Source organism: Micromonospora sp. NPDC051925 (assembly GCF_044548625.1).
In the GTDB taxonomy this organism is placed as follows: Bacteria; Actinomycetota; Actinomycetes; order Mycobacteriales; family Micromonosporaceae; genus Micromonospora.
In genome coordinates this window covers 112,031-169,157 of record NZ_JBIUCH010000016.1, presented here as the reverse complement: position 1 = coordinate 169,157, position 57,127 = coordinate 112,031, and the positions used below count along the sequence as shown (strand labels likewise).

The window sequence follows — 57,127 nt, the reverse complement described above, 5'->3', positions numbered from 1 at the left end:
AGCGGCCCGGGTCAGAGCAGACGCTGCCGGAGCGGCCGGCGGCGCGGCAACCAGCGGTGCCCAGGTGGGCGCTGGCCGCGACCGCAGGGCTCACGGTGCTCCTGGCCGGTTCGATCGTGCCCCTGTTGGCCGACTCCGAATCCCGCCCGAACGGGCAGCCGGACCACCCGGCGGGTGCATCGACCCCGGCACCCACCGTTCCCGCCGCCGACGGGGCGGACCCGCAGGAGGAGCGCTGCCAGGTCGACGCGGTCAGTGCGGAAACCGTCCCGGTCCCGGACCCCGACCCGAAGCAGCCGACCTACGGGAGCCTGACCTTGCGCTACTCGCCGCGCTGCCGGGCGGCCTGGCCGCTGTTCGTCTCCACCGAGCGGGTGCCGACCGGGGCGACCATCCGGCTGTCCGCCAACCGGCCCGCCGACGGGGCGGTGAGCAGGTTCGACTACCCGTTCATGGTCAAGCGCCAGGTCTACAGCGTGTTCGGCAACGTGCTGCGGACCACCGAGGGCTGCGTCTCGGTCACGGTCGACATCACCGCGGCGGACAACCGCAGCCTGCTTGCGAGCGCGCGAACCCCCTGCGTGCAGCTCGGTGCCGAGACCTGACCCCTGCGGACGTACGGCGAGCCACGAGAGCCCAGAACACCGACGGCGGGGCCACGAATCGATTCGTGGCCCCGCCGTCGGTTCGCGCTACTGTCCGGCCGGCTTCAGGCAGAGCACCCGGTCGACCCCGCCCCCCGGCAACACCACGTGCGGCTGGGCCGGGTCGGTGCACTTCTCCTTGGCGTCCACCTTGGAGACGACCGTGAAGGCACCCTGTTCATTGCAGTTCGCAGCGCTCGCACCATTGCCGGACTGCTTGACGCAGGAGCCGACAGCCGGGTTGAAGGGGGCCGGTGCGTTGTCCGCGCCGATCTTGCCGAGGAGCATCAGCGAACCCAGCGGGACGGCCAGGATCAGCACCGCCACGATCAGCACCAGGGCGAGCACCCGGCCGTTGCGTACCTTCGGCGTCGGCTGCTCGGCCTTCTGCGCCGGCTCCGGCTCCGGCTCCGGCTTGAACGCGTCGAAACGCCCCTGCTCCTGCTCGGGTTCAGCTGGCCAACCGGCCGGGCCGGACTGCTGCCCGGCCGGTGCGTGCTGTTGCCCGGCGGGTGGGAACTGCTGCCCGGCGGGCGGGAACGGCGACGCGTAACCGCCGTGCGCCGGGTCGTGCGCCGGGTGGCCGTACCCCGGCACGGGTGCGGCACCGGACGGCGCGCCGCTGGTCGGGCCGGTGCCGTACGGCTCGGCCGGCCGGTCCGCCGACCCGTGCGGCCGGGTGCCGTTCATCGGCCGGTTGCTGCCGGCCGGGTCGGCGAAGGCCGGGATGCCACCGCCGAACACGGGCGGCGCGGCGGGCGGCGCGGACGAGGGAGCCTCACCACCGAAGCCGTGCGCCCGGTCCTGGTCGTCGAAGCGGTTTCGCTCCGGCTCGTCGAACCTGGTCCGATCCGGACCGTCGAAACGCGTCCGGTCCTGGTCGTCGAAGCGGGTGTCGTGCTCGGGCTGGCGGGTGTCGGGCTCCTGCGCCTCGTCCGGCTCCGGGCGGGCCGGTCGCCCGTACACCCGGGGCTGCGGGACGGCCGGGCCACCCGGTCGTGCCCCCTGGTCGGCGGGGGGCGTCACCCGGCTGGCCATCGGCACCGAGGCGCTGGCGGAGGCCCGGCCGACGGCACCGGACTCCCCGGCGTCGGCCGCCGGCACCGAGGCGCGACCGGCGTTCTCGGACTCGGGCGAGCGTCGCTGAGCGGGCACCACCGGGCCGGCCGGCGACTGCGGCTGCTCGGCCGCGCCCCATGCGGCCGGCGTACCGGCTGCCTCGCGGCCGTGCGGCTGCTGCTCGACGGGACCGCCGAACTGGGCCGGCGGGACGTAGTCGGCCGGCGGTGCGGCGGCCAGGCTGGCCCCGGGGACGCGCTGCTCCTGCGGCGGGAGCGGCACCGCGTTGGCCGGCGAGATACCGGGGGCCGGCCCCGGCTGGTAGATCGGCTGGTCCTCGCCGCGTCGGGGCTCCCAGGAGCCGGGGGCGGGCTGGCCGGGGCTGTCGGCGTGGCCCCACGCCTGCCCGGGTGCCCACGGCTCGGCGTCGGGCAGGGCCGGACGCCCGGCACCCGCCCAGGGCGGCGGGTTGTGGTCGTCGGCGGCACCGGCCCAGGCCGGTGGGCCGTCCGGCGCGGCGACCGACGCGGAGGCCCGCGCGGGCTGCTCCGGAGCCGTCCAGGTCGCCCCGGGCTCCGGACGGTCCTCCGGGGACGGTACGGAGGCCGCGCCCCGGGAGGCCGCTTGTGGCGTCGGCCACTCCTGGCCCGGTGCCGGGTCGGCCTGGTGCGGCGGCTCGTTACGGGCAGGTGCCCCGGCGGGCCAGGCATCGAGGGCGGGCTGATCGCGGGGGCCGCCCTCCCAACGCGCCGTGGCGGGCTCGTCCGGTGCCCCCCACTGTGGCTGCCGGTCGTCCGGTGATCCGTTCGGCCAACCGTCGGCGCGGTCGGCGTCGTCCGGGGCGGACCGGTTGGCGTTCCAGCCGCCGGAGCGGGCCGGGTCGTCCTCGGTGGACCAGCCCTCGGCGGCCGGGGCGTTGGCCGGCGGCACCTGAGCGCCCCCGTGGCCGCCGGATTCCCGCTGCGGCCATGCCTGGTTCGTCGGCTCCGGCGGGGCGGGTACGGGCACCGAGGCGCGGCCGGCGGGGCGGTGCGCCTCCTCGGCGTGGGGTGGGGCACCGGCGGCCCAGCCGCCGGAGGTGCCCGGCGCGTCCTGGGGGTTGGCCGGCCAGCCTCCCCTCGCCGGGTCGACACCGGCCCGGTCGCCGGCCGCCCAACCGCCGGAGCGGGTCGGGTCGTCCTGCTGCGGCGCGGGCGCGGTGCCCCAGCCGTTGGCGCCGGGGGTCGCTTCCGGCTGCGGGGTGTCCTGGCCGGACCAGCCGGTGGGGGCGGTCGGGGCCGGATCGGCCGGAGTGGACCACCCGCCGCCGGCCGGGTTGTCGGGCTGCGGCACGCGGGCGGCACCCCGGACACCGGGCTCGGGTTGCGCCCAGGCCGGTGCGGGCTGCTCGGCCTGCGCCCAGCCGGGGTTCTCGGTCTGCGCCCAGCCGGGCTGCGGGGAGGAGCCGGAGTTTCCGGCGGCCGGCGCGGGCGCGGTGGCCCACGCGGGCTGCTCGGGCTGCCCCGCCCAGGCGGGCTGTGATGCGGTGGCCGGCGGGGTCCACGCCTCGGTCGGCTCGGACTGCTGCGGCACCGGCGCGCCACCCCATGCCGCCGGCTGGTCCGGCGGGGTCGGCCAGGACTGGCCGGGCGGGTTGGCCCGTCCGGTGGGGGGTGGTGGCGCCCAGCCGAGGTCGGGTGTGGCGGGGGTGCCGTACCCGGGGTCCTGCTGCGGCTGTCGGTCGCCGTATGGCGCCGGTCCACCGGAGCCCGGCGGCACCTCGTCCGGCTCCTCGCCGGGGCGGTGCTGGCCCTCGGACGTCATGGGTGCGCCTCCTCCATCACATGTCGGCCGCCGATGCCGTCCGTCCGGTCGGCTGTGTCACCGGTGCCCCGGCGATTCGGCCGTGCGGGTTCCCCGCACGGTATCCGGTACGCGCGCGCGGCACCCAGGGAGCACCGGCCGTCACTCCGCGTCGCCGGACGGTGTCGATCGGCTTCCATCCGGCGCGATCGGTGTCCAGGGTCGGCGGGTGGCGACCGGAACCACCGTACCGGGCGTCGTGGCGAGGTGGAATCCCGGTCTCAGTGGGCCCGGAACGCCGATGACCCGCCCGGGGCCGGGCGGGTCATCGATCTGGAGGAGGTGGGGAAAGTCGTTGCCGCATCAGCTCATGTGACGCTGGGCGATCGCGAGGATCTCCTCGCGTACGGCCGGCGAGTTGGCGGAACGCAGCGCGTGGTCGATGGCGCGGGCCCGGCGGTTGGCGTCACGACGGGTGCGGATTCGCTCGATCATGCTCATGGTGGTGTCTCCTCCGACTATTCGGTTGTCAGCCCCTGATGACTCCATTGAACACCCAACAGCCGTCGTCTGCCATCGATTAGTAGGTGAGCTGAGACACCCGCCTAAGGATCGTAGGTTGTCGAGGGATGTAGACCACACTTTCTTCCCCCAACGGCAACGGCCGGTGTGCCGGGCGTTCACCCTCGGCACACCGGCCGTCGCCGGACGTCACGGTTCTCAGGTCCAGGCGAGCAGTGCCGCCTCCGGGTCGGCCAAAAAGTCCCCGATGTCGCGGAGGAACTTCGAACCCAGCTCACCGTCGACGATCCGATGGTCGAAGGAGAGCCCCAGCGTGGTCACCTGGCGTGGCTTGACCTTGCCCTTGTGCACCCACGGCAGTTCCCGGACCGCACCGAAGGCCAGGATCGCCGACTCGCCCGGCGGAAGGATCGGGGTGCCGGTGTCGACCCCGAAGACCCCGACGTTGGTGATCGTCAACGTGCCGCCGGACATGTCCGCCGGGGACGTCTTCCCCGCCTTGGCCGTCTGCACCAGACCCGTCATCGCATCCGCCAGCTCACGTAGTGTGAGCCGGCCGGCGTCCTTGATGTTCGGCACGATGAGGCCGCGCTCGGTGGCCGCCGCGATGCCCAGGTTGACGTACTCCTTGACGACGATCTCGTCGCCGGCCCAGGTCGAGTTCACCATCGGGTGCCGCTTGACCGCCAGCAGCACCGCCTTGGCGACCAGCAGCAACGGCGAGACCCGGACGTCGCGCCACTCCCGTCGGTCACGCAGCCGGTCCAGCGCCTTCATCGCCCGGGTCACGTCCACGGTCAGGAACTCCGTGACGTGCGGGGCGGTGAACGCCGAGCGGGACATGTTCTCGGCGGTGAGCCTGCGTACCCCCTTCACCGGGATCCGCTGCTCGCGGTCCGCGCCGAAGCTCGCCGCCGACGCGGCCGACGCGGTCAGTGTCGCCGCGGTCAGCGCCGCGACCGCCGCCGTGCCCCCGTCCGCCGCCCGCTGTACGTCCTCCCGCGTGATCGACCCCAGCGGCCCCGACCCCGCCACCGTCCCCAGATCGACCCCGAGATCCCTGGCGAACTTCCGCACCGGCGGCTTCGCCAGCACAGGCCCGCCGCCACTCCGTCGATCATGGACTGGTGGTGCCGGTATTGCTGCGACAGGGGTGGGTTTGTCACCCACCACAACTCCATGATCGACGGAGGTGCGGGTGGGGGTGGGGGTGCGGGGGCGGCGTTTGGTGGGGGTGGTGCGGGGGCCGTAGCCGACCAGGACTGCCGTTCGGCCGCCGGGGGCGGGGCCGCCGATCAGGCCGGGTTCTATCGCGCCTTCGGCGGGGGCGACGGTTACCGCTGCCAGGGCGGCTGCCGAGGGGGTGGGCGGGGTGGCGGTGGTCGACTCGGTGATCGGACCCGCGCCGGGGTCGGTGTCGATCGCGATGATCGGGGTGCCGACCTCGACCGTGCTCCCCTCCGGGTGGAAGATCGAGCGCACCTCGCCGGCCCACTTCGCCGGGATCTCGACGGCCGCCTTGGCCGTCTCCACCTCGACGATCGGCTGGTTCAGTTCGATGACGTCGCCCACCTTGACCAGCCAGGCGAGGATCTCGCCCTCGGTCAGGCCCTCACCCAGGTCGGGCAGGTTGAACTCCTTGATCCGGGACATCGCGCTCACCAGCCGAAGGTGCGGTCGACGGCGTCGAGCACCCGGTCGAGGTCGGGCAGGTACTCCTCCTCCACCCGGCTGGCCGGGTAGGGGGTGTCGTAGCCGGTGACCCGCAGCACCGGGGACTCCAGGGAGTAGAAGCACTCCTCGGTGATCCGGGCCGCGATCTCCGAACCCAGCCCCAGGTTGCCGGGGGCCTCGTGGACGACCACGCAACGGCCGGTGCGCCGCACCGACTCGTACGCGGCGGTCAGGTCCAGCGGGGACAGCGTGCGCAGGTCGATGACCTCCACCTCGCGGCCGTCCTCGGCGGCGGCGCTCGCCGCCTCCAGACAGGTCCGCACCATCGGCCCGTACGCCAGCACGGTGGCGTCGGTGCCCGGCCGCACCACCCGGGCGGAGTGCAACGGGTACGCCCCGGCGAGCGGCGCGTCCAGCTCGACCGGTCCCTTCTCCCAGTAGCGCCGCTTCGGCTCCAGGAAGACGATCGGGTCGTCCGAGGCGATGGCCTGCTGGATCATCACGTACGCGTCCTGCGGGCTGGCGCAGGTCACCACCTTCAGGCCGGCGGTGTGCGCGAAGTACGCCTCCGGTGACTCGGAGTGGTGCTCGACCGCGCCGATGCCACCGCCGAAGGGAATCCGGATCACCATCGGGATGGTGACCTTGCCCTGTGAGCGGTAGTGCATCTTCGCCACCTGCGACACGATCTGGTCGTACGCCGGGTAGACGAAGCCGTCGAACTGGATCTCGCAGATCGGCCGGAAACCCCGGATGGCCAGGCCGACCGCGGTGCCGATGATGCCGGACTCGGCCAACGGGGTGTCGATCACCCGCTGGTCGCCGAAGTCCTTCTGGAGCCCGTCGGTGATCCGGAAGACGCCGCCGAGCTTGCCGACGTCCTCGCCCATCAGGACGACCTTCGGGTCGTTCTCCAGGGCCCTGCGCAGGCCGATGTTCAGGGCCTTGCCGAGGGTGAGCGTCTCCGTGGCCATCAGTGCACGCTCCCCTCGAACGACTCCAGGTAGGTGCTGAACTGCGCCCGCTGCGCGTCCAGTTCGGGCGACCCGTGCGGGTAGACGTGGTCGAACATCGACACCGGTGCCGGGTCGGGCAGTTCGAGCACCCGTTCGCGCAGGTGCACCGACTCGGCGCGGGCCTGCTCGTCGACCTCGGCGAAGTACGCCTCGTCGGCGATCTGCTGCTTGGTCAGGAACGCCTTCATCCGGGCGATCGGGTCCTTGGCCTGCCAGGCCTCGACCTCGCTGGCGATCCGGTACCGGGTCGGGTCGTCGGAGGTGGTGTGCGCCCCCATCCGGTAGGTGTACGCCTCGATCAGGCTGGGGCCCTGGCCGAGCCGGGCGTTGTCCAGCGCGTGCCGGGTCACCGCGTACGACGCGAGCACGTCGTTGCCGTCCACCCGGACACCCGGGAAGCCGAAGCCCCCGGCCCGGCGGTACAACGGCACCCGGGTCTGCCGCTCCAGCGGCTCGGAGATGGCGTACTGGTTGTTCTGGCAGAAGAAGACCAGGGGGGCGTTGAAGACGCTGGCCCAGACGAACGCCTCGTTGACGTCGCCCTGGCTGGTGGCGCCGTCGCCGAAGTAGGCGATCACCGCCTCGCCATCCTCGGTGCCGGTCCGGCCGTCCATGTGGACGCCCATGGCGTACCCGGTCGCGTGCAGGGTCTGTGCCCCGATGACGATCGTGTACATGTTGAACTTGAACTCGTTCGGATCCCAGCCGCCCTGGTCGACGCCGCGGAACAGGCCGAGCGGCATGATCGGGTCGATGCCCCGGCAGTAGAGCACGCCGTGCTCGCGGTAGGTCGGGAAGGCCATGTCCTGGCTGCGCAGCGCTCGCCCGGAGCCGACCTGGGCCGCCTCCTGGCCGAGCAGCGAGGCCCAGAGGCCCAGCTCGCCCTGCCGTTGCAAGGCGGTCGCCTCGGCGTCGAGCTTGCGGACCAGCACCAGGTCGCGGTAGAGGCCGCGGTACTCCTCGTCGGTGAAGTCGACGCGGTACTCGGTGCCGTCCGGGCCGGTCGCGCTCTCGATGCGCTCGCCGGTGGGGGTGAGCAGCTGTACGAGTTCCGGCTCGCCGGTCGCGGCAGCTCGCCGGGACCGGGGTGCGGCTCGCCGGCCGCGGCTGGAGACCGCAGGGTCGCCCTTTGCCATCCGTCTCTCCCTGTCGTGTCTGTGCCCGAGCCGGGGGGTCACCCGTCCGCGCACAACGTGCGCCGGCCCGGCTGTTGCCGGACTGGTTCCTGGCGGCCGTGCCTAGCCCCGGTAGGGGTTGCCGCGCGGCCTGAGCCGGATCCATGGGTCGAACCCGGTTCGGGAGCGCCGGCGACCAGCTACGCCTGCCACGGGGTACGCGGAGGTGCGGCTGCGTTGCCGTCGTGTCTGAATGATTGCAGAGGAGGTGAGGGGCCCCACAGTATGGCCCTCCCACCGGTGGTGTTCGGTCCGGTTCACGACGCGTGGACGGCGCTGTGCCCGGCTGTTCCCGGTTGGGTTCGCGCCCGACGGACTTTTTGTGTGTCGACACGCGGTAGTGCCTGGTGAACTGGGCGTCACTGGGTCAAGCTGACCGGTATCGGTGGGCATTTATTGCATAATATCCCGTTCTCATCAATGCTGCCCGCCGATGATCACGTCCAGATCGACGAGGGAGTGTTGCGGTGTCCGAGCCAGGTGACGGTCCTCCGGTCCCCCTTCTCGGTCGGCACCGGGCCGGCGGAGGCAGCTACCGGCGGATGATCGGTGTCCACCGCGCCCCCGGCCTCGGTGGACCGCACCGTGGCTACCTGTTCACCGTCGCCCTGCTCGCCGGGGCCGCCTCGATGCCCGTGCTCGCCGCGATCAGCACCGGCTCGGCCACCGTGGGCAGCACCGCGCTGCCGGACGGCGGTACCCCGTTCCTGCCCACCCCGTCGGTCGGCCCGGTGGTCGTCCCGGTGCCCGCCACCGGCCAACCGGCCCTCCCGCCGACCGGCGCGCCGCCGCCACCGGCTCCGGCCGCCGCCCCGGCCCCGGCTCCGGTGGACGCCGGCTCCGCCCACCGTCCCGTTCCGCCGCCGGCACCCGTCGCCACGCCCCGGCCGATCCGCCGGACGTCCGCGCCGACCACCCCGTCCCGCCCCGTACCCACCGCCTCGCCGAGCGCGGAGCCGAGCCCGAGCGCCGAACCGACGGCCACCTACTCCGAGCAGCCACCGGACCCGTCGCCGACCTCGGCGCCCTCCGACACCCCGACGGCCGAGCCCACGCCCGAGCCGACGCCGACGCCCGAGCCCACGCCGACACCGGAGCCCACCCCGACGATCGACCCGCGACCCACCGTCACGGTCACCCTGGTGCCCACCTCGCGCCCCCGGCCCACCGCGACGGCGATCCCCACCAGCGCGCCCCGCCCCGCGCGCCCGCGGGACGGGGCCCGTCCCGTGCCGCGCGTCGGAGCGGTCCCCGACCACCCGTCGACCCGGGTCGTCCGCCCGTCGGCCACCCCGGCTCCGGTGCCGCAGGCGCCCGCCGTACCTGCGCCGACCGGTCACGACACCACCGACCCGGACGGTACGGTGACGGTCGACGCCGCGGGCTGAGACGCGTCGCCGTCGCGGCTCCCGGTGCCGACGGTCGACCCGCCGACCACCACCACGGCGCGACGGGCGCAACGAAATCGGGGGCGGGACGCTGAGTACGCGCGACGGGGCCGGCGACCGATCGCCCAACACCCCCGGACCGACCGAGGACGCCCCGGCCCCACCGGCCGGCGGTGACCCGGTCGGCGACGCCCCGGCTGTCGGTGATCCGACTGTCGGTGACCCGGTGGTCCCGGTCGACGGTGATCCGGTCGTCGTGCCGGCGGGGGTGGCGACCCGGGTGGCCCGGTTGGTGACCGAGTTGACCGCGCCGGCCGTGCTGGTCACCGGGCTGACCGTGCTGATCGGCTGGCACGGTGCGGGTGGGGTGCGCGGGTTGGCCTGGGGCCTGCTCGCCACGGTCTTCGCCGCCGGCATCCCGTTCGCGTACATCCTGGGTGGGGTGCGGCGGGGTCGGCTCACCGACCATCACATCGGCCGCCGCGAGCAGCGCCGGGTGCCGCTGCTCCTCGGGCTCGCCTCGGCCGCCGCCGGTCTCGCCCTGCTCGCGGCGCTCGGTGCGCCGCGCCCGGTGCTGGCCCTGGTTGCCGCCGGGGTGGTCGGCCTGGTGGTGGCGGTGTCGGTCAGTCACTGGTGGAAGATGTCCATCCATTCGGCGGTGGCCGCCGGCACGCTGGTGGTGCTGGTGCTCACCTTCGGCCCCTGGCTGCTGCCCGCCGCGCCATTGCTCGGCCTGGTCGGCTGGTCCCGGGTACGGCTGCGCGACCACACCGTCGCGCAGGTCGTGGTGGGTGGGCTGGTGGGAGGCCTGGTGGCCGGGGTGGTCTTCTCGGCCCTCTCCTGAGGTCAACCCGGCCGACCCCGGGCAGGTCGGTCGCCGGACGGAACCGGCGGTCGGTCCGGTCAGGGCTCGGGCCGGTCGGCGGTCGGCTCGGGGCGGAGCATGGGTGGGTGGAGCCGGGTGGCCGGGCCACGGCGGAAGAGTTGGGCGGGGCGACCCCGGTCGCCCTCGGTGGCCCGGCCGGCGGGGCTGACGAACCCGGGCGTGCCGGTGACCTTGCGGTGGAAGTTGCGCGGGTCCAGCCGGGTGCCCCAGACCGTCTCGTAGACGGCCCGCAGTTGGGCGACGGTGAACTCGGGCGGGCAGAAGGCGCTGGCCAGCGGGGTGTACTCCAGCTTCGCGCGGGCCCGTTCCAGCCCGTCGGCCACGATCCGGTCGTGGTCGAAGGCGAGTTGGCCGGGGGTGAGCCGGGCGACCGGCACCCAGTCGGCCGAGGCTGCGTCCGAGCCGGCGACCGGGGTGGGCAGGTCGGGTAGCAGCGCCAGCCAGGCCACGGTGACCACCCGTCCGCGCGGGTCGCGGTCGGGTCGGCCGTACGTGCCGAGCTGTTCCAGGTGGCCGGCCGGTTCGGGCAGGCCGGTCTCCTCGGTCAACTCCCGGACGGCCGCGTCGGGCAGATCCTCGTCGATGCCGACAAAGCCGCCCGGCAGCGCCCACCGCCCCTCGTCCGGTGGTATCCCCCGGCGGACCAGCAGCAGGTGCAGCTCGTCGGCGCGCACGGTGAGCACCACCAGGTCGACCGTCACGGCGAAGGGCGGGTAGTCGGTCATCGCTTTATCACCACCTTGACGATAACGTACCAGAGTGGTTATCGTCGGTAAGACGAAAAAGGGGAGGGTGCGAGACATGGCCGATGTGACGAGGCGGTTCTTCCTGCGCCACCTGCGCGGGACACCGACCAACTGGGTACGGCTGCACGTCGCCGGGCGGGTCCGCCGGGAGGGGATCGGCCAGTCGTTCTGGTACCGACCGCTGACCGCCGTCCTCAGCGAGGTGCCGGTGGACGACCGGGAGCTGCCGCTGCTCTTCCACGCCCGTACCGGCGACTTCGCCGACATCACCGTCCAGGCCACCGTGACCTACCGGGTCGCCGATCCGGCGCTCGCCGCCGCCCGGCTCGACTTCTCGATCGACCCGCGCACCGGCCGGGCCCGGTCCCGCCCGCTCGACCAGGTGGCCACGCTGCTCGCCGAGCTGGCCCAGCAACCCGCCCTCGACCTGCTCGCCCGGGTGCCGCTGGCCGAGGCGCTGACCACCGTCGCACCGGTCCGCGAGGCGGTCTCCGCCGCGCTCGGCGCCGAGCCCCGGCTCGCCGACATCGGCGTGGCCGTGGTCAGCGCCCGGGTGGTCGCCGTCCGGCCCGAACCCGAGCTGGAACGCGCCCTCCAGACGCCGACCCGGGAGGCGGTGCAGGTGCAGGCCGACCGGGCCACCTACGCGCGCCGGGCGCAGGCCGTCGAGCAGGAACGCGGCATCGCCGAGAACGAACTCCAGAACAAGATCGAGTTGGCCCGACGGGAGCAGCAGCTCGTCGAGCAGCACGGTGCGAACAACCGCCGCCGGGCCGAACTCGACGCCGCCGCCGAGCTGGCCACCGCCCAGGGCAAGGCGGAACGGGAGCAGGTCGCCAACGCCGCCGCCGCCGAACGCGCCCGGGTGCTCGCCACCGCCGAGGCAGAGAAGGAACGGCTGCTCGCCGCCGGTGCCGCCGACAAGGAGCGGGTGCTCGCCCTGGCCAAGGCCGAGACGGTACGCGCCGTCGGCGCCGCCGAGGCCGAGGCCGAGGCGGCGAAGCTGGCCACGTACGCCGAACTGCCGCCGGCGGTGCTGCAAGCCCTCACCGTCCGGGAACTCGCCGGCCAGCTCCCGCCGATCGGTCAGCTCACGGTCACCCCGGACCTGCTGGCCGACCTGCTCGGCCGGCTCACCGGGCCGACCGGAACGGCCGACCGGTGAGCGGCACACTGGCCCCCCGGGTGGTGGTGGTCCGCCGGCCCAGCGAGCTGGACGAGCTGCTCGCCCGGCACGGCACCCGGGCGGCGGCCCAGTGGTACCTGCGCGCCCGGGGCCGGGACCTGGCCGAGGTGGTGGACCGGCACGAGGCCCTCCAGGCGGCGCTGACCGCCGTCGGCGCTGCCGTCCCCGCCGACTGGCGGCGCGGCACGGTGGACCGGGACGACCTGCCCCGGTTCCTGTTCGGGCCGGAGGACGTGATCGTCGCCGTCGGCCCGGACGGCCTCGTCGCCAACGTGGCGAAGTACCTCACCGGGCAGCCCGTCGTCGGCGTCGACCCGGAGCCGGGCCGTAACGCCGGGGTGCTGGTCCGGTGCACCGGCGACCAGGTGGCCGACCTGCTGCCGGCGGTCGTCGCCGGTGCCGCGCCGCTGCGCCGGCGGGCCATGGTCCGGGCCACCCTCGACGACGGTCAGGAGCTGGTCGGCCTCAACGAGGTGTACGTCGGGCACACCTCCCACCAGTCGGCCCGCTACCTGCTCGACGTCGCCGAGGGCGGCCGGCCCCGCCGGGAACGGCAGTCCTCCTCCGGGGTGGTCATCGGCACCGGCACCGGCGCCACCGGCTGGTGCGCCTCGATCGCCCGGAACCGGCCGGAGGCGGCCCCGCCCCCGGCCCCGGAGGAGCCGGCCCTGTGCTGGTTCGTCCGGGAGGCATGGCCCTCCCCGGTCACCGGGGTCGACCTGGTCGCCGGACGCCTCGACGGCACCGACGCCCTCGAACTGACCGCCGAGTCCGACGGCCTGGTGGTCTTCGCCGACGGGCTGGAGACCGATCGCCTGGCGCTGCGCTGGGGCCAGCGGGTACGCCTCGACGTCGCCCCCGGCCGACTGGCCCTGGTCGAACCGTGACCGGGCGGGCCGCCGGCCGGGGGCGGGTCGGACCGCGCGCCGACCAGCAGCGTCAGGGGGTGTCGTCGCCGAGGCGTTGCCGGTTGGCCTCGATCCAGGCGTCCAGGGCGACCGGGTCGTCCGGGTCCACGCCGTCGGCCATCAACTGGGCCACCGCCGCCGTCGCCGGGCTGCGCCGTTCGCCGGTCGAGTAGAGCCGGGCGAACTCCGGCACCAGCTCCTCGATCGCCTCGTCGGTCTGCGTGCCGGCCCGCTCCGGCAGCCCGCGCCGCCGGGCCGCGAACGCCGTCCAGGCGCGCAGCACCCGGGGCAGCAGTGCCGCGTCGTCCATGTCCAGCACGGCCCGCCGGTGCACCCAGTCGAGCAGGAACAACCCGGCCACCGCCGGGCTCCACCGCAGCGGGTCGGCGTCCGGGAAGCTCGCCGAGTGGTCGAAGAGCAGACCCAGGCAGAAGTGCAACGAGGCCAGCTCGGCGTCGCCGTCGAGGGTGTTCAGCCCGTGCCGGGCCGCTTCGGGGGACGCCAGGAAGGCCCGGACCAGCGTGGTCCGCTCGTCGCCGCTGAGCGGCTCGGTGTCCCAGCCGACGGTGTCGGCGCGGGCCTCGGGCAGCACCGCCAACCGCGCCCCGACCAGCGCCCGGTCGGTGGCGAGCGAACCCTCGGCGGGCAGCTCACCGAGATCGTCGGTGATCGTCAGGTGCCGACCCACCTCGCCGTGCATCCGGGCCGGGTCCTCTTCCCGGAACCAGGTCAGGTCGTCGTCGGCGCACATCTGCCGCACCTGCTCCAGGATCCGCTTGGCCGGCCCGCCGACGAAGACGTCCTTGGTGATGCCGATGTTGTGGTCGATCAACGCCACCAGGGCGTGCTCCGGGCCGCCCAGCTCGTCGTCGTAGGCGAAGGTGGCCAGGTAGGAGGTCTGGTCGCCGTACACGTCGCCGTACGACCAGGTGCCGGTGAGGTGGACCCGGCCGAGTTGGCCGGACCAGGCCGGAGCCTGCTTGCCGGGGCGGACCTTCGCCGCGCCCTCGGCATCCGGGACCAGGGCGGCGAAGACCTGGCGGATGGTGGTGGCGGCGGCCGTCCGGCGGCGGGAGGTGGCGGCGAGGAAACCGGAGACGAAGTCCCGGACCGCCGTTTCCCGGTCGGTCTCGGCGATCGCGTAGACGCTGCCCAGCAGCGCCGTGCCGAGCATCTCGGCGTCGAGCGCGCAGTCCAGCCTGGTCACGTCGCGGGCCGCGGAGAGCACCGCGTCGTAGGGGGTCTGTGGCGTGGCCATGGCACGACCCTACGCCGCTGTGCCGCCCCGGACACCCGTGCCGAGGGCGGCGATCACCGGCCGATGACCGGTCTGGCAGCGGTCACCGGCGGGTGTCCCGCCGATCGGCGTCATCGACCGGCATCCTGCCAGGCCCGACGGGCGAGCACGTACCGGTCGAGGATGGCCCGCACCGGGGTGAGGACGTACTCCGCGCCGACCCGGGCGACCGCGTCGGTGAGCCGCCGCTCGGCCCGCTGCCGGGCCTGCCGGGCTGCCCAGCGGATCACCGGCCGGGTCACTGCGGCCACCAGCAGGCCGGCGAGCAGACCACCGAGCAGCAGCACGGTGGGCAGCGGCGTCTCGCCCACCCGGGGATACTCCAGCGCCGGCAGCCCGAGGGCGCGCAGCGCGTACCCGAGGACCAGCCAGCCCAGTCCGGCCACCGCGGCGAGGGTGACCAGCCACTGGAGGGCACCCACCAGCCGCCACCACGCCGGCCGGCGGTCCATGCCCAGGTCGGTGCCGGCGACCGCCCGGTCCAGCGCGTCCGGCAGGTCGGCCAGCCGGGACCGGGCGGCGGCGGTCACCGCGGCCGGCCAGGGTGCCGGAAGCTCCCCGCCGGACCGGTCGCCGACCGCACGGATGGCCAATCCGAGGGCGGACTGTTGGGCGGCCGTCGGGTCGGGTACCGAGGTCGCCGCGAGCGGGCTCTCCTCAGGCCGCTGCGGGTCGGCCGGCGGGCCGGGCAGGTGCAGCCGGCGCAGCGGGTCGGGACGCAGCTTCCGCCAGCCGCGTACCAACGGCCAGCCGGTGCTCCCGCCGGCCCGGTGCCGGTACGCCTCCTCGACCGCGCCCGCCACCGCCGGCACCCCGGCCGAGCCGGCCAGCGCCCGGCCCAGGGTGCGGACCGTCTCCTCGTCCGGGGCGTTGCCCGGGGCCTCGGCGGCGACCAGTTCACCCAGCGTCGCCACCACCGTGTCGGCGTCGCCGGAGAGCCGACGCAGCGCGGCCTGCCGATCGGCGATCGCCCGTTCCAGCGCCTCCCGCAGCCCGGTCATTCCGGCCGGCTCGACCGCCGTGGTGGCCAGCAGCGGCACCCCGTCGAGCCCGTCGACGTCGAGCAGCCGACGCAGGTCGGCGAGCACCCGGGGCAACTCGGCCGGCGGCAGTCGGTCGGCCTGGTTGAGCACCGCCAACGTCACGTCCCGGTGCCGGTGGAACTCGCGCAGGTAGCTGGTGTGGATCACCCGGTCGGCGTACTTCTGCGGGTCGAGCACCCAGACCACCAGGTCGACCAGGCCGAGCAGCCGGTCCACCTCCAGCCGATGGGACCGCTGCACCGAGTCGAAGTCGGGTAGGTCGAGCAGGATCAACCCGTGCAGGGCGGACTCGTCGTCACCGTCCAGCGCGCTCTCCCGGACGAACCGGTGCCGGGGCAGCACACCGACCCAGTCGAGCAGCCGGTTGCCCCCGTCCAGCGGCCCCCAGACGCAGGCGTGCGCGACACCGGTGGTGGGGCGGCGCACCCCGACCGGGGAGAGTTCCAGCTGGGCCAGGGCGTTGAACAGGCTGGACTTGCCGCTGCCGGTGGCGCCGGCCAGCGCCACCACGGTGTGGTCCCGGGACAGCGACAGCCGGGTGCCGGCCCGCTCGACCAGGGTGTGCGCGCCGACCAGTTGGGTGTCGGGCACCTCGCCGTCGACCGCGTCGAGGAAGCGGCGGATCGCGTCGAGGCGGGCCACCAGGGCGTCCGCGTCGACCCGCTGGTCGCCCCGGAGCGCCTCGCGCATCCGGCCGACGATGTTGGTCACCGGTTGCCGTCCTCGGATGTCGGGGTCGGGGTCGGTAGGGCCGGGCCGGGCTGGCCGGCGAGGCCGCTGCGGTGCCGGGCCACCTCGACCCGGCCGGCGGCCCGGCGTAGCCCGGCACCGGCCTCCGCGCCGGGCCGGGCCGTTTCGGTCCGGGCCAGGTAGCGGGCCGCCTCCTCGTCGAGCAGCGTGCGGACCCGGTCCAGCAGGTCGGCGCGGGCCTTGGCAGCGAGGGTACGCACCGCCTGGTCGCCGAAGATCGCCTGGAGCACGGCCTGCGCGGCGACGGTGGTGCCCGCCCCGGTGGCCACCTCCAGGCCGGTCGGGATGAAGGCGGTGGAGGCGAAGACGGCGATCATCACGGCCAGGCCGGTGGCGTTGACCGCGTACGCGGCCGTCCGGGCCACGAACCGTCGATCGCCGCCCTCGTCCTTGACCAACTCCAGTACCGCGCGTTGCCAGTCCCGGACCAGCCGCTCGGCCCGCTCGGGCAGGTCGGTCGAGGCGTGCGCCAGCGGCGGGTCGAGCAGCGCGGCCCCGGCCGGGTGCGCCCTCCAGGCGGTGTACGAGTTCTCCGCCGCCTCGGAGGCGACCCCGCGCAGCAGGGTGACCAGCTGCGACTCGATGGCATTGCGCAGTTCGGCGGCGGGGGTGGCGGGTCGACCGGTGACCGCGGCGACGAACCGGTCGCGCAACCGGCCGATCCGGGCCTCCAGCGTCCGGAAGAACTCCCCGGTGCCGACGAACTCCTGCCAGCGGGCGAGCACCTCGCCGCGGAGCAGTCGGCCGTCCTTCAACCCCTCCGCCACGGTGCGGTGGGCACCCTGGTAGGCGGCCCGGACCCGGTCGTCCAGCGCGTCGGCGGCGGCCACCTGCTCGTCGGCGGCGTCCGCGAGCACCTCCACGGTCGGGTGCAGCGAGGCGAGCGCGCCGTCCAGGGTCTGCCGGACCACGGCGGCCCGAGCCTCGGCGTCGGCGGCGAGCCGGGCGAACCAGGTGCTCAGCGGCGCGGTGACCCGGTCGGGCAGCAGGCCCTGACCATCGACCCAGGTCTCCGGCAGGACGAACAGCGGTGCGGCGCCGAGTTGCTGGGCGGCGAGCATCTCGGACAGGTGGGCGGCGATCTCGTCGGCGGCCTCGGGCGGCACCCGGTCGAGCACCATGGCGATCGCGGCGCCCCGGGAGCGGGCGGTGCGCAGCAGCTCCCACGGGACGGCGTCGGCGTACCGGGCGGCGGTGGTGACGAAGAGCCAGAGATCGGCGGCGGCGAGCAGTTGGCCGGCGAGGGCCCGGTTGGCCTCGACCACCGAGTCGATGTCGGGGGCGTCGAGGAAGGCCAGTCCGGGCGGGAGCGCGGGCGCGGTGACCAGGTGCAGGGTCCTGGGATCTTCACTGGGCTCGTTGGTGCGGGTCAGGCCGGGGAGCAGCTCACCCTGGCGGAACCAGGCGGAGTCGGCCGGGTTGCAGACCAGCACCGGGGAACGGGTGGTGGGCCGGAGCACGCCGGCAGCGCTCACCCGGGCCTGGACCAGGCTGTTGACCAGGGTCGACTTGCCTGCGCCGGTGGAGCCGCCGACGACCACGAGCAGCGGGGCGTCGAGTCGGGCCAGCCGGGGCAGCAGGTAGTCGTCGAGCTGGTCGGCCAGGGCCTGGCCGGTGTGTCGGGCGGGTTCGGCCGAGGGCAGCGCCAGCGGGAACCGGGCCGCGCCGATCGCGGCCCGCAGGCCGGTGAGGGCGGCGGACAGACCGTCTCCGGTGGGGCCGGGCGGTGTCTCGTCGGTCTCCGACGGCCCGGTGCGGGCGGCGACGGTGGGCGCGCCGGACCGGGTGGCGGGATCGCCGTGCGTCGTCACCGCTAAAGCGTGCCCGACCGATGCAACAGAGACAACCGGAGGGTAGTAACGGTCAGGTTGCGTCGGGTCGGCTCAACTCGACTTGCGCTTTGGCGATCGCGTGGCACTATTGAGTCAAGTTCACTCAACTTGTGGTGCGGTCGCTGCGGGCGGCCCCCCGGGCAGGTCCTCTGACCTGCCCACCCGTAACGAAGCGAGGAAGCGAAGATGGCACGTGCGGTCGGTATCGACCTCGGCACGACGAACTCCTGCGTCAGCGTTCTCGAGGGCGGTGAGCCCACCGTCATCGCCAACGCTGAGGGCTCGCGGACGACCCCGTCGATCGTCGCGTTCGCCCGTAACGGCGAGGTGCTCGTCGGTGAGGTCGCCAAGCGCCAGGCGGTGACCAACCCGGACCGGACCATCCGCTCGGTCAAGCGGGAGATCGGCACCAACTGGACCGTCGACATCGACGGCAAGAAGTACACCCCGCAGGAGATCTCGGCGCGCACGCTGATGAAGCTCAAGCGGGACGCCGAGGCCTACCTGGGTGAACAGATCACCGACGCGGTGATCACCGTCCCCGCCTACTTCAACGACGGCCAGCGTCAGGCCACCAAGGAGGCCGGTGAGATCGCCGGCTTCAACGTGCTGCGGATCGTCAACGAGCCGACCGCGGCGGCCCTGGCGTACGGGCTGGACAAGGGCTCCAAGGAGCAGACCGTCCTGGTCTTCGACCTGGGCGGCGGCACCTTCGACGTGTCCCTGCTGGAGCTGGCCGAGGGCGTCGTCGAGGTCAAGTCGACCTCCGGTGACAACCAGCTCGGCGGCGACGACTGGGACCAGCGGGTCATCGACCACCTGGTGAAGACCTTCCGGGGCGAGCACGGCATCGACCTGGCGCAGGACAAGATGGCCCTGCAGCGGCTCCGCGAGGCGGCCGAGAAGGCCAAGATCGAGCTGTCGGCGGCCACCACCACCAACATCAACCTGCCGTACATCACCGCCGGGGCGGCCGGTCCGCTGCACCTGGACGTGACGCTCAGCCGTGCCGAGTTCCAGCGGATGACGCAGGACCTGTTGGACCGCTGCAAGGGCCCGTTCGAGCAGGCCGTGAAGGACGCCGGCATCAAGGTCGCCGACGTCGACCACGTGATCCTGGTCGGCGGCTCCACCCGGATGCCGGCCGTGACCGACCTGGTCAAGCAGCTCACCGGCCGTGACCCGAACAAGGGCGTCAACCCGGACGAGGTCGTCGCCGTCGGCGCAGCCCTCCAGGCCGGCGTGCTCAAGGGCGAGGTCAAGGACGTCCTGCTGCTCGACGTGACCCCGCTGAGCCTGGGCATCGAGACCAAGGGTGGCATCTTCACCAAGCTCATCGAGCGCAACACGACCATCCCGACCAAGCGCTCCGAGGTCTTCACCACGGCCGACGACAACCAGCCGTCGGTGCTGATCCAGGTGTTCCAGGGCGAGCGGGAGATCGCGGCGTACAACAAGAAGCTCGGCACCTTCGAGCTGACCGGCCTCCCGCCGGCCCCGCGCGGGGTGCCGCAGATCGAGGTCACCTTCGACATCGACGCCAACGGCATCGTCAACGTGCACGCCAAGGACCTGGGCACCGGCAAGGAACAGAAGATGACGATCACCGGCGGCTCCTCGCTGCCGAAGGACGACATCGAGCGGATGCGCCGCGACGCCGAGGAGCACGCCGACGACGACAAGCGTCGCCGGGAGGAGGCCGAGACCCGCAACGTGGCCGAGGCGCTCCAGTGGCAGACCGAAAAGTTCCTCGCCGAGAGCGGCGACAAGCTGCCGACGGAGAACCGGGAGCAGCTCAACGAGGCCCTCGGCGAGCTGCGTGGCGCGCTCGGCGGCCAGGACATCGAGAAGATCAAGGCGGCCCACGAGCGGCTCGCCCAGGTCTCCCAGCAGGCCGGTTCGCTGCTCTACTCGCAGCAGGCCGAGCAGGGGGAGCAGCCGGGCGCGACCGGGCCGGGTCCGGATGCAGGTGCCGGTGCCGGTGCGGCCGGTGGCCCGAAGGCCGGCGGCGCCGACGACGTGGTCGACGCGGAGATCGTGGACGAGGACAAGAAGTGACGGTCCGCACCGGACACGAACTCACGGCACAGGGATCGAGGTAGTCGCATGACGGAGAAGCCGCGAGCCGACGACCCGGGCGCCTCCGGGTCGACGCCGGGTGGCTCCGCACCCGCCGAGCCGGTCACCGGCGACGGGCCGCGGGTCGTCATCCGGGACAACCGCAAGGTCGGCAGGACCGAGGAGGCGCCCGCCGCCGCCGACGCCGGGGCGGACGTCCCGGCCGAGGGGCTGGTCGAGGAGGCCGAGGTGGTGGTCGACGAGATCGAGGTCGAGGCGACCACGCTCGACGACCCGGCACCGACCGGTCCACCGGTGGTGGACGCCCCCGCACAGCCGGTCGACGGCAGCGCGACGGGCTCCCCGCTCGGGGCCGAGTTGGAAGCCCTCCGGGCCGAGCTGGACGAGCGGACCCGGGACCTGCAACGGGTGTCGGCGGAGTACGCCAACTACCGCAAGCGGGTGGACCGGGACCGGGGCGTGGTCCAGGAGCAGGCGACCGGCTCGGTGCTCGCCGCGCTGTTGCCCATCCTGGACGACCTGGACCGGGCCCGGGAACACGGTGACCTGGTCGGGCCGTTCGGCACGGTGGCCGAGCAGCTCACCACGGCGCTGGGCAAGTTCGGCCTGACGCCCTTCGGCGAACAGGGGGACCCGTTCGACCCGACCCGGCACGAGGCGGTTGCGCACCGGACCTCACCGGACGTCGACGAGCCCACCTGCGTGCAGGTGATGCGCCGGGGCTACCTGCTCGGCGAGCGGCTGCTGCGGCCGGCCATGGTCGCGGTCGCCGACCCGGAATAGTGCCCGGTCGCGGTCGCCGACCGGAATAGTGCACGGCGATCCGGTCGCCCCGCCCGCCGCACCCGGCGGGCGGGGCGACCGGGCCACATCTCACGGAAGGGGGTGGACCGGTGAGTTCCAAGGACTGGATCGAGAAGGACTTCTACGCCATGTTGGGCGTGGAGAAGTCCGCCTCCTCGGACGAGATCAAGAAGTCGTACCGGAAACTGGCCCGGGAGTCACACCCGGACCACAACCCCGGTGACCCGAAAGCCGAGGAGCGGTTCAAGGCCGTCTCCGAGGCGTACGCGGTGCTCGGCGACGAGGCCAAGCGCCACGAGTACGACGAGATGCGCGCCCTGTTCGGCTCGGGCGCGTTCCGCCGGGGCACCCGCGGCCCGGGTCAGCCCGGCGGTACCCCGTTCGACGTCTCCGACCTGTTCGGCGGCGGTGGCGGAGGGGACGCCCGGTTCGGTGGTGGCGGCTTCACCGACCTGTTCAGCTCGATCTTCTCCGGTGGCTCCGGTGGTGCCGGTCCGGCGCGGGCGCGTGGTCCGGCCCGGGGTCGGGACGTGGAGACCCAGGTCGCCCTCGACTTCGGTGACGCGGTCCGCGGCGTCACCCTGCCGTTGACACTGCGTGCGCCCGGAGTATGCGACACCTGTCACGGCAACGGCGCGAAGCCGGGCACCCAGCCGACCACCTGCCCGATCTGCCACGGTGCCGGGGTGACCACCCGCGACCAGGGGTCGTTCAGCTTCTCCGAGCCGTGCCGCAACTGCCAGGGCGTCGGGACGGTGGTCGAGGAGAAGTGCCCCGAGTGCCACGGCACCGGCGGGGTCACCAAGACCCGCACGCTGAACGTCCGCTTTCCCGCCGGGGTGGCCGACGGCCAGCGGATCCGGCTGGCCGGGCGGGGCGAACCGGGCCAGCGCGGTGGTCCGGCGGGCGACCTGTTCGTGCAGGTCAAGGTCCGCCCGGACGACCTGTTCGGGCGTACGGGTGACGACCTGACGCTGGCCGTGCCGATCACCTTCGCCGAGGCGGTGCTCGGCACCGATCTACGGGTGCCCACGCTGGACGGCGCGGTGACGCTGCGCGTCCCGCCGGGTACGCCGTCCGGGCGGGTGCTGCGGGCCCGGGGCAAGGGTGTGGTGCGTCGGGACGGTCAGGCCGGCGACCTGCTGGTCACGCTGGACGTGGTGGTGCCGGCGACGGTGTCGGACGAGGCTCGCGCGGCGTTGGAGTCGTTCGCCGACTCGACGCCACCGGCGGCGCGGGAACATCTCGACGCACGGGTGCGTCGGGTCGGTTGACCGGTGGACGGGTGCGGAGGTGAGTGGGATGTCGGACGGGTTCCTCGGTTCGGGTGACCCTGCCTACGAGGCCAAGGTGCTGATGATCTCGGTCGCGGCACGGATGGCGGGAATGCACCCGCAGACGTTGCGCCAGTACGACCGGCTCGGCCTGGTGCAGGCCGGTCGGGCGGCCGGTGGTGGGCGTCGCTACAGCGTGCGGGACGTGGTCCTGCTACGCGAGGTGCAGCGGCTCAGCCAGGACGAGGGCGTCAACCTGGCCGGCGTCAAGCGGATCATCGGGCTGGAACGCCTGGTGGAGCAGGCCCAGCAGCGGGTGGCCCGGCTGGAGGCGGAACTGGACGCCGCGTACCGGCGGATCGCCGAGCTGGAGACGCTGGCCAGCGGCTTCTCCCGGGGCGACCTGGTGCCGACGAACCGCACCTCGACGGCGTTGGTCGTCTGGCGTCCCCGCCGTACTCCCGACCGCTGACCCTGCGCCCGGCCGCGGCCCGCTCGGGCCGAGATCGACGCCGAGGGCGACGCCGTGGAGCGTCAGCAGCGGTGTCCCCGTCACGGGGACACCGCTGCTGACGCATCACGCGTGGCTTGCGGCCCTGCCGGGCTGGTCAAGCCTCTCGGGGGTTTTCCGGCGGGGAGGGGGCCGCTCCCGCTAGCCTGTGAATCAGGCCCAACCAACTCAATCCGGGCTCCGATGGCGGGGGGAACCGTGGCGGAATCGGCGAAGAAGGTGGCCCGGCAGGCGGAGGAGCGGCTCGACAGGGTGGCCGAGAACGTCCGGGAGAAGTTCGACCGGGTCACCGAGAGCAAGTTCTCCGACACGGTGAAGAACGGCCGGTTCGCCGACCAGCGCGACCACGGGGTGGACCAGGAGCGGACCGAGGCGAAACAGCGGAACCAGGGCGGATCGGAACGCTGACGATCCGCCGACGTGCGGGCCGGGACCCACGGGGGGTCCCGGCCCGTTCGCCGTCTGGCCCGCACGCCGCTCGCCGTTCGGGTCCGGGCCGCGACGCGGTGACGCCGTTCGCGGTCCGGGCCTGGAGGTGGTGAGGCCGTGCGGCGGCCCGGCCCGTTCGCGGTCCGGGTCGGGACGCGGTAGTCGCCGGAGAGCTGCGACGGGAGGCACGGCCACCACGGGTGACCCGTCTTCTGCCGGTGCGGGGAAGGGTCAGCCGAGTCGGCGGTTCTCCCGGACCAGGCCGCCCTCGCACCAGTCGTGGTAGGTGAAGAGTTCCTGCCGGGCCAGCAGCACCCGACTGTTGTGCGCCCAGTTGCGCACCAGTTCGTCGCCGTCGCGCTCGGCCTGCTCCACCAGCTTGCGGAAGCGGCGCCTGGGGTGGGCCCGGAAGTTCGTCCGGATGCCGTCGGCCGCGTAGATGTAGAGGCAGTGCAGGGCGAACCGGCGGGCGGGACAGGCCGGGTCCAGCGCCAGCTCGAAGAGGGTGGGCATCAGGTGGTCGCCGGCCACCAACAGGTCCCAGTCCCGGGGCAGGTAACTCAACGGCACCGAATCGGGGTGGTACGCCCAGGCTCGCAGCTCCGCCGGTGACGGGTCGACGGGGTTGGCGAAGCCGCGGAACGTCGAACCCTGCGCGCTCACCGGCAACCTTCCGCTCACACCCGCGGGGTGCCTCCGGCCACCCGCAGGACCCTGGCTTGCTGGGGCGCAACGCTAGCCGCCGCTGCCCGCCCGACGGAAGACCCTGCAGGGAGCAATTCGGCAACAACCGCCCTGGCCAGGCCGACCGTACCACCGCCCTGGTCAGGCCGGCCCTACCACCGCCCTGACCAGGCCGATCATGCAACCGGCCTGGCCAGGGCGGTCTCAGTCGGTGGCGGGCACCGGCTGGGGCCGGCGGGCGGCGATCCGCCGACGTAGCCGCTGCTTGAACCAGGGCATGTCGGGCAGCCGGGCGAGCATCGGGCCGGTGATCACGGTGATCAGCACGTACGCCGTGGCGAGCGCGGCCAGCCGGGGTTCGACGGTGCCGGCGGCGACGGCCAGGCCGGCGATGACGATGGAGAACTCACCGCGCGGCATCAACGCGAAGCCGGCCCGCCAGCGGCCGGGCTCGGCGATCCCGGCCCGACGGGCAGCCAGGTAGCCGGTGAGCAGTTTCGTGCCCATGGTGACCACGGCCAGCGCGAACGCGGGCAGCAGTACCGGCGGCATGTCCCGGGGGTCGGTGACCAGGCCGAAGAAGACGAAGAAGACCGCGGCGAAGAGATCCCGTAGCGGGGAGAGCAGTTCGGTGGCGTGGTGCGCCACCGGCCCGGACAGGGCGATGCCGACCAGGAACGCCCCGACGGCGGCGGAGACCTGGAGCTTGGCGGCCACACCCGCGACCAGCAGGGTCAGGCCGAGCACCCCGAGCAGCAACGCCTCCGGGTCCTTCGCCGACAGGGCGGCGGAGATCAGGTGGCCGTAGCGGATGGCGACGACCAGCACGATCACCACGGTGAGCACCGCGACGCCCAGCGCGATACCGCCCTTGACCAGACCGACGCCGGCCAGCAGCGCGGTGACCAGCGGCAGGTAGAGCGCCATCGCCAGGTCTTCGATGACGAGCACCGAGAGGATGACCGGGGTCTCCCGGTTACCCACCCGGCCGAGATCGCCGAGCACCTTGGCGATCACTCCGGAGGACGAGATCCAGGTGATGCCGCCGAGCACCACGGCGGCCACCCAGCCCCAGCCGAGCAGCAGCGCGAAGCCGAAGCCGGGCACCGCGTTGAGCACCGCGTCGATCAGGCCGGCCGGTGCCGCCGAGCGCAGGTTGCCGACCAGTTCGTTGGCGCTGTACTCCAGGCCGAGCATGACCAGTAGCAGGATGACGCCGATCTCCGCGCCGACGGCGAAGAACTCCTCGCTCGCGGCCAACGGCAGCAGACCGCCGTGGCCGAACGCGAGACCGGCGACCAGGTAGAGCGGGATGGGCGAGACGCCGAACCGGCGGCTGAGTCGGCCGAGCAGCCCGAGCAGCAGCAGGAGCGCGCCGACCTCGACGAGCAGGGTTTCGGTTTCGTGCATACGCCTCAGCCGTCCGGGTCACTGTCGGCGAGGATGGCGGTCACGCCGTCGAGACCCTGCCGGGTACCGACCACGACCACCACGTCACCGGCCGCGAAGCGGAAGGTGGGATCGGGCGAGACGTTGACCTCGCCCTGCCGGAGCACCGCCACGATGGAGGCGCTGGTGCGGGTACGCGCCTTGGTGTCACCGAGCCGCTTGTTGACGTACTTCGACCCGGCCGGGATGGCGATCTGCTCGGTGAGCAGCCCGGCCGCCTGCTCGCGCAGGCCGGAGAGCTGACCCAGCATCAGCGACGCGCCGAGGATGTCGGCGAGCGCCTCCGCCTCGTCGTCGGTCAGCGGGATGTCATGCTGGCAGGAATCGGGATCGTCCGGGTCGTACAGGACCAGGTCGCGGCGGCCATTGCGGTGGGAGACCACGCCGAGCCGGCGACCGGACTCCGTCATCAGATCATGACGGACACCGATTCCCGGTAGGGCGGTCTGTTCGACACGTACTCGCACGGACGTGAGGCTACTCCCTGCCCGAAAGACCGGCCCGCCGGACATCTGCGCTGCTGGCGAGCGTTCTACGGCCGGCACTGGCTGTGGTTGCCGGCTCGCCGGTCGGTGACCATGTGGAGCCGGGCGGCCCGCTCAGGGTCAGGCCTCAGCGGGTGCGGCGACGAAGACTCCGACCCCTTCCAGGGTTTCGGTCAGCCCGGTGGCGCGCAGGATCATCATGGCCTTGCCGACCACGGTGTCCGACACCCCGTATTCCCTGCACAACTGCGACCTGCTCGGCAACTTGGTGCCGGGCGGCCACTCTCCCGAATCGATCTTGTTCTTCAGCTCGTCTGCGAGCACCTGGTACTGCTGCTTGGGCATGCGTCACTCCCCGGATGGCACGCCTATCTGATCACGCCCACACCTCCAACTTCAAGCAATCGTGGGTAGGTCGTTGACCTACAACCGGTACCGATTGTGGGTTCGTGGTGAACGCCCCCGGATGGCACTCGGGGCGCTCAGCCGGTCGGGGCGGGCATCCCCCGTGGCCCGTCCCGACCGCACCGCCGGCCCTGTCGTCGTACCGCCGAGGTGGGCTGCGACGGCAGGGCGGGCAGCCCGGCCGAGCCGGCAGCGCGGCCGGGCTGCCCTTCCAGCACCGCGACACCGAACTGTCCAGCAAAGGAGCGCCATGGGGTACGAGTCACCGCACCCTCCGCCGAACCTCGACCTTGGTCAACTCAGTTGGGGCGATATTGCGGAGTCCGAGCCGTCGCGACACCGCCATTGGGGCGATGTTGCTCCGGCTCGCCCGGGGCGGCGTGAGCCGGGGCGGGCGGGTGAGAAGGCGTGACCGGGCGGTACGTCGTACACCTGCCGGTGGTCGCCACCGACCTGGCGCGGGCCAAGGTGCTCGCCCGGACGGCGGACCGCTCGCTGGCCTTCCTCGCCCACGTCGACCCCGGCGAGACCACCGTTTCCGCCGAGGACGACCAGGGGGTACGGCACCGCGTCGTCTGTGACAACCGGCTGGAGACCGGTCGGCGGTGTGTGCTCCGGGTCGACCACGAGACCCCCTGCGCGTCCCGCCTCCCCCGCCAGCCACCGAACGCCGCCCGCCGGCACCGTTGACCCCACCCCGTCCCGCCGAAGAGTGTGACCCACGCCACGTTGGCAGAGTTGAGCGGAATAGGCTCAACTCTGGTGGTGTCTCTTACTAGTGGACACGCCGATCCCGGGGGAGCCCATGAACACGGAACGACTCACCACCAAGAGCCGCGAAACCATCACCGGTGCCGTCGCGCTGGCCAACCAGCGTGGTCACGCCACCGTGGAATCCTGGCACCTGCTGCTGGCCCTGCTCGACACCGACGGCTCCACCGCCGCCGGCCTGCTGCGCGCAGTCGGTGCCGACCCCGCCGAGCTGCGCCGGGTCGCCCAGCGCGCGGTCGACGCGTTGCCCGCCGCACGTGGTTCCAGTATCGCCGAGCCCACCCTGGCCCGGGAGTTCGTCAACGCCATCGGGGCGGCCGAACAGATCGCCCGGCCGCTCGGCGACGAGTACACCTCCACCGAACACCTGCTCGCCGGCCTGGCCCGGGTGGGTGGCGCGGTGTCGAACGCGCTGAAGTCCGCCGGGGCCACCGAGGAGAACCTGGTCGCCGCGTTCCCGACCGTGCGGGGCGGGGACCGCCGGGTCACCACCGCCGACCCGGAGCAGACCTACCAGGCACTGACCAAGTACGGCGTCGACCTGACCGCCAGCGCGCGGGACGGCAAGATCGACCCGGTGATCGGGCGGGACTCCGAGATCCGCCGGGTGATCCAGGTGCTCTCCCGGCGTACCAAGAACAACCCGGTGCTGATCGGCGAGCCCGGCGTCGGCAAGACGGCGATCGTCGAGGGCCTGGCCCAGCGGATCGTGGCCGGCGACGTGCCGGAGTCGCTGCGGGACAAGAAGCTGGTCTCGCTCGACCTCGGCGCGATGGTCGCCGGGGCGCAGTACCGGGGCCAGTTCGAGGAGCGGCTCAAGTCCGTCCTGGAGGAGATCAAGAACTCGAACGGCCAGGTCATCACCTTCCTCGACGAGCTGCACACCGTGGTCGGCGCGGGCAAGGGCGAGGGCTCGATGGACGCCGGCAACATGCTCAAGCCGATGCTGGCGCGCGGTGAGCTGCGGATGGTCGGCGCGACCACCCTCGACGAGTACCGCGAGCACATCGAGAAGGATCCGGCGCTGGAGCGCCGCTTCCAGCCGGTGCTGGTCGGCGAGCCGACCATCGAGGACACCATCGGCATCCTGCGCGGCCTCAAGGAGCGCTACGAGGTGCACCACGGCGTACGGATCACCGACGCCGCGCTGGTCGCCGCCGCGTCGCTGTCGGACCGCTACATCACCGACCGGTTCCTCCCCGACAAGGCGATCGACCTGGTCGACGAGTCCGCGTCCCGGCTCCGGATGGAGATCGACTCCCGGCCGGTCGAGGTGGACGAGATCGAGCGGGCCGTCCGCCGGCTGGAGATCGAGGAGATGGCGCTGGCCAAGGAGCCCGACGCCGCCTCCGCCGAGCGCCTGGACCGGCTGCGCAAGGAGCTGGCCGACAAGCGTGAGCAGCTCACCGCCCTGTCCGAGCGCTGGCAGACCGAGAAGAGCCACATCACCAAGCTCTCCACCGCCAAGGAGGAGCTGGAACGCCTGGGCGGCGAGGCCGAGCGGGCCGAGCGCGACGGCGAGCTGGAACGCGCCGCCGAGCTGCGCTACGGCCGCATCCCGGCGCTGAAGGCCGACCTGGCGAAGGCCGAGGAGGAGCTGGCCCAGCTCCAGGCCGACGGCGCGATGCTCAAGGAGGAGGTCGGCGCGGACGACATCGCCGCCGTGGTCGCCTCCTGGACCGGCATCCCCGCCGGCCGGCTACTGGAGGGCGAGACCGCCAAGCTGCTGCGGATGGAGGAGTCGCTGGGCAGCCGGGTGGTCGGTCAGGCCGAGGCCGTCGGGGCCGTCTCCGACGCGGTACGCCGGGCACGGGCGGGCGTCGCCGACCCGGACCGCCCCACCGGCAGCTTCCTCTTCCTCGGCCCGACCGGCGTCGGCAAGACCGAGCTGGCCAAGGCGCTCGCCGAGTTCCTCTTCGACGACGAGCGGGCCATGGTCCGCATCGACATGAGCGAGTACGGCGAGAAGCACTCCGTCGCCCGCCTGGTCGGTGCCCCGCCCGGCTACGTCGGCTACGAGGAGGGCGGCCAGCTCACCGAGGCGGTGCGCCGCCGGCCGTACTCGGTGATCCTGCTCGACGAGGTGGAGAAGGCCCACCCGGACGTCTTCGACATCCTGCTCCAGGTGCTCGACGACGGTCGGCTGACCGACGGTCAGGGCCGCACCGTGGACTTCCGCAACGCGATCCTGATCCTCACCTCGAACCTCGGGTCGTCGGTGATCAGCGACCTGACGCTCGCCGAGGAGCAGCGCCGCGAGGGGGTGCTCGCGGTGGTCCGCTCGCACTTCAAGCCGGAGTTCCTCAACCGCCTCGACGACATCGTGGTCTTCGCCGCGCTGCGCGGGGACGACCTGCGGTCCATCGTCGACATCCAGCTCGGCCGGCTGCGGAAGCGGCTCGCCGACCGTCGGCTGGCGCTGGACGTCACCGACGCCGCCCGGACCTGGCTCGCCGAGCACGGGTACGACCCGATCTACGGTGCCCGCCCGTTGCGCCGCCTGGTCCAGTCGGCGATCGGTGACCAGCTCGCCAAGGCCCTGCTGGGCGGCGTGATCCGGGACGGCGACACGGTGCAGGTCGACCTGTCCGACGGCAAGGACGGGCTGACCGTCACCGCCGGCTGATCCACCGCGCCCCGGGCCGGTCCCGCCTCCCGGCGGGGTCGGCCCGGCCCGTCTCCACGCGCAGGTCGGTACCGGGGTTCGGCCGGTGCAATGACCTGATGATCCAACCGGGTGGGCGGTGGCGGGACGGAGAAAGGATGGAGGCATGTTCGGGATGAGGAAGCAGAGCGGGGATCCGGAGTTGGACGCCGCCGTGCGGGAACTCGCCGGTGCGGACACCGTCGCCTTCGGCGGGGTGGGGTTCGCCGGCACGCTGCTGCCGGTGACCGAGGCGTACCGGCGGGTCGAGGAGGCGTTCGCGGCGCGTCCCGAGCAGGCCCGCGAGCAGGTCGACTGGCTGCTACGGCACGGCTCGCCGGCCGGGCGGGCGTACGCGGCGACGCTGCTGGAGCGGGTCGACCCGGCGGCGGCCCGGGACGCCTGGACGGCGCTGCGCGACGACGACGGCGAGTTCACCACCTTCAGCGGCTGCGTGATGGGCCCCGCCACCCTGCGCGGGTACGCCGACGACCGGTTGTCCGCCCGCTGAACCGGGCCATCGGTCGGACGCACCGGGCCGACGGCCGACCCGCCGCAAGGTCACGTCCGCCCGCCGACTTCGCCACTTCCCGGACGAACTGCCCGCCGAACCCCGGGGGGCACTCTCGGTGACTGATCGATCACTCAACAGTGGTTGAGTTTCCCCAGGTGCGCGAGGTGCGCGGGGTTGTTACCGTCTCCGCCGACGCACTTGGGGAGGTGGTCGGGGTGAACGGTTCCGTGGCGTACGTGGTGACGGCCCTGGGATGTCTGATCGGGGTCGCCGGGATCGTGGTGGCGGTGGTGGCCCTGCGTCGGAGCCGCAAGCCGGCCCGGTCGACGACAGCCAAGGACCCGTTCCGGGACACCGACGCCGACGCCCTGCGCGGTGACCCCCGCAAACTCAAGCCCGGCGACATCGTCGAGATCCGCCAGGTGTCGTACGCGGTCCGTGGCTCGGTGCACCTGGTCGAGGGCGGTTGGAGCTGGGCCGAGCACCTGCTGGACACCGTCGAGGGAGACAAGCGCTGGCTCTCCGTCGAGGAGGACCCCGACCTCGAGTTGGTGCTCTGGACGGCCGAGCCGGCCGCGACGATCACCCCGGGCGCACCCACCCTCGACTTCGCCGGCCGCCGCTACTCGTGGGAGGAGTCCGGCCAGGCCCGCTACTCGGCCACCGGCAGCACCGGCCTCGACCCGCACGGCACGGTCCGCTACCACGACTACCGCGGCCAGGGCGACGAGCGGCTCTCCTTCGAGGCGTACGGGGAAGCCGGCTGGGAGGTGGGCCGGGGCGAGCGGCTGCACCGCGCCGACGTGATGGTGTACCCGCAGGCCGGGCCGGAGGTGAGCTGATCGTGCTGATCGGCCTGGACACCCCGTACGTCGACACCTGCGCCGCCGACCTGAGTCTGGCGCTCGGTGGCCCGGAACTGCCCGCGCTGCACGTCCGTGACCTGACGCTGCCCGGCGGCATCCGGCTCCGGCTGCGCCTGCTCGGTGCCTCCCACCAGGTCGTCCTCACCACCTCCGACGACAGCGCCCCCGCCAGCGGGGCGATCACCGGCGACAGCGCCGGTCCGGCCAGTGGGGCCGTCACCGACGGCAGCGCCGGGATCACCGGTGGGGATGCGCTCATCGAGACGGTCGCCTGTCTACCCGGTCGGCCGCCGCACCTGCCCGGCAGCCTGCACGACGAGGCGGGCGGCTACCGGTTCACCGCTGCCGTGCTGCGCCCGGTCGGCGGCGAGCTGCACGACCGGATCGCCACGCTCCGCGCCGAACTGGCCGATGACCCGTACGCCCTGGTCGGGGTCTTTCCCGGGGATCCGGACGCGGTCACCGCACTGGCGGTGCGCCCTGATCTGCCGGACGGGTCGATCGGCTGGCGCACCTGGCACGCGTACCCCCAGACCAACGAACTGGTCCTGACCGAGACGGTGGTGGCACTGGTGAGCGTGAGGAGTGAGCCGGGTTTGCGAGCCCCGCAGTCGCGAACGGAGGCAACGCTGGTGAGCGTGAGGAGTGAGCCGGGTTTGCGAGCCCCGCAGTCGCGAACGGAGGCAACGCTGTGACGTACCGACGCTGGATCGTGGCGGGGGTGGCCCTGGCGGTCATCGGCGCGCTGGTCGCCGCCTTCGCGATCTTCTACGGCAACTTCTCGCCCCGCGGTTACATCGAGGACCGCTACACCCGGGCGGCGAGCCGGGACATCGGGCGGGACGCCGTCGCGTACACCTCGAACCGGACCCCGAGCCAGGTCGCGCAGGACATCACCGGCGCCTGGAAGCCGGCCGACCAGTACGTCGACGGCAGCGGCGTCTACCTGCGCTATGACGACGACTCGCTGGTGATCCTGCCGATCGCCGCCGGCTCGGTGATCCTGCTGGAGCGGATGCGGACCGCGTACCCGCGTTACCACTCGACGGTGGGCAGCCACTGGGGCTGGGGGCGGGGCAGCACGGTACGCGGTGGCGGCCCCGGCACCGGCAAGTAGCCCGTACCAACCCCGACCGAACGAACCCTGGAGCCCGCTGTGCAGAACCTGGTCACCGATCTGCTGGTCACCCTCGCCTACGGGGTGGTCGGCGTCGCCCTGATGGCCGTCGGCTACGTGCTGGTCGACGTGGCCACCCCGGGCAAGCTCCACGAGCAGATCTGGATCGAACGCAACCGCAACGCGGCGCTGCTGCTCGCCTCGAACCTGGCCGGCGTCGGCACCATCGTGGTCGCCGCGATCGCCGCCAGCGAGGACGACTTCGTGCTCGGCCTGGTCGGTGCCGGCGCGTACGGGATCGTCGGGCTGGTGATCATGGCGTTGGCGTTCGTGCTGCTCGACGCGTTGACCCCGGGCAAGCTGGGCGAGCTGCTGGTCGACCCGCAGCCACACCCGGCGGTCTGGGTGTCGGCGGTGGTGCACCTCGCCACCGGCGCGATCATCGCCGCCGCCATCAGCTGATGACCACGGCGAGGCAGCCGGCCCGGCAGACCACGGCGAAGCAGCCGGCGAAGGCGAAGCAGAGCGCGGTCGTCTGGGTGGGGTCGATTTCCCTCGGCCTGGTGCTGTGCTGTGTGGGAAGCAGCATCTTCAATCAGGACTCCGGCGGCACGACCGTCCCCGCGCCAGCGGCCGACGAGCGCGCCGACACCGTGCCGATTCTCGCCCAGGCCACCGCCAGCCAGGGCATCTGCTACGGCTGGCGGCTGGAGGAGTCGTACGACTCGGCGGTCAGCGTCGGCTCGAACCTCGGTGACGGGGTGCCGGTGGGCGAGGACGCCCGCTGCCCGCGTTGGGTGGAGGTCCGGGCCCGGATCAACTACACCTCGGAGAGCAGCGAGAGCGAAGACTCGGCGTACGTCAGCGTGGCCGGCTCGCCCGACCTCGCCGCCGCCGACCTGGCCTCGGTGCAGGCCGGGCTGACCCGGTTCGGCCTGGAAGACGACGTGTTCATCGACGACCCGGGCTGGGCGGTCTGCCGGGCCGCCGTGGCGTTGCCGCTGCTGGTCGCCGAGGCCGGTGTCGCCCCGCCCGCCGCCACCCCGCCCGCCGATCCCGACGCGACGGCGGCTCCGCTGCCGGACGCCGGGAGCGACTTCTGGCGGGACCGCTGGGGCACACTGCTCGCCACCGCCGGTCTGCTGCTGGCCGCCGCGCTGCTGCTCACCGTCGGGTTCGTGCAGCGTGGCCGGCAGCGCGCGGCGGCCTCCGCCGGACGTACCCGGGGCAAGCCGTGACCGCCGAGACGTCGGTGCCGGTCGACGGCGGCCCGACCGCCCGGCCCCGCTGGCGGCTGGCCCGCGCGGCGGTGCTGGTCGCGGTCTTCGTCTGCGCCGCCTGCGGCCTGGTGTACGAACTGGCCCTGGTCGCGCTCGGCAGCTACCTGATCGGTGACACGGTCGGGCAGGCGTCGATCGTGCTCGGCGTGATGGTCTTCGCGATGGGGATCGGCGCGCTGGTCGCCAAGCCGTTGCAGCCCCGGGCCGCTGCCGCGTTCGCGGTGATCGAGCTGACCCTCGCCCTGCTCGGCGGCCTGTCGGTGCTCGGCCTCTACGCCGCCTTCGCCTGGCTCGACCTGTACGGCCCGGCGCTGGTCGGCACCGCGTTCGTGCTCGGGCTGCTGATCGGCGCGGAGATCCCGCTGCTGATGGTGATGCTGCAACGCATCCGTGAGCAGGCCGCCGGCAGTGCGGTCGCCGACCTGTTCGCCGCCGACTACGTCGGCGCGCTGCTCGGCGGGCTCGCCTTCCCGTTCCTGCTGATCCCGGTCTTCGGCCAGCTCAAGGGTGCCCTGGTGGTCGGCGCGGTGAACGCGGTCGCCGGCCTCGCCCTGGTCTGCACGGTGTTCCGCGCCGACCTCAGCCGCCGGGCCCGGCTCGTCCTGGGCGCCGGCTCCGTCGTCGTCGCCCTCTGCCTGGGGTACGCCTGGGTGACCGCCGCCGACTTCGAGGTGACCACCCGGCAGCAGCTCTACCGGGATCCGGTGGTGCACGCCGAACGCTCCCGCTACCAGGAGATCGTGCTGACCCGGTCGGTGCGCGAGGTCGGCCATCCCGACACCGACCTGCGGTTGTTCCTCAACGGGGACCTCCAGTTCAGCTCGATCGACGAGTACCGCTACCACGAGGCGCTTGTGCATCCGGCGATGCGCGGCCCGCGCGGTGAGGTGCTGGTCCTCGGGGCCGGCGACGGCCTCGCCGTGCGGGAGATCCTGCGCTATCCGGACGTCCGCCGGGTGACAGTGGTCGACCTCGACCCGGCGGTGGTGGCGCTGGCCCGCTCCGAGCCGCAGCTGCGCGCCCTCAACGGCGGCTCGCTCGACGACCCCCGGGTGCGGGTGCTGAACACCGACGCGTTCGGGTGGCTGCGTACCGCCACCGAACGCTTCGACGTGGTCGTCGCCGACCTGCCCGACCCCGACGAGACGGCCACCGCCAAGCTCTACACCGTCGAGTTCTACGCGCTGATCCGCTCGGTGCTGGCCGAGGAGGGCCGGTTGGTGGTGCAGTCCGGGTCGCCGTACTTCGCGCCCCGGTCGTACTGGTCGATCGAGGCGTCGGTACGCGAGGCCGGCTTCTCCACCGTGCCGTACCACGTGGACGTGCCGTCGTTCGGTGACTGGGGATTCGTGCTCGCCGCGCCGGGCGGCACCCCGCCGGTGCTGGAACTACCGGCCGACGCGCCCCGGCTGCGGTTCCTCGACCCGGCGGTGCTGCGGGCGGCGGCGGCCTTCCCCGCCGACCGGGGCCGCCTGGACGTGCCCGCCTCCACCCTGTTGCGGCCCAGGGTGCTCGACTACGCCCGGAGTGAGTGGCGCGGCTATTAGCGTCGGACAGGTGTCACCGTCGTCCCGCCGCCGGCTGCCACCGCGTGCGGTGGACGCTGCGGCGTACCTCCAGGCGTTCGTCCTCTCCGGGGTGGCGACGGTGCTGGTAACCCGGGCCTTCCTCCGGGCGACCGGTTACCCGCAGCTCGGCGGCGGCGGTCTGCACATCGCCCATGTGCTCTGGGGCGGCCTGCTGATGACCGTCGGACTGGGCGTCGCGCTGGTCTTCCTCGGCGGGACCGCCCGGATGGCCGGCGCGGTGCTCGCCGGGATCGGCTTCGGGCTCTTCATCGACGAGGTCGGCAAGTTCGTCACCGCCGGCACCGACTACTTCTACCGACCGGCCGCCGGGATCATCTACGCCGTCTTCGCCCTGCTGGTGGTCATCACCCAGGCGCTGCGCGACCGGCTGCGACTGACCCCGGGCGAACGGGTGGCGAACGCGTTGGACGTGATCGTCGGCGGCGTCGGCCAGGGGCTCACCGACCGGCGGCGGGTGGCCACCCTGCGGATGGTCCGGGGCGCCGGCCCGGAGGTCGAGTCGGCGGTGTCCGAGCTGCTCGACGTGGTGCCCCGCCGGGAACCCCCACCACAGCGCTTCTGGCAGCCCTGGGTGGCCCGGCTGCGGGCCGCGCTGGTCCGGCTGACCGCCCGGCGGTGGGTGATCTCCCTGGTGGTGGTCTACCTGGTCGTCGAGCCGGTGGCGACGGTGGTGGGGGTGGTGACCGAGGGGGTGACCGGTGAGCTGGACCAGGCCGGGGAGTGGGGCGCGGTGCTCGGGGTGTCCGCCTCGGCGCTGGTCGCCGCCGTGCTGAGCATTCGTGCGGCGTTCCTGCTCCGGCCCGACCGGCTGGCCGCGTTTCGCCTGTTCAAGCTGGCCCTCCTGGTCGATCTGCTGTTCGGGCAGATCTTCAACTTCACGGTCAACCAGTTCGACGCGGTGACCGCGCTCGCGGTGGATCTGCTCCTGCTCGCCGTGGTGACCGCCGAACACCGCCGGCTGGTCCGGGAGTCCTGACCCGGCCGCCGCCGGCCCGTAGGCGGGTCCGTACGGGGTGATTCGGCAGGTCCACGGCAGGGTAGGGCTCTGTCGCACCCGGTGTGACGGGACCGTGGACGTTACCGTGGTTGCGGTATCTAGGAAGGAGAATCATGGTCGATTCCCACAGCACGCCCGCCCGGACCCGTCCGGGCCTCGTGACACTCTCCAGCTATCTGGTGATGCTCTTCGCGGCGCTCCAGTTGATCAGTCTGATCCTGACCCTCTCGATCAGCGGCAAGCTCCGGCAGGCGTTCGAGGACGCGTTCCGGGGGACCGCGAGCGAGGTCGAAGGGCTCGGCACCGCCCTGGTGGTCTTCACCGTCGGCGCGTCCGTAGTCCTGTTGCTGATCGCGCTCGCCCTCGTGGTCCTGGCGGTGTTCAACAACCGGGGCAAGAACGGCAGCCGGATCGCCACCTGGGTGGTCGGCGGCATCATGGTCTGCTGCGTCGGCGGTGGGCTGGTCAACGGCGCCGCAGGTTTCAGCGGCTCCACCGGGTCCACCTCCGGGGACGCGCCGAGCGCCGAGGAGTTGGAGCGCAGCATGAACGCCGTGTTGCCCTCCTGGTACAACCCGACCAGCACCCTGCTCGGTGTGCTCAGCCTGCTCGCCCTGCTGGCGGCGCTGATCCTGCTCGCCCTGCCGCAGTCCAACGAGTTCTTCCGCAAGCCCAAGACGGGCTGGGAGCCGCCGGTTCCCGGTGCCGCCTACCCGCCCGCCCCGGGTTACCCGGGTACCCCCGGCTACCCGAGCGCGCCTGGCTACCCGCAGCCCGGTGGCCCGGGTCAGCCCGGTGTTCCCGGCCAGTCGTCGGCTCCGGGTCAGTCCGGCTACCCGTCGGCGGCCGGTCCGGCGTCCACCCCGGGCGCTCCGGACCAGCCGCAGCCGTCCGACGGCTCGTCCTGGCAGCCGCCGGCCACCCCGCCGTCGGGTGGGGAACCGGACCGGCCCGCCGGAGGCGGCAGCGGACCGGACGACCCGCAGCGCCCCGCCGGCAGCTGACGGGCGCGTAACAGCGACACCGACGATTCCCTCCGAGTAGGTTGCACACCGACGCCTACCGGAGGGAATCGTCGTGTCGTACCCGGATCAGGTGCCGGCCCGCCGGCCGGTGACCGTCACCACGGCGGCGGCGCTGCTCGGGCTGATGGCGCTCGCCGCCGGGGCGTACGCCGTGGCCACCCTGCTCGCCCTGGGCGGCACGGTCGACCGGTTCCGGGCCGCCGCCACCGGCACCGCCGCCAACCCGGGCGACGTCGACGGCGTGGTCCGGCTGCTGCGGCTCACCACGATCGGCGCGGCGATGGTGACGGTGCTGGTGGGGTTGCTGCTGGTCGGCCTCGCCGGCGGGCTGCTCGCCCGGCGTCGGGCGGCCAGGATCGGCGTCTGGGCGGTCTGCGGGCTGGGTCTGCTCGCCGGCGGGTGCGCACTGGTCGCGCTGGTCGGCCAGCGGGCCAGACCGTTGCGGTTGGGCACCGGTGACCAGGGCGTGGCCGACCTGTTCGGCACGCTCGGCGACGCCTACCCGTCCTGGTGGATCCCGGTGAACGCGGGGGTTTCGGCGGCCCAGGCGCTCGGCTACCTTGTGGTGGCCGTGCTGCTGGCCCTGCCGTCGGCGAACACCTGGTTCGGTGCGCGCCGGTCGGTGCCGCCCGCTCCCGCGTTTCCCCACGGTGCCGTCCCGCCCGCGCTCGACCTGCCCCACGGTGCCGTCCCGCCCGCGCTCGACCTGCCGCACGGTGCCGTCCCGCCGGTGCCGCCGCCCCGCTGAGGAGCAGCCGTGACCGCCGACCGACCGGCTCCGGGCCGCCGCGCGTTGATCACCGGTGCCACCGCCGGGATCGGGGCGGCGTTCGCCCGGCAGCTCGCCGCCGAAGGCTGGGACCTGATCCTGGTGGCCCGGGACGCCACCCGGCTCGACACGACCGCCGCCGAGTTGACCGGTCGGTACGGCAACCGGGTGGAGGTCATCCCGGCCGATCTGTCCACCGACGACGGTTGTGCCCGGGTGGAACGGCGACTCGCCACGGGCGATCCGGTGCACCTGTTGGTCAACAATGCCGGGCTCAGCCTCAGCCGGCCGTTTCTGCGATCCAGCGTCGCCGACGAGACTCAATTGCTCCGGTTGAATGTCCATGCGGTGCTGCGACTGACTCTCGCGGCGCTCGGGCCAATGGTCGAACGGGGCGATGGGGCAGTGATAAATGTCTCTTCGGTTGCCGGGTTCGGCCCGGTGATGCCGGGCTCCACCTATCCGGCCAGCAAGGCGTGGGTCACCAGTTTCAGCGAGTCGATCGGGCAGTCGGCACGCGCGTCGGGCGTGCACGTGATGGCGCTCTGCCCTGGCTACACCCGCACCGGCTACCACGAGCGCACCGGCATCGACATGTCCGGCATGCCTCGTTGGATCTGGCTGCAGGCCGACGATGTGGTCGCCGAAGCCCTTCGTGACCTGCGGAAAGGCAAATCGGTAAGCGTTCCTGACTGGAAGTACAAGCTGGCCGTGGCGAGCCTGCGGCACGTCCCGCGTCGACTGTTGCGCGGTGCCTTCCGGGACCGGCGGGGGCAGGTCGACCCCACTGGAAAGTGAGTGGTCGTCGGTGCTGTTCGGCGTGCCGGCGGCCCGGTATCGCACCAGAATTCTGCCGGTGTGGTCGCGCAGCGTAGCCGTCCATCGCCAGTCATCGGTCGCTCGCGTGGCTGACCCGGGTGGGCCGCACACACGACGCCCAGACTTGCGCAGTACCCTCTATCGCCATGGGGGACCACGACGACCTGCGTAAATTCATCACTGACCTGGCTGTGGTCCATGGCCGGGTCGTGCTCTCCTCGGGGCGGGAGGCGGAGTGGTACGTCGATCTGCGTCGCGTGACTCTCCATCACCGGGCGGCTCCCCTGGTCGGTCGGGTGATGCGCGAGTTGACCGCCGACTGGAATTACGACGCGGTGGGTGGACTGACCCTGGGTGCCGATCCGATCGGCATCTCGATGTTGCACGCCGCTGCGGAGACCGATCGACCCCTGGACGCCTTTGTGGTCCGCAAGGCCGGCAAGGCGCATGGTCTCCAACGGCGGATCGAGGGTCCTGAGGTGGCCGGCCGGCGGGTACTGGCGGTGGAGGACACCTCGACGACGGGCGGCAGTGTGTTGACGGCCGTCGAAGCTCTACGCGAGGCCGGGGCGGAGGTCGTGGGCGTGGCGGTTATTGTTGATCGAGGCGCCAGCGACGTGGTACGAGCCGCCGGACTGCCGTATCGGGCGGCCTATACGTTGGCTGACCTCGGCCTTGTGGCGTAAAAATTTGCCGATTCGGATCTGCTGATATGCAGGCGGATCGATGCTGTTGGTGGAAGGATGGAATACGTGGGAACTGCGTTGGCTGAAATGACCATGCCTCAGATCTCGCCGCTTGCCGGCGAGCCGATCGAACGCGCCGATGCCGAGCGGCTGGCGGGGGTCCTCAAGGCCCTCGCCGACCCCGCCCGGTTGCGGCTGCTCAGCCTGATCCAGTCGGCGCCCGAGGGCGAAGCGTGCGTGTGTGACCTCACCGCGCCGCTCGGCCTCTCGCAGCCGACGGTCAGCCACCACCTCCGCATCCTCACCGAGGCCGGCTTGCTGGAGCGGGAGAAGCGTGGTGTGTGGGCCTACTACCGGCTGGTGCCGTCGGCGATCGCCACGATCGCCGACCTCCTCACGCCGCCGCGCAAGCGGGCCACCAAGAAGGCCCGCTGACTGCACCCGTCGTCCCGGCCAGGGGCGACGTCCGATGGCGTACCAGGGGTGGCGTCATCGGATGGTGACGGCTGTCCGTCACCGGTCAGTTTGCTGATCCACCACCGTGCCCGCGGTGGCGTACGTGCACGCAACGGCCGGCTCTCTCCCCGAGGGCCGGCCGTTCGTCGTCCGCCGGTCAGCGGCCCTGACCGTGCTCCGGATACCGCCCACCGTCCTGCGGGGGCTGCTGCTGTCCGTAGGTCTGCGGCGGGAACTGCTGGTCGCGGCCGTAGGGCCGGTCGGGCTGCTGGCCGCCGTAGGGCTGCTGCTGCGCCCCGCCGTACGGCTGCTGGCCGGCGTGGGGCTGCCCGGACTGCGCCCCGTACGGCTGCGGTGGCTGGTCGTGGTGGTGCTCGACGGCGTCCCGGACGGCGTCCACCGCGCCCACCGCGCTCGCGGCGGCGATGACGGCGACGGCCTCACCGCGCCGGCGCGCCTTGCGGTCCCGGAGGAACTCGAAGAAGATCGGCAGCACCGAGATCAGGATGATCAGCGCGACCACCGGCAGGATGTACCTGTCGATCTTGTCGCCGATGGCGCTGTAGATCTGGTCGGCGAGCAGGTAACCGATCAGCAGGATGCCGTCCACCCAGAGGATCGCGCCGACGACGTTCCAGAGGAAGAACTGCTTCGCGGGCATGCCGAGCACACCCGCCACCGGGTTGAGGAACGTCCGCACGATCGGGATGAACCGCGCCAGCACCACGGCCTTGGCCGGGCCGAACTTCTGGAAGTAGAACTCCGCCTTCTCCACGTACTCCTTCTTGAAGAGCCGGGAGTTGGGGCGGTCGAACATCCGCCGGCCGTACCGGGCGCCGAGCCAGTGCCCGAGCTGTGCGCCGGCGATCGCGCAGAGCGGCCCGCCGACCAGCAGCCCGGCCAGGGAGAGCCGGGTGCCGCTGCCGAAGATCGCGTCGGCCACCGGCGAGGCGGCGACCCCGGCCAGGAAGAGCAGTGAGTCGCCGGGGAAGAAGAAGCCCACCAGCAGGCCGGTCTCGGCGAAGAGGATCACCCACACGCCGATCAGACCGAAGGTCTGGAGCAGATCCTTGGGGTCGAGCGGATTCAGCGCGACCGTCTCGGCGACCACCCGCGTCTTCTCACCTGTGTCCACGGCCACACACCATACCGAGCCCGTGAACCGCCGGTCGCGGCACGCGCCCTTTCCGTCCGTATCCCACTCCCCGCCCCCGGCCACCCGCCAGCCCGCCAGCCCGCCGGCCGGCCGGTCAGAGCCGGGGGTCGACCGGCTCCGACTCGCAGGCCAGGATCGCGAAGACCAGTTGGTGCCGACGCCACAGCGGGGCATCGGCGGCGTACGCGTCCAGGGCGGCCAGGCCGAGGGCGTGTTCGCGCAGCGCCAGGCCCCGCTTGCGGCCCAGCGACCGGCGACGCAGCGCGGCGAGTTGGGCGGGGTCGGTGTAGCCGGGGCCGTAGATGATCCGCAGGTACTCCCGGCCCCGGCACTTGATCCCCGGCTGGAGCAGCGAGCCCCGCGCCGACCGGGCGGCCGGGCCGGCGTACGGCTTGACCACCATCCCCTCACCGCCGTCCCCGGTCAGCGCCAGCCACCAGTCGGTGGCCGCCGCCACCGCCGAGGCGTCGGCCAGCTCCACCACCTGCCGTCGGGTCGGGGTGAACAGCTCCGGGTCCGCCGCGCAGAGTCGGTCGGCCAGCGCCAGGTGCCAACCGTGATCCCGGTCGGTGAAGGTCACCTTCGCCCCGGCCAGCACCGCGAACGGGGCCAGGGTCACCCCGCGCAGCCCTTCGGTGGGTGCCACGTACGCCCGGTAGGCCGTCGAGTAGCCCTCCACCTCCGCCCGGCGGGCCGTCATCCGGTCCCGCAGCGCGTCCACCGGCAGGCCCCGGGCCGCTGCCGCGTCCAGCGCGGTGAGCGCCGCCGGCAGCGCCGCCCGGCCGGCCGCCCCGACGCCGGCGTACTGGCTGCGGATCAGCCCGTCCGCCTTCGCCGACCAGGGCAGCAGTTCACAGTCCAGCAGCAGCCGGTCGGTGCCCAGCTCGGCCCAGAGGCCGGCCGTGGTGACCGCCGCCCGGACCCGGTCCAGCAACTCCCCGTCGAGCGGCTCGCCGAAGAACGGCCGGCCGGTACGGGTGTGCACCACCCCGCCGCCGAACGGGCCGGGCTCCCGTTCCACCAGCACCACCGCGCGGGAACCCATGTGCTTCTCCTGGCACACCACCCGCGCCACACCGGCCGCCCGGTAGTCCTCGAACGCCTGCGCCGGGTGCTCCAGGAAGCCCTCGACGGTCGACGTCGAGCAGGGCGCCATGGTGGGCGGCAACCAGACCAACCGACCCGGGTCCACCGCGAACCGGCTCATCACCTCCAGCGCGGCGGCGGCGTTCTCCGCCGGCACGGTCAGCGTCCCGTAGCCGTGTTCGAGGTGCCGTCGCCCGGTCACGTCGGCCAGGTCGAGCACGGTGTCCGGGCGGGTCGGCACGCGGTCCAGCGGCCGGGCCGGGGCGTACCACTCCCGCTGCGCGTCGACCGAGACCAGCTCCTTCTCCGGGTAGCGCAGCGCGGTGAGCTGCCCGCCGAAGACACAGCCGGTGTCGACGCAGATGGTGTTGTTCACCCACTCCGGCTCCGGGGTCGGCGTGTGCCCGTACACGACCATGGCCGAGCCCCGGTAGTCGCGCGCCCACGGGTAGCGCACCGGCAGGCCGTACTCGTCGGTCTCGCCGGTGGTCTCCCCGTACAGCGCGAACGACCGCACCCGTCCGGACGCCCGCCCCTGGTACGCCTCCTTCAGCCCGGCGTGCGCCACCACCAGCCGGCCGCCGTCGAGCACGAAGTGGCTGACCAGGCCGTCGACGAAGGTCGCCACCTCGGCCACGAACGCCGGGTCCTCCGCGTCGAGCTGGGCCATCGTCTCCGCCAGGCCGTGGGTGAGCCGCACGTCCCGGCCCCGCAGCCTGCGCAGCAGCTTCTGTTCGTGGTTGCCGGGCACGCAGATCGCGTGCCCGGCCGCCACCATGCCCATCACCAGGCGCAGCACGCCGGGGGAGTCCGGGCCGCGGTCCACCAGGTCACCCACGAAGACGGCGGTACGACCAGCCGGGTGCGCCGCGTCCACCGGGCGACCCGCGTCGTCGTGGCGCAGCACGAAGCCCAGCCGCACCAGCAGCGCCTCCAACTCCGCCCGGCAGCCGTGCACGTCACCGACGATGTCGAACGGCCCCGTCAGCTCCCGCCGGTCGTTGAACAGCTTCTCCAGGCGGATCTGCGCCGCGTCGATCTCTTCGACACCCCGCAGCACGTGCACCTTGCGGAACCCCTCCCGGGCCAACTGCCCGTACGACCGGCGCAGGTCGCGCTGCATCCGGGCCAGCACCTGCCGGCCGTGCGTCCGGTCGGCGCGAGCCTGGGTCCGCTCCCAGGCCAGCGCCTCCGGCACGTCCAGCACGATCGCCACCGGCAGCACGTCGTGCTCCCGGGCGACCCGGACCAGCCCGGCGCGGGCGTGCGGCTGGAGGTTCGTCGCGTCGACCACGGTGAGCCGGCCCCGACGCAGCCGGACCCCCGCCACGTGGTGCAGCGCCTCGAACGCGTCGGCCGAGGCGGACTGGTCGTTCTCGTCGTCGGCGACCATCGCCCGGAAGGCGTCCGAGGCGAGCACCTGGCTGGGGGCGAAGTGCCGGGCGGCGAAGGTGGACTTGCCCGAGCCGGAGACGCCGACCAGTGCCACCAGGGCGAGTTCGGGAACGTCGAGGATGGTCACCGGTCCGTCTCCTTCGTACCCACGACCGTGCCCCGCACGCTGGCGGGTGCCTTCCCGACGGCCGTGAGGACGGCCAGTTGGGTGGGGCGGCCCACCTCGGGATCGTCGTCGCCGACCCCGCTGATCGCGGCGGTGTAGCCGTAGCTGGCGGCCACCCGGTCGACCCACTCGGCGAACTCGGCGCGGGTCCACTCGAACCGGTGGTCGGCATGCCGGAACCCGCCCGCCGGTAGCCCCTCGTAACGCACGTTGTACTCGGCGTTCGGGGTGGTCACCACGACGGTGCCCGGCCGGGCGTGACCCAGCACGGCATCCTCCAACGCGGGCAGCCGGGACGGGTCCAGGTGCTCGACGACCTCCATCAGCACCGCCGCGTCGTAGCCGCGCAGCCGGTCGTCCCGGTAGGTCAGCGCGGACTGCCACAGCCGGACCCGGTCCTGCTGCCGCTGGGGCAACCGGTCCAGTCGCAGCCGGCGGGCGGCCACGGTCAGCGCCTGGGCGGAGACGTCCGCGCCGACCACCTCGGTGTACCGCCGGTCGGCGACCAGGGCGGTGAGCAGCGCGCCGCCACCGCAGCCCAGGTCCAGCACCCGGGCCGCCCCGCTGGCCGCGAGCGCGGCGAGCACCGCCTCACGTCGCCGTACCGCCAGCGACGCCCGCCGGGGGTCGGGGCCGGCGGCCAGGGTGCTGCCGTCCTGTGTGACGCCGTCCACCCGGTGGACGTCCGACGCGCCGCCGTCCTCCCGGCCGGTCGGCTCGTCGACGCTGTCGTCCGGGGCGGGCACGTCGGCCAGCCGCAGCTCGGCCAGGCGGGACAACGCCTGGCCGGCCAGTGCCCGGCGGTGCGCCAGGTAGCGGCGGGTGATCAGCGCCCGGTCCGGGTGGTCGGCGAGCCAGCCCACCCCGGCGCGCAGCAGCTTGTCGATCTCGTCCGGGGCGACCCAGTAGTGCTTGGCGTCGTCGAGCACCGGGAGCAGGACGTACAGGTGGTTGAGGGCGTCGGCGAGCCGGACCGTGCCGGTCAGGGACAGGTCGACGTACCGGCTGTCACCCCATTCGGGGTGCTGCTCGTCGAGCGGGACCGGGTCGGCGGCGACCGTCCAGCCGAGCGGGGCGAACATCCGGACGGCCAGCTCCGCCCCGCCCCGACAGCGCAGCACCGGCACCCGTACCGTCAGCGGGATCGCCTCGCCGGCCAGTTCCGGTCGGTCCCGGGACACCCCGCGCAGCGCGGAGCGGAACACCGTGGACAGCGCGGAGGAGAGCAAGCTGGACGCGGCATAGGCGCGGTCGTTGACGTACTGCCCGAGGGTGAAGCTCTCCGGGGTGGCCGCCGCCTTCCCCCGTCGTCCCCGACCCACCCCGAGCCGCTGCGGGTCGACCTCGACCAGCAGGGCGGCGGTGCACCGCTGATCCGTCGCCTCCGGGTAGAAGACGTGCGCGGTGCCCGCCGGCAGGTCGAACTCGTGCACCCGGTCGGGATGCTTGACCAGCAGGTAGCCGAGATCGGTCGCCGGCCGGTGGGTGGTGGTCAGGGTGAGCAGCACGGGCCCATGTTTCCAGGATGCTCGATCAGGCGTCGTCCGGTTTTCCCGGCTGCGCCGCCCCGCCGACCACGGGGGTCGGCGGGGCGGCAGTGGTGGGGAGTGCGGTCAGGCCGTGAAACGGGTCCGGCGGCGGGTCACCACGAAGCCGGCGACGCCCGCCGCGACCAGCAGACCGCCGACACCGGCGATCAGGGCGACGGACTGGCCGGTGATCGGCAGGGTGCCACCGTCACCGCCGCCGACCCCACCCGGCCCGGAAGCACCGGCCTTGACGACGATCGCGGCCCGGTCGTTGGCGGGGTTCGGGTCACCGTCCAGGTCGGTGGCGACCGTGCCCGAGGTCTCCCCGTCCAGCTTGTCGATCCGCAGGGTGAAGGGGTACGACAGACTCACCCCCGCCTCCGGGTCGCCGGCGGCGACGCAGCCGTAGTGGTCCGCCCCCGGCTCACCGCCGTGCTCCCGCGGGTTCCACGAATCCTCGTCGTCCTTGTCGTACGGGGCGCACTCCTCGGAGACCTCGACCGCCTCGGTGCCCTTCGGGATCTCCACCGTCACGAACGGTCCGCTGAGCCGCCACGTCTCCACGGTGGCCGGACCCAGGTTGGTCGTGCCGACCCGCACCTCGACCCGGTCGCCCACCTTCCCGGTGACGCTCGCACCGTCGGCGGTCATGTCGGCCGTGTTGTCGCCGCCGACGACCAGGTTGACGACGGTGAAGTTGTTTCCCCGGTCCACGTCGGTCTGCGGGACGGACGCCTGGCGGGCCGCTCGCACCTCGACCAGCTCCAGTTTCCCACCGGTGCCCGGCTTGCCCGGCGGGAGCGGGGAACTGGGGTCGTCGACGACCAGCGCCCAGTCGTCCCTGGTCCACCAGTCGACGTAGTTCTCGATCCTGCTGCCGGACCGGGCGCTCTTGTCCAGGGTGACCGGGAGCTTCGTGGCGAGCCGGTAGCTCCGGCCCGGCTCCAGGTCGGTGTCGAAGGTGCAGATGGTGACGCGGTTGGCGAGGTACTCGCAGTTGCGGAAGTTGCCGACGTCCGGGCTCAGGTAGTCGGCCTGGAGGCGGAGCACCGCCCCGTGCGCGGTGTGGTCGCCGACGTTGCGGACCGCATCGGCGGGGAGGCCGGCAGTGGCGCCCGGGAGGATGTCCAGCTCGGCCTCCGGCTCGGACCGCAGGTCCACGCCCTCGGCCACGGTGACCGTCACGTCCGCGCTGGCGGTCCGGCTGCCGTTGCTGGCCCTCACCGCCAGCTTCGCCTCCGTGCCGGGCTTCGCGTCCGACCTGCCGGTGAGCCGGTAGTCCAGGCTCGGCACGCCGTGCTCGTCGGCCGTGTACTCGCAGTGCAGCCCCTTGGCGACCGGTACGCAGGCCCAGTCCGAGGTGGCGAGTTCGAAGGAGGCGACGGCGTCGACCTGCGAGAAGTCGATGTCCAGGGTCGTCTTCGGCGGATCCTCCTCACCGGGGCCGTTCACGGCGATCGAGTTGTGCACCGTGTGGCCTGGAGCAACCAGGACATCCCAGGTGAGGATCTCCAGCGGGATGGACGCGTGGGCGGGGGCCGGGGCGGCGGCCACGAGCGCACCCGCGACGCCCAAGCCGGCGAGCCAGCGCTGGGTGGATTGGTGGAACATGACCAGATTCCTCCCGGGGGATGTCCAGTGGAGCCAACGGAGCTTAGGGACCAGACGGCGACCGCGGCTGCCCCGGTCCGGTGTCGGACCGGAAGACGAGCCGAAAGGTTGACCGGCTCCACTGCAACGTTCCGGTCGGCCGTCTCCGTCATCAGAGGCGGGACACCGGGAGGTGCAGTGACGTACGAGGATTTCGCCGACTCGCGGCTGGCCGCGCTGCTGCGGTACGCCGTCATGCTCACCGGCGACCCGCACCAGGCGCAGGATCTGGTGCAGGACACCATGGTCCGGGTCCAACTGAACTGGCGGCGGGTCTCCCGGGCGGACTCCCCGGAGCGGTACGTCCGCCGGATGCTCACCAACCAGTACGTCGACTGGCGGCGCGGCTCCTGGATGCGCCGGGTGCTGCTGCGCGGCGAGCCGGAGGAGTCCGTGCCGGTGTCGGCCGACCATGCCCAGGACACCGTGGAGCGTGACCAGGTCTGGGCCTGGCTGGACCGGCTGCCCCGCCGGCAACGGGCCAGTCTGGTGCTCCGCTACTACGAGGACCTGCCCGACGCGGAGATCGCCGAGATCCTCGGCTGTGCCGTCGGCACCGTCCGCTCGTCCATCTCCCGGGCGCTGGCCACCCTGCGCGCCGAACACGTGGAGGTCTGCTGATGACCGTCGAGAAGGAACTGCGTGACGTCTTCACCCGGCACGAGGCGCTGGCCCCGCCGGTCGGTCCGCTGCGCGCGGCCATCGACCGGATGGTGCTGCGTCGACGGCGTCGGCGGCGTCGACTCAGGGTCGGCGCGACCGCGCTGGCCGTGCTGGGCCTGCTCGGTGTCGCGGCACCCCAGTTGCTGCCCGTCCCGGGGGACCGGGCCGTCACCGGCGCGCTGACCGTCGGCACCCCGGACACCCTGCCGCGCCGGGCGATGAACGTGCTGCTGGTGGGGCTCGACGGTGGTGCCGGCGAGCAGGCCCGGCGGGCCGACTCGGTGCTGCTGGTGCACTTCCCCGCCGACCGCAGCCGGCCGTACCTGGTGTCACTGCCCCGCGACCTGCGGGTGTCGATTCCCGGGTTCGGTGTCGACGAGGCGGACTCCGCCTCCCCGCACGGCACCGGCACCAGCCGCCCCGACCTGGGGCGCGGCTGGGAGCTGACCAGTCGCATCGTCACCGGGCTGACCGGCGTACGCCCGGACGCGGGAGTGGTGCTCGACTACCCGGTGCTGGGCGAGCTGACCGACGCGCTCGACGGGGTGGACGTCTGCCTGCCCGGTGCGGTCCGGTCGGTGCACAGCTCCCGGGTCTTCCCGGCCGGCTGTCAACGCCTCGACGGCACCGCCTCGGTGGAGTTGCTCCGCCAGCGGCGGGGCCTGCCCGACGACAGCCTCGACCAGGAGCGCATCACCCAACTCGTCGTCGCCGGGCTGATCCGTCGGGCCGGCGAACAGGGTGTGCTGACCGATCCGGTGCGGCTGGCCCGGCTGTGGAGCAACATCGGCCCGAGGGTCGCCGTCGCCGGCACATCGCTGTCCACGCTGCTGCGGGTGGTGCCCGAGCTGGGTAGCACCGAACCGGTCGGGATCAGCCTGCCGGTCGGCGTACCCACAGCTGGGGAGCGGTCGGTGCGGACGGACCCGGACATGCTGGCCGCGCTGCGGGAGGACCGGCTGGGTCGCTGGGTGGCGGAGCACCCCGACCAGGTGACCCCGCTGCGGTGACGAGCCGGGGCCAGCCCCCGGCGCGGGCCGTCAGCGGTAGTCGTCCTCGTCGGCGGTGACCACCCGGGCCTGCTCCATCGCGTCCCAGTCGTCGACCTCCAGGCCCCGGTGCGGCTCGGCGTCGGTCTCGTCGGGGCCGATCACGGCCGCCTGCTCGACCGCGTCGGCCGGTTCGGCCTCCGGGTCGCGATCCTCCGGGTCGAGGTGGTCGCTCGGAGTGAAGTCCTCGTCGGGCTGACCCATCGTCCCTCCCTGGTTCCGGCGGCATACCTACCCCACCGTACGGGCTGGTGGGGTAGGTCGCCCGGTGGGCGCGGGAACGCGGGAACGCCCACCGGGGAGGCCGGGCGGTGCCAGGATGGGGGCGTGGGCTTCCTGATCCGATTGCTGATCACGGCGATCGCGCTGTGGGTCACCACGCTGATCGTGCCGGGGGTCGACGTCTCCGGTCGCAACGGCGCGAACACCGCGCTCACCCTGCTCGTGGTGGCGTTGATCTTCGGCGTGGTCAACGCGGTGCTCAAGCCGGTGATCAAGGTGGTGGGCTGCGTGTTCTACCTGCTCACCCTCGGGTTGTTCGCGCTGGTGGTGAACGCGTTGCTGTTCCTGCTGACCGACCGGATCGCGCGCGCGGTCGACCTGCCGTTCCGGGTGGACGGGTTCTGGGCCGCCTTCTGGGGGGCCATCGTGATGGCCGTGGTGACCTGGCTGATCAGCGTCGCCGTGCCGGACCGTCGGGAGACCCGGTGAGGCCGACCGGTGGACGGTCACCGGGGCGGTTGCGCCCGCCGCCGCCTCCTACGGGATACTGCCGACGGTGGACAGCGCGGTCCGGCGCACCCATGGAAGACAGCGGCCAGCGCGGCCGAGAGCGGTAAGTAAGGAGCCTTCACATGCCCATCGCTTCCCCCGAGGCTTACGCGGAGATGCTGGACCGGGCCAAGGCCGGCCGGTACGCGTACCCCGCGATCAACGTGACCTCGTCGCAGACCCTGAACGCGGCGCTGAAGGGCTTCGCCGACGCGGAGAGCGACGGCATCATCCAGGTCTCCACCGGTGGCGCGGAGTACCTGTCCGGGCCGTCCGTCAAGGACATGGTGACCGGCGCGGTGGCGTTCGCCGCGTACGCGCACGAGGTGGCCAAGAAGTACCCGGTCAACGTGGCGCTGCACACCGACCACTGCCCGAAGGACAAGCTGGACGGGTTCGTCCGGCCGCTGATGGCCATCTCCCAGGAGCGGGTCCGCAACGGTCAGGAGCCGCTGTTCCAGTCGCACATGTGGGACGGCTCGGCCGTGCCGGTGGCGGAGAACCTGAAGATCGCCGCCCAGCTGCTCGACGAGGCCGCCAAGGGCAAGATCGTCCTTGAGATCGAGGTCGGCGTCGTCGGCGGCGAGGAGGACGGCGTCGAGAACGCCATCAACGACAAGCTCTACACCACGGTCGAGGACGGCCTGGCCATGGTCGAGGCGCTCGGCCTGGGCGAGAAGGGCCGCTACATGGCGGCGCTGACCTTCGGCAACGTGCACGGCGTCTACAAGCCGGGCAACGTCAAGCTCCGCCCCGAGATCCTCAACCAGATCCAGGAGGCGGTCGGCGCCAAGTACGGCAAGGACAAGCCGCTCAGCCTGGTCTTCCACGGTGGCTCCGGCTCGCTGCTGGAGGAGATCCGGGAGGCGCTCGACTACGGCGTGGTGAAGATGAACATCGACACCGACACCCAGTACGCCTTCACCCGGCCCGTCGTCGACCACATGCTGCGCAACTACGACGGCGTGCTCAAGATCGACGGCGAGGTCGGCAACAAGAAGCAGTACGACCCGCGCGCCTGGGGCAAGCTGGCCGAGGCCGGCCTCGCCGCCCGGGTCGTCGAGGCGTGCGAGCACCTGCGCTCCACCGGCACCCGGATGAAGTGACGCTCCGTACCCCGTCGACGGCCGGCTCCCCAGCGCGGGGGCCGGCCGTCGCCGTTCCGTCCCGACCACGACGGGTGGCCGGGACGGTGTCAGGCGATCGCGGTGAGCACCCGGACGGCCTCGCGGACGTCGTCGGTGAGGTGGATGCTGCCGGACAGGTCACCGAACGGCGACCCGGCGAACAGCGGACGCAGCAGCGACTCGATCGGCAACTCCCGGGTCCAGTACGCCCGGTCCAGGAAGACGTACGCCCCGCTCGCCCCGTCCGTGCCGTAGTACGTCTTCGTCGCCGCCTGGAACACCTCCTGCACGGTGCCGGCCCGGCCGGGCGCGAAGACGATCCCACCCCGGGCCAGCCGCAGAATGGTGTCCTCCCGGATGGCGTTGGAGAAGTACTTGGCGATCCGGCCGGCGAACAGGTTCGCCGGTTCGTGCCCGTACAGCCAGGTGGGGATGGCCAGCCCGCCGGAGCGGGCCCAGTCCAGGCCGGGCGCGCGCTGCTGCGGGACGGCGGCGGCGTAACGCTCCCGGACTGTCAGCGCGGCGGCCGTGTACCGGTCGTGGTCGGTGAAGTCGGGGGCCACGGCCAGCAGGTCGATCGCGGTGTTCAGCTCCTGCGCCGGCCAGGCCGACAGGAACGCGCCCAGGTTGGCCGCCTCCATCACTCCGGGGCCGCCACCGGTCACCACCAGCCGGTCGGCCCGTGCCAGCTCCCAGCCCAGCACCGCCGCCATCCGGTACGGCACGCTGCCGCGCGGCACCGCGTGCCCGCCCATCACCCCCACCACCGACTGCGGCCCGTGGGTGGACAGCCAGGTCCGGACCGCGTCGGCCAGGGCGTTGTCCACACCGTGATCGTGCAGCCGCTGGCCGAGCGCCTCCTTCACGTCGGGCAGCGCGCCACCGTGGGCCCGGAAGTGGTCGTACACCCGGGTGTCGTACATGCCGGCGAAGCCGGTGTCGGCGAACCCGGCGGCGAGGTCCTCCGGGGTGTACAGGTGGGCCGGCTGGGTCGGGTACGGCAGGCCGGAGAAGGGCGGCACCACGTTCGCCCCGCGCCGGACCAGGTCGGCGCCGACCTCCCGGCCGGCGAACCGGCAGCCCACGAAGAGGGTGCCGGCCACCTCGGCGGCGGTCAGGTCGGGAACCGGGTCGAGGTCGAGGCGGAGCCCCTGCACGGTCAGCCCGGCCAGGCTGCCGGCGGCCAGGTGCCGGTCGAACTCGGCCCGGGTCTCGATCTCGTCGTGGCTGGTGTCGTGTGGCGCGATGACGTCTGCGGGAGGTGGGGTCGGCACTCCGCCATCCTGCCCCCACCGCGCCACCGGGCGCACCAGCAGGGGTGGGGACGACAGGAGCCCGGCGACCGAGGCCGCCGGGCTCCTGCGTAACCGGGTCCTGGGGAGGCTCCGGACCAATAGTTGTAGTGGAAAAGATCTCCGGGCGGCATGGGCCGCAGGGTCGGCCGGTGGGGCCGCTGGGGTGGGCCATCCGAGCCGCGAGGTCCGCCGGTGGGGCCGCAGGGTCGGTACGGGCGGCCGAGGGTTCACCCGGTGGGGACCAGGCGTGACGTAGACCTCCACCGTTCAGCCAGCGTACCCACCCGACCCCCTCGCGCCTCGCAGGGCGAAGCGGGTTGAATGGGGCGATGCAGAACCTGTTGCCTGAGCCTCCGGCCACCCTCCTGCCCGCCCACGAAGAGGCGGACGCGGCTCTGGCCGCCGCCGCCGAGCAGGGCACCGACGAGGCGTACGCCGAGGTCGCGGCCCGTTTCCCCACCCACAGCGCGGCCTGGGCGGCGCTGGCCACCCGGGCCTTCGACGCCGGACAGGTCGTCCCCGCGTACGCGTACGCCCGCACCGGCTACCACCGTGGCCTGGACCAGCTGCGGCGCAGCGGCTGGAAGGGGCACGGCCCGGTCCCGTGGTCGCACGCCCCGAACGAGGGCTTCCTCCGGTGCCTCTACATCCTGTCCCGGGCCGCCGGTGAGATCGGCGAGGCCGACGAGGCGGCCCGGTGCGCCCAGTTCCTCCGCGACTGCGACCCGGCGGCCGGGGACGCCCTCGCCAGCGCCTGACCTCGTGCGATGGCCGGCCCGCCACCCGTCGGGCCGGCCATCGGTCGCCTCCACCGACCGGCCCGTCGGCGAAAGCCGCCGGTCGAACCGTCGGTGGCTGGCCGTCCGAGCCGACAGCTGCCGGTCGAACCGTCGGCGGCTGTCCGGCGTCGGAACGGTCAGAGTCCCTCGGCCACCGCTGCGGCGATCTTCAGCCAGGCCTCCCGGCTGGCCGAGGAGAGCCCGCCGTACCGGATCGGCTCGCCGGTGTCGATCAGCCGCTCGTACGGCGCGAGCAGCACCGCCCTGGTCCGGGCGGCGAAGTGTTCCTGGATGGCCGGCAGGTCGATCTCCTTGCGGGACGGCGGCATGGACACCACCGTCACCGCCTGCCGGACGAGCCGCTGCCGACCGCTCTGCTCCAGGTGGTCGAGCATCCGGGCGGCCGTCTCCGCCGAGTCGTTACGGGCCGACATGGTGACCAGCAACTGGTCGGTGGCATCCATCGCGGCCTGCCAGTTCTGTGCCCGGACGTTGTTCCCGGTGTCCACGAAGATCAGCTTGTAGAACCGGCTCACCACCTCGCGGATTTCGGCGAACGCCGCCGCCGTCAGCATCTCGCCCCCGGTGGCCGACTCGTCCGACGCGAGCACGTCGAACATCCCCTCGCCCTGCGAGCGGACGTACTGCGACAGGTCACCGATCCGCCCGTGCGGACCCTGGAACTGCCCGAGGTCACGCAGCATGTCCCGGACCGTACGGGAGTGGAAGTCCTGCTGCGCCCGCATCCCCAGGGTGCCCTGGGTCTCGTTGTTGTCCCAGGCCAGGACGTACCCGCCGCGCTTCTGCCCGAAGGTCATCGCGAGCAGCAGGATGGCCACCGTCTTCCCGGCGCCACCCTTGGGATTGACCACGGTCACCTGGCGCAGCCCGCCGAAGTTGCGGCGGACCATCTCGATGTCCCGCTTGACCTCCTGCTCGTGCTGCCCCGGCGGGAGCTTCACCAGGCCGATCTTGTTGACCACGGCTCGAACGCCCATCGTGGCGATCGGATCGGCCGGCCGGACCTGCCGGCGGCGGGCGAAGTCCTCGGCGGTTGGCGCGTACCCACTCTCCGGCGACCACCCCAGATCCGGGTAGCCGGCCAGGGCCGCCGGATCGGGATAGGCCGGTACGGGCGTCCCGACCGGGGCCGGCTGCTCCGGCCAGGAGGGTCGGTGCCAGCCGCCCGGCGACTGCTGTCCGGGCTGCACTGGTCCGGCCTGCGTTGGTTGAGGCTGCACCGGTCCAGTCGGCACCGGTCCAGGCTGCACTGGTCCAGGCTGCACTGGTCCAGGCTGCACTGGTCCGGGCTGCGCTGGTCCGGGCTGCGCTGGTCCGGTCCGCATCGACCCGGTCGGCGCTGGTCCGGGTGGCACCGGTCCCGGTGTGGTTGGTCCGGGGCCGGTCGGTGCCGGTGTGGTTGGTCCGGGGTCCATCGGGCCGGAGTCCATCGGTCCGTGGTCCATCGGTCCGGGGTGATGTGCTTCGGGGCCGGTAAGTCCGAATCCGGTTGATCCGGTTTCGGTGCGGAGCGGCGGCGAGTTTGACGGGAACGGCGTTCCGCCCATTTCCTCGGCTCCACCCGAGAATCGCTGGGGCGGCAGCGCCCAGGGTGACTCGCCCCGCCCTGTGGGCTGCGCAGGCACCACCACCGCGCCCGGTTCACCCGGGCCAGCCCGCCCCTCCTCACGGGTCCGGTCGTCCGGGCCAGCCTGGTCCTTCCCTCGGGTCCGGTCCTCCGGGCCAGCCTGACCCTTCCCACCGTTCCGGTCTTCCGGGCCAGCCCGGTGGATCTTGGAGTAAGTCGGCCCCTGGAGGGGCGAGAGACCTCCAAGATCCAGATCGGCCGGGTCACTCCCGTCGGCCATGACGTTCCCGTTGCTCGGCTGGGTCGGTGTGGCGGGGTGGGTGGAGCCGTCCGGAGTGGTCGGCGGGTTCGTGTGTGTCGACTGGTCGGGCGCTCGACCGGGTACGGCCGGCTGCGACGTCGGCCCGGCGAGCGACGGGTCCAGGGTGAAGGGCAGATCGAGATCCACTGGGCCGGACTGGCCCCGCCCCGCCCCCTGGCGCTCCGTCGACCCTGGCGACCGGAGACCGTGCGGATCGTCGTAGCCGTGCGGGTCGTCGTAGCCGTGCGGATAACCGTGCGGGTCGTCATAGCCGGATGGGGCGTCGTACCCCTGCGGGTCGTCGTACCCGTGCTGGTAGCCGCGCTGCGGGTAGCTGTGCGGGTCGTCGTAGTTGTGGGCGGCGTACCCGGGTGCGAGGTCGGGGACGGGGGTGGGTGTGGGGTCCGGACGGGTGGGCGTCCAGCCGTCGCCGGGTTGGTCCCAGCCACTGTCGGACGGCGTCGGAGTGACCTCCGCAGCGAGCGACGGGTACGCCGTCGGCGGGTAGACCGGCGTGGGTTGACCGGCCCAGTGCGGCACCGGGTCGGCCGGGTCGGGCGGCCAGAGCGGTTCGATGTCCCGCTCGGGCACCTGCTGCTGGCCGGGCAGTCCTGCCCGGTCGGCGTTGTCGTCCACCACGGCTCCTCCCCATTCCTCCCGCCGAGGATAGGCCGTCCTGTTTCCGTTACGACGGGTGACGGACGCGAGTGGTGGTCAGCCCGTGTAGACCGCCCAGGCCCCGGGCTCGGTCCACCAGGACCGCTTCCGGCTCAGCTCGCCCTCGACACCGTCGTCGAGGAAGGGCACCCGTTCGTCGCGGGGGATCACGGCCATCGCCCGGCCCCGGGCCCGACGTACCTCGTACCGGATCCTCTTCTTCCTACCCAACGTCGAGCGGGTCAGCACGGGAACGGCCACCGCGACCTCCACCAGACCGTCGGTCGGGTCGGGGGCGGTGAGCAGCGGCAACGAGTCGAGGGTCGCGTACCCGCCGGCATTGCCGATCGCGCAGGCCAGGATCGGGTCCGTGCCGTCGGAGAGCACCGCGTCGTCCACCTCGACCCGGCCGCGCCAGTGTAGCGGCCGGCCCGCGTCGTCGGCGGCACCGAGCAGCGCGCCGTCCAGGGTCACCGAGCCACCGTCGTTACGCAGCAGGTCGAGCCGGCGTACACCGCCGTCGAGCACGGCCGCCGCCACCGCCGCCGGGTCACGGGGCAGGCCGAGCTGCGCGGCGAGGTCCCGGTGCGGGCCACCCCGGGTGGGGTCGAGCGGGAGTACGCCGATCGGCGGCAGATCGGGCACCGTACGGTTGCCGGCCAGCTCGGCCGGGCGGCGACTCGGCGGTGGGGCGTACCGGCGGACCAGCCGGCGCACGACGGCGCGCAGCTGGGCGTCGCTGGCGCTGGCGACGACCAGCCGGACCTTCGAGTCCGGGTCGGGCCAGGTGAGGCCGTCGGGGCGGGGCGGGCCGTCCAGCCGGGCCAGCACCTCGTCGACCTCGGCGTCCGAGCGAGCGGTCACGGTCGTCACCCGGGCACCCCGGTCGGTCAACGCATCCGCGCAGGTCAGCACCGGTACGCGCGGCGTCTCGCAATGGTCTGTGGAGGCCGCTGCGGGTGGCTGTCCGGCTGCCTCGGAGGTGCCGCCGCAGCAGGCGTCGCCGCTGCCGCAGCCCCCACCGGGAGCGTCCCGCTCCGAGCCGAGGGTGAGCAGCACCACGTCGTACACTCCGGGCCTCCTGCCTCTCGACGCGAACCCCTGCTGGCCACGCCGTTCCTACTTGTTAGCCTGACACCCCGGGCTCGCCAACCGGTCGCCACCTGGCACCCGAGCCTTCTGGAGGCGGAAAAGATGCCAGCGATCGTGCTCATCGGCGCTCAGTGGGGCGACGAGGGCAAGGGCAAGGTTACCGACCTGCTGGGTGAGCGGGTCGACTACGTCGTGCGCTACTCCGGCGGCAACAACGCCGGCCACACGGTGATCACCCCGGACGGGCAGAAGTACGCGCTGCACCTGATGCCGTCGGGCGCGCTCTCACCGAGCGCCATGATCGTCATCGGCAACGGGGTGGTGGTCGACCCGAAGGTGCTGCTCGCCGAGATCGACGGGCTCGCCGAGCGTGGCGTGGACGTGTCCCGGTTGCGGATCTCCGGTGACGCGCATCTGATCATGCCACACCACCGGGCGCTGGACCGGGTGGTGGAGCGCTACCTCGGGTCGTCCCGGATCGGCACCACCGGGCGCGGCATCGGCCCGGCCTACGGCGACAAGGTCGCCCGGATGGGTATCCGGCTCCAGGACCTGCTCGACCCGGGCATCCTGCGCAAGAAGCTGGAACTCGCGCTGCGCGAGAAGAACCAGCTGCTGTTCAAGGTCTACAACCGCAAGGCGATCGACGTCGACGAGACCGTCGAGGAGTACCTGCGGTACGCGGAGCGGCTGCGGCCGTACATCGCCGAGACCCGGGTGATGCTCTGGGACGCCCTGGACCGGGGCGAGACGGTGCTGCTGGAGGGCGCCCAGGCCACCATGCTCGACATGGACCACGGCACGTACCCCTTCGTGACCTCGTCGAATCCGACGGCGGGTGGGGCATGCGTGGGCGCGGGCATCCCGCCGACCGCGATCACCGGGGTCATCGCGGTGAGCAAGGCGTACACCACCCGGGTGGGGTCCGGCCCGTTCCCGACGGAACTGTTCGACGACAACGGTCAGCACCTGCGCAAGGTCGGCCACGAGTACGGCACCACTACCGGCCGGGAGCGTCGTTGCGGCTGGTTCGACGCCGTCGTCGCCCGGTACTCCTGCCGCCTCAACGGCGTGACCGACCTGGTCATCACCAAGCTGGACGTGCTCACCGGCATGCCCAAGGTGCCGATCTGCATCGGGTACGAGATCAACGGCGAACGCTTCGACGACATGCCGATGACGCAGACCGACTTCCACCATGCCACCCCGATCTACGAGGAGCACGACGGCTGGTGGGAGGACATCAGCAAGGCCCGCACCGA

Annotated in this window: 51 protein-coding genes and 2 pseudogenes (2 of these 53 cut by a window edge); 31 read left to right on the top strand and 22 right to left on the bottom strand. The window is 73.0% G+C overall.

Going from position 1 to position 57,127, the window contains the following annotated elements; genetic code table 11:
• Positions 1–605 carry the 3' portion of a DUF2690 domain-containing protein gene (locus tag ACIG87_RS22355; RefSeq protein ID WP_396852874.1) on the top strand. The gene continues 331 nt to the left of window position 1, outside the view, so the window shows 605 of its 936 coding nt (coding positions 332–936); the start codon falls outside the window, past its left edge; the stop codon is at positions 603–605.
• An 87-nt stretch (positions 606–692) separates the two neighbouring features.
• Here ACIG87_RS22355 and ACIG87_RS22350 read toward each other — a convergent pair whose 3' ends face one another.
• The 5 genes from ACIG87_RS22350 to pdhA all read right to left on the bottom strand — a co-directional run bounded on the left by ACIG87_RS22350 (position 693) and on the right by pdhA (position 7,833).
• A complete protein-coding gene (locus ACIG87_RS22350) occupies positions 693–3,506 on the bottom strand; it encodes a hypothetical protein (protein WP_396852873.1) in 2,814 nt (937 codons plus the stop codon).
• Between the two features lie 342 nt (positions 3,507–3,848).
• Positions 3,849–3,986, bottom strand: a complete 138-nt coding sequence (locus ACIG87_RS22345) for a hypothetical protein (protein WP_396852871.1) — start codon at positions 3,984–3,986, stop codon at positions 3,849–3,851.
• Positions 3,987–4,205: 219 nt separating this feature from the next.
• A complete protein-coding gene (locus tag ACIG87_RS22340; RefSeq protein WP_396852925.1) occupies positions 4,206–5,660 on the bottom strand; it encodes a dihydrolipoamide acetyltransferase family protein in 1,455 nt (484 codons plus the stop codon).
• 5 nt (positions 5,661–5,665) lie between these two features.
• A complete protein-coding gene (locus ACIG87_RS22335) occupies positions 5,666–6,655 on the bottom strand; it encodes an alpha-ketoacid dehydrogenase subunit beta (protein ID WP_396852870.1) in 990 nt (329 codons plus the stop codon).
• Positions 6,655–7,833: a pyruvate dehydrogenase (acetyl-transferring) E1 component subunit alpha gene (gene pdhA / locus ACIG87_RS22330; RefSeq protein ID WP_396852868.1), complete on the bottom strand. Its 1,179-nt coding sequence runs from the start codon at positions 7,831–7,833 to the stop codon at positions 6,655–6,657. The genes ACIG87_RS22335 and pdhA overlap by 1 nt, the downstream gene beginning before the upstream one ends.
• Positions 7,834–8,414: 581 nt before the next feature.
• Here pdhA and ACIG87_RS22325 point away from each other — a divergent pair.
• Both ACIG87_RS22325 and ACIG87_RS22320 read left to right on the top strand, forming a co-directional pair.
• On the top strand, positions 8,415–9,260 hold the full coding sequence (locus ACIG87_RS22325; protein ID WP_396852866.1) for a hypothetical protein: 846 nt from the start codon (positions 8,415–8,417) through the stop codon (positions 9,258–9,260).
• A gap of 226 nt (positions 9,261–9,486) precedes the next feature.
• The gene (locus tag ACIG87_RS22320) at positions 9,487–10,104 is read left to right on the top strand and encodes a phosphatase PAP2 family protein (RefSeq protein WP_396852865.1); all 618 of its coding nucleotides are present in this window, start codon (positions 9,487–9,489) and stop codon (positions 10,102–10,104) included.
• A 59-nt stretch (positions 10,105–10,163) separates the two neighbouring features.
• Here the strand turns inward: ACIG87_RS22320 and ACIG87_RS22315 are convergent, their stop codons facing one another.
• Positions 10,164–10,871 (bottom strand): NUDIX domain-containing protein, encoded by a 708-nt coding sequence (locus tag ACIG87_RS22315; protein ID WP_396852863.1) that lies wholly within the window; start codon positions 10,869–10,871, stop codon positions 10,164–10,166.
• A gap of 76 nt (positions 10,872–10,947) precedes the next feature.
• Between ACIG87_RS22315 and ACIG87_RS22310 the strand changes: the two genes are divergently transcribed.
• Positions 10,948–12,057, top strand: a complete 1,110-nt coding sequence (locus ACIG87_RS22310; RefSeq protein WP_396852861.1) for an SPFH domain-containing protein — start codon at positions 10,948–10,950, stop codon at positions 12,055–12,057.
• Positions 12,054–12,965: a hypothetical protein gene (locus ACIG87_RS22305; protein ID WP_396852859.1), complete on the top strand. Its 912-nt coding sequence runs from the start codon at positions 12,054–12,056 to the stop codon at positions 12,963–12,965. Before ACIG87_RS22310 ends, ACIG87_RS22305 begins: the two co-directional genes overlap by 4 nt.
• 52 nt (positions 12,966–13,017) lie before the next feature.
• On the opposite strand, the gene ACIG87_RS22300 is transcribed toward ACIG87_RS22305, so the two are convergent.
• The 3 genes from ACIG87_RS22300 to ACIG87_RS22290 form a co-directional block, all read right to left on the bottom strand.
• On the bottom strand, positions 13,018–14,244 hold the full coding sequence (locus tag ACIG87_RS22300; RefSeq protein WP_396852857.1) for a hypothetical protein: 1,227 nt from the start codon (positions 14,242–14,244) through the stop codon (positions 13,018–13,020).
• 110 nt (positions 14,245–14,354) lie between these two features.
• Positions 14,355–16,016: a GTPase gene (locus ACIG87_RS22295; RefSeq protein WP_396852923.1), complete on the bottom strand. Its 1,662-nt coding sequence runs from the start codon at positions 16,014–16,016 to the stop codon at positions 14,355–14,357.
• A gap of 17 nt (positions 16,017–16,033) precedes the next feature.
• A complete protein-coding gene (locus ACIG87_RS22290) occupies positions 16,034–17,887 on the bottom strand; it encodes an ABC transporter (RefSeq protein ID WP_396852855.1) in 1,854 nt (617 codons plus the stop codon).
• 207 nt (positions 17,888–18,094) lie between these two features.
• Here ACIG87_RS22290 and dnaK point away from each other — a divergent pair, with 207 nt between their 5' ends.
• The 5 genes from dnaK to ACIG87_RS22265 all read left to right on the top strand — a co-directional run bounded on the left by dnaK (position 18,095) and on the right by ACIG87_RS22265 (position 22,984).
• Entirely contained in the window at positions 18,095–19,966 is a 1,872-nt protein-coding gene (dnaK, locus tag ACIG87_RS22285; protein ID WP_396852853.1) for a molecular chaperone DnaK, read from the top strand.
• 48 nt (positions 19,967–20,014) lie between these two features.
• The gene (gene grpE, locus ACIG87_RS22280) at positions 20,015–20,770 is read left to right on the top strand and encodes a nucleotide exchange factor GrpE (protein WP_396852851.1); all 756 of its coding nucleotides are present in this window, start codon (positions 20,015–20,017) and stop codon (positions 20,768–20,770) included.
• A gap of 110 nt (positions 20,771–20,880) precedes the next feature.
• Positions 20,881–22,065, top strand: coding sequence for a molecular chaperone DnaJ (gene dnaJ / locus ACIG87_RS22275; RefSeq protein WP_396852849.1), 1,185 nt, complete (start codon positions 20,881–20,883; stop codon positions 22,063–22,065).
• Between the two features lie 28 nt (positions 22,066–22,093).
• On the top strand, positions 22,094–22,537 hold the full coding sequence (locus tag ACIG87_RS22270; RefSeq protein ID WP_396852847.1) for a heat shock protein transcriptional repressor HspR: 444 nt from the start codon (positions 22,094–22,096) through the stop codon (positions 22,535–22,537).
• A 222-nt stretch (positions 22,538–22,759) separates the two neighbouring features.
• The gene (locus ACIG87_RS22265) at positions 22,760–22,984 is read left to right on the top strand and encodes a hypothetical protein (protein ID WP_396852846.1); all 225 of its coding nucleotides are present in this window, start codon (positions 22,760–22,762) and stop codon (positions 22,982–22,984) included.
• Positions 22,985–23,236: 252 nt separating this feature from the next.
• Here ACIG87_RS22265 and ACIG87_RS22260 read toward each other — a convergent pair whose 3' ends face one another.
• The 5 genes from ACIG87_RS22260 to ACIG87_RS22240 all read right to left on the bottom strand — a co-directional run bounded on the left by ACIG87_RS22260 (position 23,237) and on the right by ACIG87_RS22240 (position 26,294).
• The gene (locus ACIG87_RS22260) at positions 23,237–23,668 is read right to left on the bottom strand and encodes a hypothetical protein (protein WP_396852844.1); all 432 of its coding nucleotides are present in this window, start codon (positions 23,666–23,668) and stop codon (positions 23,237–23,239) included.
• A gap of 225 nt (positions 23,669–23,893) precedes the next feature.
• Entirely contained in the window at positions 23,894–25,099 is a 1,206-nt protein-coding gene (locus ACIG87_RS22255) for a cation:proton antiporter (protein ID WP_396852842.1), read from the bottom strand.
• A 5-nt stretch (positions 25,100–25,104) separates the two neighbouring features.
• Entirely contained in the window at positions 25,105–25,605 is a 501-nt protein-coding gene (locus ACIG87_RS22250) for a cation:proton antiporter regulatory subunit (protein ID WP_088641912.1), read from the bottom strand.
• 138 nt (positions 25,606–25,743) lie between these two features.
• Positions 25,744–25,968 carry a winged helix-turn-helix domain-containing protein gene (locus ACIG87_RS22245; protein WP_204958480.1) on the bottom strand — a complete coding sequence of 75 codons (225 nt, stop codon included), beginning with the start codon at positions 25,966–25,968 and terminating at the stop codon, positions 25,744–25,746.
• A 137-nt stretch (positions 25,969–26,105) separates the two neighbouring features.
• Entirely contained in the window at positions 26,106–26,294 is a 189-nt protein-coding gene (locus tag ACIG87_RS22240) for a hypothetical protein (RefSeq protein ID WP_396852840.1), read from the bottom strand.
• Positions 26,295–26,436: 142 nt separating this feature from the next.
• Here ACIG87_RS22240 and ACIG87_RS22235 point away from each other — a divergent pair, with 142 nt between their 5' ends.
• From ACIG87_RS22235 to ACIG87_RS22165, 15 genes and pseudogenes are all read left to right on the top strand, one after another.
• Positions 26,437–26,718: a hypothetical protein gene (locus tag ACIG87_RS22235; RefSeq protein ID WP_396852838.1), complete on the top strand. Its 282-nt coding sequence runs from the start codon at positions 26,437–26,439 to the stop codon at positions 26,716–26,718.
• Positions 26,719–26,833: 115 nt separating this feature from the next.
• A complete protein-coding gene (gene clpB, locus ACIG87_RS22230; RefSeq protein WP_396852836.1) occupies positions 26,834–29,425 on the top strand; it encodes an ATP-dependent chaperone ClpB in 2,592 nt (863 codons plus the stop codon).
• 145 nt (positions 29,426–29,570) lie between these two features.
• Complete coding sequence (locus ACIG87_RS22225; RefSeq protein ID WP_396852835.1) at positions 29,571–29,954, top strand: hypothetical protein; 384 nt, start codon at positions 29,571–29,573, stop codon at positions 29,952–29,954.
• A gap of 218 nt (positions 29,955–30,172) precedes the next feature.
• Entirely contained in the window at positions 30,173–30,799 is a 627-nt protein-coding gene (locus tag ACIG87_RS22220) for a DUF4178 domain-containing protein (RefSeq protein ID WP_396852834.1), read from the top strand.
• Positions 30,800–30,801: 2 nt separating this feature from the next.
• Positions 30,802–31,389: pseudogene (locus ACIG87_RS22215) on the top strand (DUF2617 family protein); the annotation flags it as partial.
• Between the two features lie 125 nt (positions 31,390–31,514).
• Positions 31,515–31,940, top strand: coding sequence for a DUF4247 domain-containing protein (locus ACIG87_RS22210; protein ID WP_396852832.1), 426 nt, complete (start codon positions 31,515–31,517; stop codon positions 31,938–31,940).
• Between the two features lie 39 nt (positions 31,941–31,979).
• Positions 31,980–32,402 (top strand): DUF350 domain-containing protein, encoded by a 423-nt coding sequence (locus tag ACIG87_RS22205; protein ID WP_396852831.1) that lies wholly within the window; start codon positions 31,980–31,982, stop codon positions 32,400–32,402.
• Positions 32,402–33,178 (top strand): hypothetical protein, encoded by a 777-nt coding sequence (locus ACIG87_RS22200; protein WP_396852829.1) that lies wholly within the window; start codon positions 32,402–32,404, stop codon positions 33,176–33,178. Before ACIG87_RS22205 ends, ACIG87_RS22200 begins: the two co-directional genes overlap by 1 nt.
• A complete protein-coding gene (locus ACIG87_RS22195) occupies positions 33,175–34,767 on the top strand; it encodes a polyamine aminopropyltransferase (RefSeq protein ID WP_396852828.1) in 1,593 nt (530 codons plus the stop codon). The genes ACIG87_RS22200 and ACIG87_RS22195 overlap by 4 nt, the downstream gene beginning before the upstream one ends.
• Before the next feature lie 34 nt (positions 34,768–34,801).
• Positions 34,802–35,785, top strand: a complete 984-nt coding sequence (locus ACIG87_RS22190; RefSeq protein WP_396852922.1) for a hypothetical protein — start codon at positions 34,802–34,804, stop codon at positions 35,783–35,785.
• A 134-nt stretch (positions 35,786–35,919) separates the two neighbouring features.
• On the top strand, positions 35,920–36,810 hold the full coding sequence (locus ACIG87_RS22185) for a hypothetical protein (RefSeq protein ID WP_396852826.1): 891 nt from the start codon (positions 35,920–35,922) through the stop codon (positions 36,808–36,810).
• 73 nt (positions 36,811–36,883) lie between these two features.
• A complete protein-coding gene (locus tag ACIG87_RS22180; RefSeq protein ID WP_396852824.1) occupies positions 36,884–37,579 on the top strand; it encodes a hypothetical protein in 696 nt (231 codons plus the stop codon).
• Between the two features lie 9 nt (positions 37,580–37,588).
• Entirely contained in the window at positions 37,589–38,398 is an 810-nt protein-coding gene (locus ACIG87_RS22175; RefSeq protein ID WP_396852822.1) for an SDR family NAD(P)-dependent oxidoreductase, read from the top strand.
• Positions 38,399–38,565: 167 nt separating this feature from the next.
• Positions 38,566–39,105, top strand: coding sequence for an orotate phosphoribosyltransferase (pyrE, locus tag ACIG87_RS22170; RefSeq protein ID WP_088641922.1), 540 nt, complete (start codon positions 38,566–38,568; stop codon positions 39,103–39,105).
• A 57-nt stretch (positions 39,106–39,162) separates the two neighbouring features.
• On the top strand, positions 39,163–39,540 hold the full coding sequence (locus tag ACIG87_RS22165; RefSeq protein ID WP_007454255.1) for a helix-turn-helix transcriptional regulator: 378 nt from the start codon (positions 39,163–39,165) through the stop codon (positions 39,538–39,540).
• 382 nt (positions 39,541–39,922) lie between these two features.
• Here the strand turns inward: ACIG87_RS22165 and ACIG87_RS22160 are convergent.
• From ACIG87_RS22160 to ACIG87_RS22145, 4 genes and pseudogenes are all read right to left on the bottom strand, one after another.
• Positions 39,923–40,702, bottom strand: a pseudogene (locus ACIG87_RS22160) (DedA family protein); the annotation flags it as partial.
• Positions 40,703–40,811: 109 nt separating this feature from the next.
• Positions 40,812–43,325 carry a polynucleotide kinase-phosphatase gene (locus ACIG87_RS22155; protein ID WP_396852820.1) on the bottom strand — a complete coding sequence of 838 codons (2,514 nt, stop codon included), beginning with the start codon at positions 43,323–43,325 and terminating at the stop codon, positions 40,812–40,814.
• Entirely contained in the window at positions 43,322–44,872 is a 1,551-nt protein-coding gene (locus ACIG87_RS22150) for a 3' terminal RNA ribose 2'-O-methyltransferase Hen1 (protein WP_396852819.1), read from the bottom strand. The genes ACIG87_RS22155 and ACIG87_RS22150 overlap by 4 nt, the downstream gene beginning before the upstream one ends.
• 105 nt (positions 44,873–44,977) lie before the next feature.
• Positions 44,978–46,504: an LPXTG cell wall anchor domain-containing protein gene (locus ACIG87_RS22145; RefSeq protein WP_396852817.1), complete on the bottom strand. Its 1,527-nt coding sequence runs from the start codon at positions 46,502–46,504 to the stop codon at positions 44,978–44,980.
• 177 nt (positions 46,505–46,681) lie between these two features.
• Between ACIG87_RS22145 and ACIG87_RS22140 the strand changes: the two genes are divergently transcribed.
• Together ACIG87_RS22140 and ACIG87_RS22135 are read left to right on the top strand one after the other, a co-directional pair.
• Entirely contained in the window at positions 46,682–47,164 is a 483-nt protein-coding gene (locus ACIG87_RS22140) for a SigE family RNA polymerase sigma factor (RefSeq protein WP_396852815.1), read from the top strand.
• On the top strand, positions 47,164–48,216 hold the full coding sequence (locus ACIG87_RS22135; RefSeq protein WP_396852813.1) for an LCP family protein: 1,053 nt from the start codon (positions 47,164–47,166) through the stop codon (positions 48,214–48,216). The genes ACIG87_RS22140 and ACIG87_RS22135 overlap by 1 nt, the downstream gene beginning before the upstream one ends.
• 30 nt (positions 48,217–48,246) lie before the next feature.
• Here the strand turns inward: ACIG87_RS22135 and ACIG87_RS22130 are convergent, their stop codons facing one another.
• A complete protein-coding gene (locus tag ACIG87_RS22130; RefSeq protein WP_396852811.1) occupies positions 48,247–48,459 on the bottom strand; it encodes a hypothetical protein in 213 nt (70 codons plus the stop codon).
• A 123-nt stretch (positions 48,460–48,582) separates the two neighbouring features.
• Here ACIG87_RS22130 and ACIG87_RS22125 point away from each other — a divergent pair, with 123 nt between their 5' ends.
• Together ACIG87_RS22125 and fbaA are read left to right on the top strand one after the other, a co-directional pair.
• A complete protein-coding gene (locus ACIG87_RS22125; protein WP_396852810.1) occupies positions 48,583–48,966 on the top strand; it encodes a phage holin family protein in 384 nt (127 codons plus the stop codon).
• Positions 48,967–49,109: 143 nt separating this feature from the next.
• Complete coding sequence (gene fbaA / locus ACIG87_RS22120) at positions 49,110–50,132, top strand: class II fructose-bisphosphate aldolase (RefSeq protein WP_396852809.1); 1,023 nt, start codon at positions 49,110–49,112, stop codon at positions 50,130–50,132.
• An 89-nt stretch (positions 50,133–50,221) separates the two neighbouring features.
• Here the strand turns inward: fbaA and ACIG87_RS22115 are convergent, their stop codons facing one another.
• On the bottom strand, positions 50,222–51,427 hold the full coding sequence (locus tag ACIG87_RS22115) for an LOG family protein (RefSeq protein ID WP_396852807.1): 1,206 nt from the start codon (positions 51,425–51,427) through the stop codon (positions 50,222–50,224).
• 350 nt (positions 51,428–51,777) lie between these two features.
• On the opposite strand from ACIG87_RS22115, the gene ACIG87_RS22110 reads away from it, so the two are divergent.
• Positions 51,778–52,206, top strand: a complete 429-nt coding sequence (locus ACIG87_RS22110) for a DUF3151 domain-containing protein (protein ID WP_396852805.1) — start codon at positions 51,778–51,780, stop codon at positions 52,204–52,206.
• A gap of 158 nt (positions 52,207–52,364) precedes the next feature.
• Here the strand turns inward: ACIG87_RS22110 and ACIG87_RS22105 are convergent, their stop codons facing one another.
• Positions 52,365–54,095: a chromosome partitioning protein gene (locus ACIG87_RS22105; protein WP_396852920.1), complete on the bottom strand. Its 1,731-nt coding sequence runs from the start codon at positions 54,093–54,095 to the stop codon at positions 52,365–52,367.
• A gap of 735 nt (positions 54,096–54,830) precedes the next feature.
• On the bottom strand, positions 54,831–55,844 hold the full coding sequence (locus tag ACIG87_RS22100) for a hypothetical protein (RefSeq protein WP_396852803.1): 1,014 nt from the start codon (positions 55,842–55,844) through the stop codon (positions 54,831–54,833).
• 123 nt (positions 55,845–55,967) lie between these two features.
• On the opposite strand from ACIG87_RS22100, the gene ACIG87_RS22095 reads away from it, so the two are divergent.
• Positions 55,968–57,127 carry the 5' portion of an adenylosuccinate synthase gene (locus ACIG87_RS22095; RefSeq protein ID WP_396852802.1) on the top strand. It continues 130 nt past the right edge of the window, so only the first 1,160 of its 1,290 coding nucleotides appear in the window; the start codon lies at positions 55,968–55,970; the stop codon falls past the right edge of the window.

What these genes read in the sequence shown, in the direction of transcription:
- ACIG87_RS22135 (WP_396852813.1), top strand. Translation starts at nt 47,164, where the DNA reads ATGACCGTCGAGAAGGAACTGCGTGACGTCTTCACCCGGCACGAGGCG.
- ACIG87_RS22165 (WP_007454255.1), top strand. Translation starts at nt 39,163, where the DNA reads ATGGAATACGTGGGAACTGCGTTGGCTGAAATGACCATGCCTCAGATC.
- ACIG87_RS22295 (WP_396852923.1), bottom strand. Translation starts at nt 16,016, where the DNA reads ATGCGCGAGGCGCTCCGGGGCGACCAGCGGGTCGACGCGGACGCCCTG.
- ACIG87_RS22185 (WP_396852826.1), top strand. Translation starts at nt 35,920, where the DNA reads ATGGTCGATTCCCACAGCACGCCCGCCCGGACCCGTCCGGGCCTCGTG.
- ACIG87_RS22335 (WP_396852870.1), bottom strand. Translation starts at nt 6,655, where the DNA reads ATGGCCACGGAGACGCTCACCCTCGGCAAGGCCCTGAACATCGGCCTG.
- ACIG87_RS22315 (WP_396852863.1), bottom strand. Translation starts at nt 10,871, where the DNA reads ATGACCGACTACCCGCCCTTCGCCGTGACGGTCGACCTGGTGGTGCTC.
- fbaA (WP_396852809.1), top strand. Translation starts at nt 49,110, where the DNA reads ATGCCCATCGCTTCCCCCGAGGCTTACGCGGAGATGCTGGACCGGGCC.
- ACIG87_RS22245 (WP_204958480.1), bottom strand. Translation starts at nt 25,968, where the DNA reads ATGCCCAAGCAGCAGTACCAGGTGCTCGCAGACGAGCTGAAGAACAAG.
- ACIG87_RS22110 (WP_396852805.1), top strand. Translation starts at nt 51,778, where the DNA reads ATGCAGAACCTGTTGCCTGAGCCTCCGGCCACCCTCCTGCCCGCCCAC.
- ACIG87_RS22200 (WP_396852829.1), top strand. Translation starts at nt 32,402, where the DNA reads ATGACCACGGCGAGGCAGCCGGCCCGGCAGACCACGGCGAAGCAGCCG.
- ACIG87_RS22145 (WP_396852817.1), bottom strand. Translation starts at nt 46,504, where the DNA reads ATGTTCCACCAATCCACCCAGCGCTGGCTCGCCGGCTTGGGCGTCGCG.
- ACIG87_RS22265 (WP_396852846.1), top strand. Translation starts at nt 22,760, where the DNA reads ATGGCGGGGGGAACCGTGGCGGAATCGGCGAAGAAGGTGGCCCGGCAG.
- ACIG87_RS22340 (WP_396852925.1), bottom strand. Translation starts at nt 5,660, where the DNA reads ATGTCCCGGATCAAGGAGTTCAACCTGCCCGACCTGGGTGAGGGCCTG.
- ACIG87_RS22225 (WP_396852835.1), top strand. Translation starts at nt 29,571, where the DNA reads ATGTTCGGGATGAGGAAGCAGAGCGGGGATCCGGAGTTGGACGCCGCC.
- dnaK (WP_396852853.1), top strand. Translation starts at nt 18,095, where the DNA reads ATGGCACGTGCGGTCGGTATCGACCTCGGCACGACGAACTCCTGCGTC.
- clpB (WP_396852836.1), top strand. Translation starts at nt 26,834, where the DNA reads ATGAACACGGAACGACTCACCACCAAGAGCCGCGAAACCATCACCGGT.
- ACIG87_RS22255 (WP_396852842.1), bottom strand. Translation starts at nt 25,099, where the DNA reads ATGCACGAAACCGAAACCCTGCTCGTCGAGGTCGGCGCGCTCCTGCTG.
- ACIG87_RS22300 (WP_396852857.1), bottom strand. Translation starts at nt 14,244, where the DNA reads ATGGCCACGCCACAGACCCCCTACGACGCGGTGCTCTCCGCGGCCCGC.
- ACIG87_RS22345 (WP_396852871.1), bottom strand. Translation starts at nt 3,986, where the DNA reads ATGAGCATGATCGAGCGAATCCGCACCCGTCGTGACGCCAACCGCCGG.
- ACIG87_RS22310 (WP_396852861.1), top strand. Translation starts at nt 10,948, where the DNA reads ATGGCCGATGTGACGAGGCGGTTCTTCCTGCGCCACCTGCGCGGGACA.
- ACIG87_RS22350 (WP_396852873.1), bottom strand. Translation starts at nt 3,506, where the DNA reads ATGACGTCCGAGGGCCAGCACCGCCCCGGCGAGGAGCCGGACGAGGTG.
- ACIG87_RS22105 (WP_396852920.1), bottom strand. Translation starts at nt 54,095, where the DNA reads ATGGCCGACGGGAGTGACCCGGCCGATCTGGATCTTGGAGGTCTCTCG.
- pdhA (WP_396852868.1), bottom strand. Translation starts at nt 7,833, where the DNA reads ATGGCAAAGGGCGACCCTGCGGTCTCCAGCCGCGGCCGGCGAGCCGCA.
- ACIG87_RS22270 (WP_396852847.1), top strand. Translation starts at nt 22,094, where the DNA reads ATGTCGGACGGGTTCCTCGGTTCGGGTGACCCTGCCTACGAGGCCAAG.
- ACIG87_RS22325 (WP_396852866.1), top strand. Translation starts at nt 8,415, where the DNA reads ATGATCGGTGTCCACCGCGCCCCCGGCCTCGGTGGACCGCACCGTGGC.
- grpE (WP_396852851.1), top strand. Translation starts at nt 20,015, where the DNA reads ATGACGGAGAAGCCGCGAGCCGACGACCCGGGCGCCTCCGGGTCGACG.
- pyrE (WP_088641922.1), top strand. Translation starts at nt 38,566, where the DNA reads ATGGGGGACCACGACGACCTGCGTAAATTCATCACTGACCTGGCTGTG.
- ACIG87_RS22130 (WP_396852811.1), bottom strand. Translation starts at nt 48,459, where the DNA reads ATGGGTCAGCCCGACGAGGACTTCACTCCGAGCGACCACCTCGACCCG.